Source organism: Aliidiomarina maris (genome assembly GCF_003987335.1).
Taxonomy (GTDB): domain Bacteria; phylum Pseudomonadota; class Gammaproteobacteria; order Enterobacterales; family Alteromonadaceae; genus Aliidiomarina; species Aliidiomarina maris.
In genome coordinates this window covers 57,370-100,963 of sequence record NZ_PIPK01000010.1, presented here as the reverse complement: position 1 = coordinate 100,963, position 43,594 = coordinate 57,370, and the positions used below count along the sequence as shown (strand labels likewise).

General features: G+C 49.8%; 42 protein-coding genes and 2 pseudogenes (1 of these 44 cut by a window edge). 30 read left to right on the top strand and 14 right to left on the bottom strand.

The features are described 5' to 3' along the window. Positions 1-116 precede the first annotated feature (116 nt). Positions 117-1,051 (bottom strand): annotated as a pseudogene (locus CWE07_RS14535) (IS110 family RNA-guided transposase); the annotation flags it as partial. A 202-nt stretch (positions 1,052-1,253) separates the two neighbouring features. Between CWE07_RS14535 and CWE07_RS10940 the strand changes: the two are divergent. From CWE07_RS10940 to CWE07_RS10925, 4 genes are all read left to right on the top strand, one after another. After that, positions 1,254-3,215, top strand: coding sequence for an ATP-dependent nuclease (locus CWE07_RS10940; RefSeq protein ID WP_111569839.1), 1,962 nt, complete (start codon positions 1,254-1,256; stop codon positions 3,213-3,215). Next, entirely contained in the window at positions 3,212-5,077 is a 1,866-nt protein-coding gene (locus CWE07_RS10935) for a UvrD-helicase domain-containing protein (protein WP_111569840.1), read from the top strand. The genes CWE07_RS10940 and CWE07_RS10935 overlap by 4 nt, the downstream gene beginning before the upstream one ends. Before the next feature lie 234 nt (positions 5,078-5,311). Continuing rightward, complete coding sequence (locus CWE07_RS10930) at positions 5,312-5,665, top strand: hypothetical protein (RefSeq protein WP_198679919.1); 354 nt, start codon at positions 5,312-5,314, stop codon at positions 5,663-5,665. A 167-nt stretch (positions 5,666-5,832) separates the two neighbouring features. Then, positions 5,833-6,042: a hypothetical protein gene (locus CWE07_RS10925; RefSeq protein ID WP_111569841.1), complete on the top strand. Its 210-nt coding sequence runs from the start codon at positions 5,833-5,835 to the stop codon at positions 6,040-6,042. Here the strand turns inward: CWE07_RS10925 and CWE07_RS10920 are convergent. Further along, complete coding sequence (locus CWE07_RS10920) at positions 6,014-6,625, bottom strand: Fic/DOC family protein (protein ID WP_111569842.1); 612 nt, start codon at positions 6,623-6,625, stop codon at positions 6,014-6,016. The two genes, CWE07_RS10925 and CWE07_RS10920, sit on opposite strands and share 29 nt — an antisense overlap. Positions 6,626-6,899: 274 nt before the next feature. Then, complete coding sequence (locus CWE07_RS10915) at positions 6,900-7,814, bottom strand: hypothetical protein (protein WP_111569843.1); 915 nt, start codon at positions 7,812-7,814, stop codon at positions 6,900-6,902. Positions 7,815-8,058: 244 nt separating this feature from the next. Here CWE07_RS10915 and umuD point away from each other — a divergent pair, with 244 nt between their 5' ends. The 10 genes from umuD (at position 8,059) to dbpA (ending at position 17,333) form a co-directional block, all read left to right on the top strand. Continuing rightward, positions 8,059-8,484 carry a translesion error-prone DNA polymerase V autoproteolytic subunit gene (gene umuD, locus CWE07_RS10910; protein WP_111569844.1) on the top strand — a complete coding sequence of 142 codons (426 nt, stop codon included), beginning with the start codon at positions 8,059-8,061 and terminating at the stop codon, positions 8,482-8,484. Beyond that, positions 8,471-9,778 carry a translesion error-prone DNA polymerase V subunit UmuC gene (gene umuC, locus CWE07_RS10905; protein WP_111569845.1) on the top strand — a complete coding sequence of 436 codons (1,308 nt, stop codon included), beginning with the start codon at positions 8,471-8,473 and terminating at the stop codon, positions 9,776-9,778. The genes umuD and umuC overlap by 14 nt, the downstream gene beginning before the upstream one ends. Before the next feature lie 217 nt (positions 9,779-9,995). Next, on the top strand, positions 9,996-10,313 hold the full coding sequence (locus CWE07_RS10900) for a helix-turn-helix domain-containing protein (protein ID WP_126819002.1): 318 nt from the start codon (positions 9,996-9,998) through the stop codon (positions 10,311-10,313). Continuing rightward, entirely contained in the window at positions 10,306-10,656 is a 351-nt protein-coding gene (locus CWE07_RS10895) for a HipA N-terminal domain-containing protein (protein ID WP_111569847.1), read from the top strand. The genes CWE07_RS10900 and CWE07_RS10895 overlap by 8 nt, the downstream gene beginning before the upstream one ends. Beyond that, complete coding sequence (locus CWE07_RS10890) at positions 10,656-11,666, top strand: type II toxin-antitoxin system HipA family toxin (protein WP_111569848.1); 1,011 nt, start codon at positions 10,656-10,658, stop codon at positions 11,664-11,666. Before CWE07_RS10895 ends, CWE07_RS10890 begins: the two co-directional genes overlap by 1 nt. 18 nt (positions 11,667-11,684) lie before the next feature. Next, positions 11,685-12,119: a hypothetical protein gene (locus CWE07_RS10885; RefSeq protein WP_111569849.1), complete on the top strand. Its 435-nt coding sequence runs from the start codon at positions 11,685-11,687 to the stop codon at positions 12,117-12,119. A 43-nt stretch (positions 12,120-12,162) separates the two neighbouring features. Continuing rightward, positions 12,163-14,124, top strand: a complete 1,962-nt coding sequence (locus CWE07_RS10880) for an ankyrin repeat domain-containing protein (protein ID WP_111569850.1) — start codon at positions 12,163-12,165, stop codon at positions 14,122-14,124. Between the two features lie 124 nt (positions 14,125-14,248). Then, positions 14,249-15,238 (top strand): matrixin family metalloprotease, encoded by a 990-nt coding sequence (locus CWE07_RS10875; RefSeq protein ID WP_157983265.1) that lies wholly within the window; start codon positions 14,249-14,251, stop codon positions 15,236-15,238. Between the two features lie 80 nt (positions 15,239-15,318). Next, positions 15,319-15,855, top strand: a complete 537-nt coding sequence (locus tag CWE07_RS10870; protein WP_111569852.1) for a YaeQ family protein — start codon at positions 15,319-15,321, stop codon at positions 15,853-15,855. Between the two features lie 98 nt (positions 15,856-15,953). After that, positions 15,954-17,333 carry an ATP-dependent RNA helicase DbpA gene (gene dbpA / locus CWE07_RS10865; protein WP_111569853.1) on the top strand — a complete coding sequence of 460 codons (1,380 nt, stop codon included), beginning with the start codon at positions 15,954-15,956 and terminating at the stop codon, positions 17,331-17,333. 21 nt (positions 17,334-17,354) lie between these two features. On the opposite strand, the gene CWE07_RS10860 is transcribed toward dbpA, so the two are convergent. Beyond that, positions 17,355-18,950: an ABC-F family ATPase gene (locus CWE07_RS10860; RefSeq protein ID WP_111569854.1), complete on the bottom strand. Its 1,596-nt coding sequence runs from the start codon at positions 18,948-18,950 to the stop codon at positions 17,355-17,357. 228 nt (positions 18,951-19,178) lie between these two features. Between CWE07_RS10860 and CWE07_RS10855 the strand changes: the two genes are divergently transcribed. Then, entirely contained in the window at positions 19,179-20,237 is a 1,059-nt protein-coding gene (locus CWE07_RS10855) for a linear amide C-N hydrolase (RefSeq protein ID WP_111569927.1), read from the top strand. 243 nt (positions 20,238-20,480) lie between these two features. After that, positions 20,481-22,679: a TonB-dependent receptor domain-containing protein gene (locus CWE07_RS10850; protein WP_198679918.1), complete on the top strand. Its 2,199-nt coding sequence runs from the start codon at positions 20,481-20,483 to the stop codon at positions 22,677-22,679. A gap of 60 nt (positions 22,680-22,739) precedes the next feature. Here CWE07_RS10850 and CWE07_RS10845 read toward each other — a convergent pair whose 3' ends face one another. From CWE07_RS10845 to CWE07_RS10840, 3 genes are all read right to left on the bottom strand, one after another. Beyond that, positions 22,740-23,549 (bottom strand): methyl-accepting chemotaxis protein, encoded by an 810-nt coding sequence (locus CWE07_RS10845; protein ID WP_111569855.1) that lies wholly within the window; start codon positions 23,547-23,549, stop codon positions 22,740-22,742. Positions 23,550-23,580: 31 nt separating this feature from the next. Then, positions 23,581-23,691 (bottom strand): HAMP domain-containing protein, encoded by a 111-nt coding sequence (locus CWE07_RS14715; protein ID WP_420836547.1) that lies wholly within the window; start codon positions 23,689-23,691, stop codon positions 23,581-23,583. A 175-nt stretch (positions 23,692-23,866) separates the two neighbouring features. Further along, positions 23,867-26,056, bottom strand: coding sequence for an OsmC domain/YcaO domain-containing protein (locus CWE07_RS10840; RefSeq protein ID WP_111569856.1), 2,190 nt, complete (start codon positions 26,054-26,056; stop codon positions 23,867-23,869). A gap of 168 nt (positions 26,057-26,224) precedes the next feature. Between CWE07_RS10840 and CWE07_RS10835 the strand changes: the two genes are divergently transcribed. Beyond that, positions 26,225-26,470, top strand: a complete 246-nt coding sequence (locus CWE07_RS10835; protein WP_111569857.1) for a helix-turn-helix transcriptional regulator — start codon at positions 26,225-26,227, stop codon at positions 26,468-26,470. A gap of 59 nt (positions 26,471-26,529) precedes the next feature. Next, positions 26,530-26,730, top strand: a complete 201-nt coding sequence (locus CWE07_RS10830; RefSeq protein WP_111569858.1) for a hypothetical protein — start codon at positions 26,530-26,532, stop codon at positions 26,728-26,730. A gap of 4 nt (positions 26,731-26,734) precedes the next feature. Here the strand turns inward: CWE07_RS10830 and CWE07_RS10825 are convergent, their stop codons facing one another. After that, positions 26,735-27,391 carry an EAL domain-containing protein gene (locus tag CWE07_RS10825; protein ID WP_111569859.1) on the bottom strand — a complete coding sequence of 219 codons (657 nt, stop codon included), beginning with the start codon at positions 27,389-27,391 and terminating at the stop codon, positions 26,735-26,737. An 80-nt stretch (positions 27,392-27,471) separates the two neighbouring features. Next, positions 27,472-27,663: pseudogene (locus tag CWE07_RS14710) on the bottom strand (diguanylate cyclase domain-containing protein); the annotation flags it as partial. A 214-nt stretch (positions 27,664-27,877) separates the two neighbouring features. On the opposite strand from CWE07_RS14710, the gene CWE07_RS10815 reads away from it, so the two are divergent. Together CWE07_RS10815 and CWE07_RS10810 are read left to right on the top strand one after the other, a co-directional pair. Next, positions 27,878-28,165, top strand: a complete 288-nt coding sequence (locus CWE07_RS10815; protein WP_111569861.1) for a CopG family ribbon-helix-helix protein — start codon at positions 27,878-27,880, stop codon at positions 28,163-28,165. Continuing rightward, positions 28,162-28,452, top strand: a complete 291-nt coding sequence (locus tag CWE07_RS10810) for a type II toxin-antitoxin system RelE/ParE family toxin (protein WP_198679917.1) — start codon at positions 28,162-28,164, stop codon at positions 28,450-28,452. Before CWE07_RS10815 ends, CWE07_RS10810 begins: the two co-directional genes overlap by 4 nt. Positions 28,453-28,649: 197 nt before the next feature. Here CWE07_RS10810 and CWE07_RS10805 read toward each other — a convergent pair whose 3' ends face one another. From CWE07_RS10805 to CWE07_RS10795, 3 genes are all read right to left on the bottom strand, one after another. Further along, positions 28,650-29,201, bottom strand: coding sequence for a cytochrome b (locus CWE07_RS10805; protein WP_111569863.1), 552 nt, complete (start codon positions 29,199-29,201; stop codon positions 28,650-28,652). A gap of 11 nt (positions 29,202-29,212) precedes the next feature. Continuing rightward, on the bottom strand, positions 29,213-30,289 hold the full coding sequence (locus tag CWE07_RS10800; RefSeq protein WP_111569864.1) for a catalase family peroxidase: 1,077 nt from the start codon (positions 30,287-30,289) through the stop codon (positions 29,213-29,215). A gap of 102 nt (positions 30,290-30,391) precedes the next feature. Continuing rightward, entirely contained in the window at positions 30,392-31,348 is a 957-nt protein-coding gene (locus CWE07_RS10795; RefSeq protein WP_111569865.1) for a D-2-hydroxyacid dehydrogenase, read from the bottom strand. A 195-nt stretch (positions 31,349-31,543) separates the two neighbouring features. Here CWE07_RS10795 and CWE07_RS10790 point away from each other — a divergent pair, with 195 nt between their 5' ends. From CWE07_RS10790 to CWE07_RS10775, 4 genes are all read left to right on the top strand, one after another. Beyond that, positions 31,544-32,095 carry a class I SAM-dependent methyltransferase gene (locus tag CWE07_RS10790; RefSeq protein WP_111569866.1) on the top strand — a complete coding sequence of 184 codons (552 nt, stop codon included), beginning with the start codon at positions 31,544-31,546 and terminating at the stop codon, positions 32,093-32,095. A 79-nt stretch (positions 32,096-32,174) separates the two neighbouring features. Beyond that, on the top strand, positions 32,175-32,753 hold the full coding sequence (locus tag CWE07_RS10785; protein WP_111569867.1) for a DUF924 family protein: 579 nt from the start codon (positions 32,175-32,177) through the stop codon (positions 32,751-32,753). 184 nt (positions 32,754-32,937) lie between these two features. Continuing rightward, positions 32,938-33,642 carry a haloacid dehalogenase type II gene (locus CWE07_RS10780; RefSeq protein WP_111569868.1) on the top strand — a complete coding sequence of 235 codons (705 nt, stop codon included), beginning with the start codon at positions 32,938-32,940 and terminating at the stop codon, positions 33,640-33,642. Positions 33,643-33,721: 79 nt separating this feature from the next. Continuing rightward, complete coding sequence (locus tag CWE07_RS10775; RefSeq protein WP_111569869.1) at positions 33,722-34,009, top strand: hypothetical protein; 288 nt, start codon at positions 33,722-33,724, stop codon at positions 34,007-34,009. 4 nt (positions 34,010-34,013) lie between these two features. On the opposite strand, the gene CWE07_RS10770 is transcribed toward CWE07_RS10775, so the two are convergent. Further along, positions 34,014-35,528 carry an amidase family protein gene (locus CWE07_RS10770; protein ID WP_241974128.1) on the bottom strand — a complete coding sequence of 505 codons (1,515 nt, stop codon included), beginning with the start codon at positions 35,526-35,528 and terminating at the stop codon, positions 34,014-34,016. A gap of 270 nt (positions 35,529-35,798) precedes the next feature. On the opposite strand from CWE07_RS10770, the gene CWE07_RS10765 reads away from it, so the two are divergent. The 6 genes from CWE07_RS10765 (at position 35,799) to phoU (ending at position 42,544) form a co-directional block, all read left to right on the top strand. Beyond that, positions 35,799-36,842, top strand: coding sequence for a porin (locus tag CWE07_RS10765; RefSeq protein WP_157983263.1), 1,044 nt, complete (start codon positions 35,799-35,801; stop codon positions 36,840-36,842). A gap of 107 nt (positions 36,843-36,949) precedes the next feature. Beyond that, on the top strand, positions 36,950-37,969 hold the full coding sequence (locus CWE07_RS10760) for a substrate-binding domain-containing protein (RefSeq protein ID WP_111569871.1): 1,020 nt from the start codon (positions 36,950-36,952) through the stop codon (positions 37,967-37,969). A 215-nt stretch (positions 37,970-38,184) separates the two neighbouring features. Then, complete coding sequence (pstC, locus tag CWE07_RS10755; RefSeq protein ID WP_111569872.1) at positions 38,185-39,576, top strand: phosphate ABC transporter permease subunit PstC; 1,392 nt, start codon at positions 38,185-38,187, stop codon at positions 39,574-39,576. Positions 39,577-39,586: 10 nt separating this feature from the next. Beyond that, complete coding sequence (gene pstA / locus CWE07_RS10750) at positions 39,587-40,963, top strand: phosphate ABC transporter permease PstA (protein ID WP_111569873.1); 1,377 nt, start codon at positions 39,587-39,589, stop codon at positions 40,961-40,963. A gap of 68 nt (positions 40,964-41,031) precedes the next feature. Continuing rightward, complete coding sequence (gene pstB / locus CWE07_RS10745) at positions 41,032-41,811, top strand: phosphate ABC transporter ATP-binding protein PstB (protein ID WP_111569874.1); 780 nt, start codon at positions 41,032-41,034, stop codon at positions 41,809-41,811. A gap of 13 nt (positions 41,812-41,824) precedes the next feature. Beyond that, complete coding sequence (phoU, locus tag CWE07_RS10740; RefSeq protein ID WP_111569875.1) at positions 41,825-42,544, top strand: phosphate signaling complex protein PhoU; 720 nt, start codon at positions 41,825-41,827, stop codon at positions 42,542-42,544. 70 nt (positions 42,545-42,614) lie between these two features. On the opposite strand, the gene CWE07_RS10735 is transcribed toward phoU, so the two are convergent. After that, on the bottom strand, positions 42,615-43,594 hold the 3' portion of the coding sequence (locus tag CWE07_RS10735) for a BCCT family transporter (protein WP_111569876.1). 1,153 nt of this gene lie beyond the right edge of the window; only the last 980 of its 2,133 coding nucleotides appear in the window; the start codon falls outside the window, past its right edge — the gene reads right to left on this strand; its stop codon occupies positions 42,615-42,617.

The window sequence follows — 43,594 nt, the reverse complement described above, 5'->3', positions numbered from 1 at the left end:
AATAAGTTGTTGCCATTGCTCGCGTGTGCGATGTTTACGTGCCATAAAAGAGCTCCTCTAAAGTTGGGAGCACAACGATAACCTTACACGGTTAGTGAAAACAGAACGCTTTAGAATGAGCGCTTACTTTGAAAGCGTTGCAATAATTGTTGAGCGCCCGAATTACCTCTGAGGTATAAAACCGCCGCTTCAGAGAAGGCCCATTTGAGGTGGGCATTGCCAATTTTATTGCCTTGAGTGCCATAGGTTTTGCCGGCGGACTCGGCTTTGCATTTGATGAGTCGGTAGTAAGCAAATTTTGGACGGACTCGAAGCGTTGAATATCGCCGATTTCATATAAGATGGTTAGCGCGAGTATGCGACCAATGCCCGGGATTGTTTTTAGCAGGTAAAAGTATACGGGTTGGTGCTTTATGGCTTGTTTTTCCAGAAACCATTCCACCTGGCTCAGGTCCCGGTGGTAGCACTCGAGAACCGCCATATCGAGGTTGATATTGCGTTGCACGACAGGATCATGGAAGGTCGTATTGAGTTGCTCTCGCGCACTAACGTTCTTTAGATTTACTTTGTTCGGCGGTAACTTGTACTAGCTGGTGGTGTTAACGACATATGCTTTCATATCAGCACCGTGTCGCACCAGGTTGGTTCTGCGACGCAGCAAGTCACGAGTTGCTCGCATGTTGCGCGGATACACATAGGCCAGAGGGAAGTTTCCACCGCGCATTAAGGCAGCAATTTTAAACGAGTCCACGCGGTCATTTTTGGTTTTACCACCGTCGATAGCCTTCACATATAAGGCGTGGCCGAGAATAAGTTCAATATCATGGTCGTCGCAAAAGTCAGCGATCCAGTACCAACAGTGCATGCACTCAACGCCGAGGACAAGATCATCTAGGTAGGGCGTGATAAGTTAAATCAGCGCATCTGGATTCGCTGGAATCTCCTTGTGCAGCAGAGTTTCACCCTGTTGACTGATGACGCAAACATAAAGGCTGCGGGCGTGCAAATCGATTCCACAATAATGCTGATGGGTCCTATTGTAAAAATTCATTGGGTCTTCTTCTTTTTGGTTTCGTCGCCTTCTAGCTTAGCCAATCTGGCCAGGCTGGGGAGAAGACTCAATGAGTACTAAAGCCGAGTATCGTGATCAGCGTACATCTATGTTGCAGGACTGGGCTGATATGATTGATAAGTGGGTTATTGAGGGGGCTCGATAACTTTTAAAGGCATCTCTTACAAAAAGGTAATCAGGGATGAAAATAGAGAAGATAAAGCTACAGAATTTTCGTTGTTTCGGGCATGAAGTGGTCGAGCTAAATTTCGAGGAAGAACTGACGATACTTGTCGGCGGAAACGGCTCCGGAAAGACGGCAGTGCTGCAAGCTGTGTCCCGGTTGTTTGGTACATCATCAGCGCAGCGGTCAGTACAGCGTCGGGATTTTCACATACCTGTTGACCGGCAGGAGCTGCAGTCTGGCGACAATCTGTTCGTCGAAGCGGTACTCGCCTTTCCTGAACTGGAAGAGCAAGACGCTTCTCCTCTTGATGCCGTTCCGGAGTTCTTCAATCAGATGGCGGCTTCCGGTGAGGGAGAGCCCCTTAAGGCCCGGATACGACTACAAGCAACATGGACGGATGACGGTACGCCGGAAGGAGCAATTGAAGAGGATATTCGCTGGATAAGAGCCCTGGATGATAATTTTGAATGGGATGACTGTTCCAGGGTTCAGGCTGTAGAGCGCTCTTCGATCCAGTTTATTTACTTACCGGCAAATCGTGATGCGACGACTCAGGTGACCGCTCTTCTAAAAGGGCGGTTATGGCAGGCTGCCAAATGGTCGACGGCATTTAGGGATGCAAGCTCTGATAATGCCGGTCAGATCCAGAGCAGTTTCGAGGAAGAGGAGCCGTCGAAGTTTCTGCTGGGGCGTCTTTCGAAGCGTTGGCAACAGGTACATGAAGCCGATATAGACAGTAAACCGCGTTTAAGGCTCATCGAGAACCGTTTTGAGGAGCTTGTTCGTAAAGCCGAATTTACTTTTACGCCTGATGAAGAAGGTCAGGAGCGTCGTTTGTCCGAGCTGAGTGACGGTCAGCGCTCTCTGTTCCATATCGCCCTTACAGCGGCAACGCTCGAAACCGAGCGGGAAGCTTTTTCTTTGCCTGCTGATGACAGCTCATTTGAACAGGATAAGTTACGCCGTATTCACCTGACGATTCTTGCCATCGAAGAACCAGAAAACAGCCTGTCACCGTTCTTTTTGTCTCGCATCATCAAGCAGGCGAGAGAGATCGGCGCACTGCCTTCAGCACAGGTTCTGCTATCTAGCCATTCCCCGGCTATCCTGAGCCGGATAGAGCCGGATGAAGTGAGATATTTTCGTATGGACCGGAGCGCTCGGTGCTCATCGATCCGAGAACTGACCCTGCCTGAAGATGATGTTGAGGCAAGCGTTTATGTCAGGCTGGCTGTAAAGGCATACCCCGAACTTTATTTTGCGCGATTTGTAATCCTGGGTGAGGGAGACTCAGAGCGAGTCGTTATTCCGAAAATTGCGGAAGAGATGGGTGTTTCCCTTGATCCATCATTCGTTCCCGTCGTTCCGCTCGGTGGACGGTTCGTAGCGCATTTCTGGCGGCTGCTGAATGATCTTGAGATTCCACATGCCACATTGCTCGATCTTGATCTGGGGCGCCGACATGGTGGGGCGAATGCCATGAGAAGCTGCCTTCAGAATTTGGCCGATATCGGGAATAATTTTGGGAGCACCAATGGTGCTAATGCTGCTCAGCTTACCGACCAACAGCTTTCTAATGAAGGCCTGCAAGGTCAATGGCTTCAAGCATTCACGAGGGAAGGTGTTTTCTTTTCCTATCCCATTGATCTCGATTTTGCCATGTTGCTCGCCTTTCCAAGCGCTTATCAGGTTGCCAATCCAGGTGGCAATGGACCCCAGAGTAGTGCTGCTGCTATTCAAGCCAAAAAGGTCAGTACGCTGAAAACAGGTGGTAATCCTGCCTTGTATACCGCGCATTATGATGACGCTTTCAAATGGTATCCGTATCTGTTCCTGAGCCGCAGTAAGCCCGAAACTCACCTTGCGGCTTTTTCCCGTATCGCGGACGGCGGTGTTGCTGCGTCCGCTCCTGCAGAGCTCAGGGCGCTCGTTGAGTACGTTACGGATAAGCTCAATCTGTCAGGAGAGAATGAATGACCCGCGTAAGCAGAGACGACTGGGTACCTCAGGGTGTCGATGGTCTGGAAGGCAGAGCGTGGGAGGCTTTACGTGAAACCGATAGCAGCATCCTTGTGACCGCTGGTGCCGGTGCCGGAAAAACAGAGTTCCTGGCACAAAAGGCGACCTATCTTCTTCAGACAGGTATTTTTCCGGCCCCCAAACGCATTCTGGCCATCAGTTTTAAAAAGGATGCCGCCCGAAATCTTGCTGAGAGGGTTGCAAAACGTTGCCCGAGGGATCAAGCGCGTCGCTTTGATTCAATGACTTTTGATGCCTTTACCAAGGGGCTTCTGGACCGATTCCGTTCTGCTTTACCAGAGCCGTTCAATGCGCCCGGCACGTATCAGATCGTTAATCCGTTTCGTAGGGATTATGACGATTTTATTGAGCGTCATGGCTATCACGGAGTGAGTGCTCAACAGCTTGAGAGAGGACTGCTTAAGACAGACCTGCCAATTGACTTGTCAAATGGATCTGAACTAAACCGTGCGTTAGCAGATTACTGGCATGAACAATTTTTCGGAGGAGAGGAAATATCTTTGTCCTTCCCGATGATAAACAGGCTTGTAAAACTGCTGCTGCAGGAAAACTCATATATCCGTCGGGCCTTACAGGCGACATATCCCATCGTTTTTCTTGATGAATACCAAGATACCACCTATGCCCAGTTTGACATGCTGCTAACTGCGTTCGATGGTAGCGATGCTGTTTTCACAGCAGTCGGCGATGATAAGCAGCGCATCATGGGATGGGCGGGAGCTATGGACGATGCGTTCGCTCAGTTTGAAAACGACTTTGATGCCAGGCGCATATCATTGCTCTCAAATTGGCGGTCACATGAGGATCTGGTTCGTATTCAGCACGAGATTGCTCGCCGGATAGATGGTGATGTGGAAGAGGTGCAGGCACAAGGAGTCCGTGAAATAGAAGGGGAGATTTCTGCGATCTGGCAATTCAGGAGCACAGATAGCGAGAACAATTATTTGGCTGAATGGGTGAGCGGTGAGGTTCAGTCAGGGCGTGTCGAACCGCATGATATTGCGATTCTGATCAGGATGCGGGCAGATCAGGTGGAGGGTGAAATAGCCCCTGCTTTCGCAGCAAGAGGTCTTCGGATCAGAAATGCGGCCCGGTCTGTCGGTGACATTCAGATACAGGATCTGCTTGGTGAAGAGCTGACCGGTGTATTCGTTCCTTTGCTTCGCCTGGGAGCGACAGACCGAAGCCCGGAAAACTGGGCGTTGGCCCAGCAGAATTATCTGTTTCTGGAGGCTGCCGATCCGGATAACGATCTCACGCAGGAGCGATTTCTGGTTAAGCTTGAAGCATTTGTCCGCCAATTAAGGGCAGAGTTAGCACGTCGCCAGCCTGATCCTGATTCGGCGGAAGAGATTGCAGAGATGCTTCTTGAATTTGTTGGTTCCCAGACTCTGCGGCAATCCTTTCCCGCCTATCATCGGACAAGGGACTTTGAGAGGGTATGGAGTGGATTTGTCACACTCCTGAAAGAGTGCGCAGAACATAGCAGCAGCTGGATGGAAGCGCTGGATGAGTTCGAAGGTATTGGCCAGGTGGCTCTGATGACAGTTCATAAAAGTAAAGGTCTTGAGTTCCACACGATGATATTTTATGGGCTCGACAATCAGACCTGGTGGAGCCTTACCCCGCAACGGGGTGAAGAGCTAAACACTTTTTTTGTTGCCTTTACCAGAGCAAAACAGCGTGCGTTTTTCTCCCAGTGCGTTGAGCGAGGGCATGCTATTGGCTGGATACAGCAATTATTGGCCCCGGCTGGAGTCGAAACCATAGATGGTGCGACTATATTGGGTGCTGCGTGAGCATGGTTAAGGTAATGCTGATCAAATCGAACCAGTATGGAGCATACCCGATAGTGCTGATCGCGCTAATTTAGCTCTGTTTGATTTAATATAGCGGGTTCGCCATCAGGATTGTTAAGGCAGCGCCTTGTCGTGACATAAGAAATTATTGGAGCAGAAAGCGTCAGTTAATCTTGGTAATCTTGATACATAATAAGATTTCGCTGCTTGCCACCTTGAGTGGCGGACACTATCGTGTTGATGTGGATAGAACAACTGCAAGCGGCGAGAGTATTAAAGGGAAATAAATTTATGTTTTGGATTGAAATGGAAAAGCCAGAGGGCACACGCATGCCAAAGTGGCAAAGGTCTGCTGCAATATCTGATGAAGGTATTGTATTTGTGCCGGCGGCTATAGCTGGTGATGAGCAGGAGGTTTTTTTATGTGCAAATTTCGATGGAACTCCCATAACTAACTACCTTAAACATTTGTTTGTTCCAGCAGAGTGGCTAGCGAAAGAGTTTCCAGAGACAAAAGAAGTATGCGATATAATATCGTCAAAGGTCAAAGAGATACACGCCTCGAGTGGTGAAAGCGATTTGAACTAATGGAGCAATCCTGTCTGCGTCAGTAATAGGTACTTTTCAGGATAGCCGGATTATTGCAGCACGCAGCACTTTCGAGCAGGACTTTTTTAAGCACCTGCTTTTTACTCAAGCATACAGTTTTCAACGCACCTAGGGTGCAGGTAAAACTGACAGAGAGCGACAAGTTCATGTGTTTAGCAAAGTTAACCAGTGAAGCATCGGAGCCGCTCGTTGCGGAGAATTTAATTATTCGCACAGTAGCCAGCTCAACCGCAATCGAAACTGGTCAGTCGGTTCTGGATATTGAGCGAAAGTTGAAAGAGGCAGAGGGTAAGTACCGACTTGAAACTTGGCCGTTGAAAGCTGCTCTTATTGCCGCTGTGGCAGAGCGTCCCTGATGAGCCTTTCCAGGTGTTGAGATTCGCCAGCAACACCCGCTTGAATGGACTTGAAGTAAAACACTTTATTGTCATTCCACAAGGTGTAATCGAGAGGCGTGTATCCTGCCTTGACGGCCATCACGTCCAGTAACAGCCGAGCAATGCGTCCGTTTCCATCTCTGAAGGGGTGTAGCAGAACAAAGTCCACGTGGCACCTTGCCAAGAGTTGAATGAACTCATCTTCTGGGAGACTAGGTAGTAGCGGGAAGGCATTAAGATACTGAGTCTCGAAACGAGGAATTTCTTTGGTAAACGCTTGAGGTGTTGCGAACGGAAAACCGCCTTTACTCATTTGTACATCGCGAAGTTCTCCGGCCCATGTATACAGGGTCGAAAACCACCATTGATGCCAGTTTCGAATATCGCTGAATTGAAGTTTTGAAACAGTGAGTTCAGGCAAGAAAAGATGCTTATACAGCTTATGAAGCAAGAATAATTCAGCGTCGTTGATATCGTCAGGCGCTGTAATACTGAGCTTGTTGTTCAGTACCTGCTCATGTAACGAATCTGCTTGATCTGCGCTCCTAGTCGCTTTTGCCATATTACGCACCTTTGCAATTCGGATAGTAGACCCGATACGCGTATCGGGTACGTGAGAGACACAACGTTGCTTATTTTCGCTTGCGTAAAAATACGATTGGCGCGCCGACAAGTACAATAATCAGCGGAATTATAATCACTAATGCTTCATTCATTGTTTCGTCCCTTGGAACAAAATTCTCATCATAAAAGATTACACGCTCGCAGCCCAAGGTGCATCCCTAAACCCGAAAAAGCCCGGCACCAAAGCCGGGCTAGCATAGAGCAACTAACGTTTAGCTATACTCACTCTCCAGCTTCGCCAGCGCATTCAAAATATCGCGTTGACGACTCAGCGGATAACACTCGGTTGAACCACTAAGCGTAAAGAGCTGCGATGTTTCTTCGCGGTCTAGTTGACCGCCTAGCGCCACGTGTAGCTTTCGCTCAAGTGACTGGGCGAGTCGTCCGGTAGGCAGCTCAACGACGCGTAGAAGCGTTATCTCAGCGTTATCGGGTAGACCGTATCGTATTACCCTCAGGTCAAAGTTTTTGGCCTTGCCGAGCTTTAACAGTGAGATACCATTTAGTTCGATTTTCGCAAGATAGATGGATGCTGGCCACTTTAAATGTGACTCATCACACGAGTGGCACGCGAAGTTATTTCGGCGCACGGCGTCGATGCGGATTTCCTGCTCGTGGCCACAGCTTTTCAGCTGATACATCGCGTACCCTTGGTGCAGGCTGTCAGCAATCAACTCCAGGTTGTTCGCTTCTGCTTCAGCAACGTGCTTCTGCTCTAAGCACCCAGCGCAACGAAAATTGCCTGCTTTAACGTGCGAAGGCCCTGCCTCATCCGAATCACCACAGTAATTGCAGGTATAGGCCCAGGATTTGGGCCGCGTCCCCGGCCCGTTGAGTGTCAGTCCAGCCTGCTTAAAAATATCGGTAAACTGCTCAAGCTGACAGTCCTTGCACTCAAAACCGCCTGTTTTGATATGGCTTGGCCGTAGGTCTAGCGTATGGTTACAGTCGCTTTTAAGATAACTGCGAGTCAGATTGCTGGAGCCTGGTCCAAGCAGAATGAGCCCATAGGCTGCCGCCTCTGACGCGTAGGTTATCTCCTGGCAGGTTTTGCAGGCGTATTGCGGTGGACCTTTTTTCACCGCTTGGTAGGTTATTTCCTGCCTGTGACCACAGTCGTTAAACACATATTCGCCATATTCTTTATTTCTGCCTTTGCCGATTAGGGTCAAATTCGCGTTTTCAGCATATTCAACTCGTCGAGCTTCAATGCAGGCTGCGCATATTGAATCATCAGTACATGCTCAATTATGTCAGTACTAGAGATCCCTCGGTGCGTTGCAATTGACCTTAGAATAAGTATTGCACAACAAGCTTGATGATCAGACAAAAGATCTGGGTACTGTATATATAAACAGTAGTCGAGGTCGTATGTCTGTAGAAATTATCTGTCGCGCTGGGGTGTACCCTAAGCTGCAAATTCCATACTTGCTGGAAGCGGTGCAGGCGGGCTTTCCGTCACCTGCGCAGGATTACGTTGAGCAGCAGTTAGATTTAAATGAGCTGTGCATTAAGCACCCAGCGGCGACTTACTTTGTGCGCGCAACGGGCGATTCTATGGTGGGTGTCGGTATTCATGACAACGATATTTTGGTGGTTGATCGCTCGCTGGCGCCCAAAGCAGGGGACATTATTATTGCGGGTTGGAACGGTGAACTCACGGTGAAAACGCTGCAGTTAAAACCATTCCCCGCACTTGTGTCTCATAACAACAATTATCCGCCCATTGTGATTCCAGATAGTGTCGAACTCGATGTGTTTGGCGTGGTGAGCTATGTGATCCATGGGCTGCGTTAAACCAATTACAGCGGCGCAAAAGCCAGCCAGGTGTTTTGCTCTGATTGACTGCAATAATTTCTACGCGTCTTGTGAGAGGCTGTTTCGACCAGATTTAAAATTCAAACCTCTTATCGTGGCTTCGAACAATGATGGCTGTGCGGTGGCACGCTCGGCGGAAGCTAAGGCCCTTGGTATTAAAATGGGGGCGCCAATTTTTAAAATCCAAGACTTGATTCGCCAGCATGACGTGCAAGTATTTTCATCGAACTATGCATTGTACGCCGATATATCCAACCGGGTGATGACCACTCTCGAAAGCATGGTCCCCCAGCTGGAGGTGTACTCCATTGATGAGGCGTTTGCTGACTTAACCGGTGTGGCCAGTGCGGTATCACTGACTGATTTTGGGCATGAACTGCGTGACAAAGTTGAGCGTTGGGTGGGTATCCGCACCTGTGTCGGCATGGCGCCGACCAAAACGCTGGCCAAACTGGCTAATTATGGCGCCAAAAAATACCCTAAAACTGGTGGCGTGGTGGACTTAACCAGTCAAGCGCGTCAGCGCAAGCTGATGGCGATAACGCCAGTAGATGAGGTGTGGGGTGTGGGTAGAAAACTATCTAAACGACTCAATACGATGGGCATTGAAACCGCGTTGCAGTTAGCCGATGCCGATCTTAAAACCATTCGTAAAGCCTTTTCGGTGGTACTTGAGCGCACCGCACGCGAGCTTCGGGGTGAGTCGTGTTTATCCATGCAAGACGTGACGCCCACTAAGCAGCAAATCGTTGTTTCGCGCAGCTTTGGTAGCCCAGTTGAAGGCTTAGACAGCATTCAGTCGGCAGTGGCGACCTTTATCGTGCGTGCGGCAGAGAAGCTGCGTTATGAAGGTCAGTCAGCGAAACAAGCGACGGTATTTATGCGTACCAATCCATTTAATACCAGCGATGCCCAGTATAGCAATAGCGTGACGTATGAGTTACCAGTACCGACCCAAGACACCCGCGAGCTGCTGACACTCGCTCAAGCATTGTGCGCACGGATTTACCGGCCGGGGTTCAGGTACACCAAAGCGGGCGTTATGTTATCGGACTTTTATCAGCCTGGGGTGTTTCAAACCTCGCTGTTTGATGTGCACGAACCGAAACCAAAAAGCAAAGCGCTGATGGCGGTGCTTGATAACTTAAACAAGACTAAAACTGGTACCTTGTATTTTGCGTCGCAACACGGCAAAACCGACTGGCATATGAAACGCGAGCGTTTGTCGCCCGCTTACACCACGCGTTGGTCGGATATTCCGAAAGCGCGGTAACCAGCCCAGTCGGGCTGATACTTGCCGGGGTAAATCTATAATTTGAGCAGCTTGGGGTAACCATCACGGGGTTTTAAGATACATAAAAGGTATTTGGCTACATAAATAAGTAATAATTATTCAATATCGGCACTTAAGTAACATTTTGGCTTGCAAAATGTCATTTATGTGCAAATATATAGTTATTACGTACTTGAATGTAACTAGAGTGCTTTTTATGAGTCAGCCCATACATACCAACGAGAACGTTCAGCGAGCCTTTGAGCAGTTAGCAACGGCAGTGCAGGAGGCGGTTAAGGAAAGTCGACCGCCTGCGGACACGCCGATTACGCCCATTGAGTCGGTGTCTGAGCTGGTCGAGGCATACCGCAAAGAACATGGCTTGAGTAAAGGTGATTTCACCTTAATGGCGGGTGTCACACCGCATACGATGCGCCGCTTTGAGAATGATCCTACATCAATGCGGGTCGATACCCTGATGAGTATTTTGCAGTCGTTTGGAATGACACTATACGCGGGGCCTATCGATGGATAAGGTGAAGCGCGAGCGAGTTGGGCTGGTGTGGGCCAATGGCCGGCTTGCCGGTACCTTGCGTGAAATAACCGATGGCTTGCGCTTTGAATATCAGTTTCAATACGACAGTGACTACCTAAAACAAGGAAGTCCGATAGGTCATCACTTTGCGCTGCAACAAGCGCCGTTTATTTCTGACGTGTTGCCGCCATTTTTCGAAAACCTGACCAGTGAAGGTTGGGTACGCCGTTATCAAAGTGCCAAAGCTCGAACCGACAAACAAGACTCCTTTGGGTTATTGCTGGCAAACGGGCGCGATTTGATTGGCGCTATCAGCGTTACCCCTCAAACGAAGGAGGCGTGATGGGTATTTGCCTTGGAACACTGAAGTCAACGGCCGACACGCAACTGACCGAAGGTTTTAGTAAGCGATTCGCGAAAACCATGTTTGGGCTGAGATCCATGCCCGCTGGTGGTCTAAGTATCGCAATGACCGCCAGTGAATTTGACCGTGAAGCGGGCCCCTACCTCGAAGGCCAGTCCATCTCTGGGGTGCAGCGCAAGGTGATGGTTCGGCGGGAGGGTAGTAGACTGGTACCAGCTCATGGCGATGGTGACTACATATTGAAGCCAATGCCACCGGGTATTGAACACTTACCTGCCAATGAGCACGCCATTATGAACCTTGCGCGAGCAGTGGGCCTGCACGTGGCCGATTGTGCGGTGATACCGTTTGCGGACAGTGAACTTGGGTACATTACCAAGCGATTTGATAAGCTTGCCGACGGGCAGCGCCTATTTATTGAGGATGCGGCCTCACTTTGTCAGGCGCACTCATCGAACAAGGGCGACCCTAACATGTGGTCTTATGAATTGGCAATTCGCACCATGTATGAGGCTGCGGGTCAGAAGAAACCGATTATCATGAAAGGGCTGCAGCAGGTGCTGTTTGCATACTTAGTCGGTAATAACGATTTGCACCTGAAAAACTTCTCGCTGTACCGCAAGCCGAATGCGACGAGCACCACCATGTTCGACTTTACCCCCATGTATGACGTGTTATCGGTGTTCCCCTACCCAGCATACAATCTTGCCGATTATCTAACTCTATCGCTCACCGAAGCGGAGCGGGAGGGGCAGTTTACCGCAGCCTATGAGCATTTTGGTTATTACACCAAACAGGACTTTATTGGTCTTGGTCAAACTCTGGGGCTAAATGAAAGGGCAGCTACGGCGTTTGTAACATCATTGACGGCTAAGGTTGAGAAGTACGTTAAAGCTATTATTCAAGCCTCATTAATGCCGCCGTCAATGCAGGCAACTATCATCGATGGGGTAGAGGGTAGAATTGCCTGTTTGCGGCGTACATTTTAAACAAAAGGCCACAAATTTGTGGCCTTTAACCATACATATAGCCGAAAATTCGACGTTGAGCCGAATGATTTTTTAAAAGCGCACGCCACAGAACTGGTAAGTGTGCATAACCCGCCGCACATTCTTTGCTTGGCCGACGGCGAGGGGCGCGGCACGGGTGGTCCACCGCAGCAAGATTTAATGGTAAGCTTGGACGAATTGCAGGTGGCCTTTCCTTACTATGACGTGACTTTGGGTCAGGAAATTGTGCGTGATATTCAAGAAGGTGAAGGCCATACGGGGCCGGGCGCTGTGTGCCAGTACTTGGGTTCTAAGCCGCAAGCGCGAGACCGTATTTATCAGGTATCCAGCACGCGCTCGAAAGCCAGCCGCCGCCTGCGTTATGTTGAGAGCTCAGCGCCAGAGGTCGGTGAATGTAAGTTCTGTATAGGGTCGCTGGCGGATAAAGAATAGAGCGGCACGCACAATGCTTGGCGATGTTTAACGAGGGATCGTGATGAAAAAGACGTTAGTGGTAGGCGTTGTGTTGGTCGTGGCGGTTGCAGGCATATTGTGGGGTTTGTCGCCAGACAAGTCGCTAAAGGTGCATCAGCCGCAGCCAGTCCAAGCTGAGGACCACCCACAGCCCTCAACCGCCTCTACCAGCCCACCGCAGCGTCAGCCACGCAATGCAAGGATAGAAATTCCTGATGTTTTGAACTTTAGCAGTTGCGAATCGTTGACCGAAACCTATAGTGATCGCCGCAGTCGCTGGCTGCGAGAGAGGCATGAAGGGTGGGCGGATTACATTGACGATGGGTATTCCCTGGATGCAGTCACTGTTGCGATAGAGCATTTTCTCAACTCAAATTTTGCTGCCAGTTTTCGAGTTGGTTATCTGCGTGCTCGAACCGAGATGGGACAAGAATTGCGGTTCGCGCAAAACGAGCTTGAACGCCAATTTCCTGAAACAAAAGATTTTGGGCTGACCCTGAGGGTGATACCGCCCTCGCAGGCATACAAGGACTTCCTATCCATATCGCCCAGTGAGCGGGAGGCGTTGGTTACTCGTCAGCCGCCGACCATTAACGAAGTTGCTTACTTTACCCGCGACAGCGAGTTAAGCGACGAAGATATCATATTGTTGCTGACTCACGTTGAGGATATGCACACTGAGGTGCATTATCATCGTGAAGAAAGTCTGTCGATTCTTGATCATGTTATTATTTCCGGTCGCTTACCAGTCGTTCAAAAACTCTTGGAACAAGGGGTGAGACCTTCTGAGGATGCATACCTAGGCTCAAGTATGGAGCATGCCTTAGTCATGCTCGATTACGCTCAAGCAATTGAAACGCGAGGTGAACCTGACTGTTGTCCGCGCGAGGCGGACGCCGCTGCTATCGTTGCCTTGATGCAGCAATATGGCTCAGCAGCGCGTTTTACAACCCAAAGTTCAGATCAGGTTGAGGGTGATATTCCCCGCCGCGCTTATCGGTTTGACGCTGATGCTATTACACATTTAAGACAGCAATATGGGCTAGATTTAACCACTATTACGGTGCGTCATGGGCCGAACAAGGCAGACGCGAAGCCATTGATTGACAAAATAGCCGCAGACCTGACTCAGTATCTAGCCAGCAACACGGATGCTCAACAGCTTGAAACCCAGATCGAGCAGTGTCGGGAACTGCTCAGAGACTTCTACCAAGCGTGGCAGCCGATGGATGCGAATCATTTGATCATGCCGATCGTTGAACAGTATGCTGACGATATTCGGCGAATTGAAGCAGAGCTTTCCGCTATCGACCCGGGCTTGGTCGATCATTATCGTCATCACCAGTGGATTAGGGGCTTAGTACGCTTCCGGTACCCATTTGACAGTGAAGCTAAGAGCGCGCTCGAAAATGGCGACCCTGATCCTGCAATTGCATTTATTCTGGCGTTGGATATTGATGCTCAAGATCAAGTGGAATATGCGTTGCATGTGTTGACTTGGAACAACGAATATTTGCAGCCGTTAATGCGATCAGGTCTTCTACCCAGTCGCCCCGACTATTTCTTAATGGACCGTGAAAACCTACTCTATGATATGGGCCGACTTAAGCAGCTTGAAAGCTTGGGGCTGGATTTGCGTGCTGAAGACTCGGTAGGCCAGACTCTACTGCATATAGCGGTAAAAAATGGTAGAGCGGATTTGGTCAGTGAACTAGTGGCTGAGGGTTTTCCATTTGGCGGTAGAGGCCTGAATCAAGACCCGTTGCACGCGGCCCTCAACCCCAGCAACAGACGTTTACCAATTCAAACCATGGAGCCCATCGTACGTGAGCTCATGAGTTTCCAGCCGGAGGTGGATATATTCCACCATCGCCGCCTAGCGGTGATGCAGCTTAAGTATCCCGAAGTTTACCAAGCGCTGGTGGCAGATTTTCCAGAGCTGGAAGTGCCAGAGGGCACAGAATTAATGCCAGTTCGATTGTAACGTCAGTATTTGGTCGTCGCTGCAGGTTAGAAATAGCGCTTATACGAGACCCCGAAGCTTTGGTCACTCGGCGCGTTTTGACAACGTTAGCACCAGTAACAAGGTATATAATGGGAGCCGGAGTTTGATACAAGCCAAGCAGGCCAGATGTGTATGCGCATTGATCGCAATCGGCTTCGGGCTCGTCACCTCGACTGCGCTAGCGTCGCGAGTAGCGCAAGATCGCCCAGCTCAGACTTTGTGTCGTTCTCAGGTGGCATGGCATATCGCTGACATTGACCCACGGTTTAATATAAGTCGCAAAGCGCTCATTGACACCATGACTGCGGCGACTCAGCTATGGAATCAAGCGGCAGAGACACCTTTATTTGTGCACACTCGCGATCAAGGTATTGCGGTTTCGCTGATATTTGATCACCGCCAAGCGCTGTATGACCAACTGCGCGAGATGTTCGATCAAGCCGAGCAATTGAGCAAAGATATTGCACAAGCGGATCAAGACCTTGCGGTATTGAATGCTGAAATTGATGAACTGAACACACGGATTGATAGTGAGAACCAGCAGCTACAAGCGCTACAACAAGACTTTGAGGCTCTGCGCGATCGTCATACCAATCGGCGCGGTCAAGTGCCATCGAGCGTGATGCCTAAATTGCAGACTTTGCAGGCCGCTTCACAAGAGGTTCATGACCAGCTTCAGAACCGTATTCGCGAGGCGGAGCGGGTACGTTATCGATTCAACACCCAGGTTGCTGAACGCAATTTGCTAGCTGAGCAGTACACCGGTCTGGTAAATGACCTGAATCGGCGCTCCGCGGCCCAAGGGGCCGATACCAATGTCGGCGAGCATGGTATTTTTATTCGCCAACGTGGTCGCAATGTTGAAGTCGCTGAAGAGCAAATTCATGTGTTTCGAGTCAGCAGTCAGGAAGCCTTGTTAACCATCCTGGCGCATGAACTTGGTCATGCCATTGGTATCAACCATTTACCTGAGCCTGATGCGATTATGACCGCGCGTTTAGAAAGCCAGTTGGGGCAGTTATTACCGCAGCACTTAAGTAACGCCGACAGACGAGCCCTGCGCGTAGTGTGCCAAAGGGCAGCAGGCCGCTAGCACAAGATTTCTAAGCTTGATACCTTACTCAAGAGCATAGACAATTAGAGGTCATACACGGCGACCAGGAGACGTACGCCATGGCCCTACAGGCAACCCCGTATAAAATAAGTTTAGATATTTCTGATACTGACCGTGGCGTGTACGAAAGCGTCAAGCTGACCGTCGCACGCCACCCATCAGAAACTGAGTTACGTTTAAGCGCCCGAATTCTTGCCTACGCGTTGTTTTACCACTCAGAATTAAAGTTTGGCCGCGGTTTGTCAGACGTCGACGACGCCGCGCTTTGGCAAATCAGCTTAGCGAATGTGATTGAACATTGGATTGACGTTGGCCAGCCTGATCATGAGCGTATTATTAAAGCCAGTCGGCGTGCGCCGGCGATGTCGGTGCTGGTCTACGGCAACAGCAGAGTGTGGGCAGAAAAAACCTTACCCAAAGTGAACCACCTTGGGCATGTCAATATTGTTGCCCTGCCAGAGGCTGCACACCAACAAATCGCCGAGCGTCTTTCGCGCAATACCCATTGGGGCGTCATGATAGCCGACCATGTGGTGTATCTGAGCGACGGTGATATTCAGATTGAATTGCCGTTGGTGGCACTGCAAGCGCCATAACACCATAGTCCATAACAACGCAGGTGCAGTGAATTATCCGACAGCGTCAGCTATCGCTGGTACAATAGTGCGACTATTTAGCACCGAAGGAATTTTAAATGTCAGCGACTGACTTTGCCAGCTTACCGCTTGCGCCTGAACAACTGCAAACCTTAGCTGCCCTCGAGTACCACACCATGACCCCGGTGCAGGCCGAGAGCTTGCCATTAATGCTCGCAGGTCGCGATGTGATTGCACAAGCGCAAACGGGCTCGGGTAAAACCGCTGCGTTTGCACTGACGGTGCTGCATAACCTCAATGTGGCGCAGTATGCGGTGCAAGCATTGGTGTTGTGCCCAACCCGCGAGCTTGCGGAGCAAGTCGCTGAGGAAATTCGACGTCTCGCGCGCAGCCAAGCCAACGTCAAAGTGCTGACGTTGTGTGGTGGTGTGCCAACACGGGATCAAAGCTTATCGTTGCAGCATGGTGCGCATGTCATTGTGGGCACGCCAGGGCGGGTGCTTGACCATGTATCGCAACAACGTTTAGATCTCACGCAATTGCATACCTTGGTGCTCGACGAAGCCGACCGCATGCTCGACATGGGCTTCCAGGCTGAACTTGATGCGATTATTGAAGCGGCACCAGTGAAGCGTCAAACCTTGTTGTTTAGCGCTACATTCCCGCCGCAAATTGCCAGCTTAGCGCAGCACTTAATGCAAGCACCTGCGCACATTGAAGTGGCAGCGATTGAAACCCAAGCCCCAATTACAAAGTTGTTTTATCAACTGAGTGCCAGTCAGCATGGCGCCGAAGCTGTAGCGCACGTGCTACTTGCTCAACAACCGAATCAAGCGATTGTATTTTGTAATACCAAGCGTGAGGCGGATTCGGTGTTTACCTATTTGCATAACGCAGGCTTTAGTGTGCAAGCGCTGCATGGCGATATGGAACAAAAAGATCGCGAAGAGACCTTGCTGCTGTTCAACAACCAAAGTGTGCGCATTCTAGTGGCAACGGATGTCGCTGCGCGCGGGCTCGACATTAAGGCGTTAGACTTGGTGGTAAATTTAGGTCTGGCCCATGATGTCGAAACCCATACCCACCGGATTGGTCGCACGGGTCGTGCTGGTGAAGCAGGGCGCGCTATTAGTTTGCTGACCACCCAGTGCGAGTACAAGTTTCACTTGCTGCAGGACACCGCGCCTGCGCCACTGAGCTTACAAGCATTTCCTGACGCGGCACCAACGGGCAAACCGGCCCCTGCGAGCATGGCGACGATACAAATTCAGGGTGGTAAGAAAGACAAGCTGCGCCCGGGCGATATTGTCGGCGCCCTGACTAAAGACGGCGGTTTGGCATTTGAGCAAGTGGGTAAAATTAAAGTTCAGGCCAAAGTGGCGTATGTTGCGGTGGCACGTGCCAAAGCGAAGCACGCCTTGGCACTACTGACTGAAGACAAGTTAAAAGGGCGCCGCTTCCGCGCGCGCCTGGTTTAATCTGTATAAGGCTGAGTTGCCTTAGTTTGCGATGGCTGCCTGCTGGCGCAGGTAGTCATCGTAAGTACCGGCAAAGTCACGAATGCCGTGCTCGGTAATTTCAATAATCCGGTTCGCCAATGACGATACAAATTCACGGTCATGGCTGACAAACAACAAAGTCCCTTTGTAATCTTCAAGCGCCAAGTTCAATGATTCAATCGATTCCATATCAAGGTGGTTGGTGGGTTCATCCATGACCAGGATATTCGGGGTTTGTAGCATCAGCTTACCAAAAATCATGCGGCCCTTTTCACCACCCGACAGAATCTTCACTGGCTTTTGAATGTCGTCTTGAGAGAACAACATACGGCCCAACACGCCGCGAACATTCTGCTCGTCATGTTGTGGCTGCATCCACTGGCTCATCCACGCGAACACTGTCAGATCGCTGGCAAATAAGTCAGCATGATCTTGCGGGCAGTAACCAATATTGGCGTTTTCTGACCATTTAAACTCACCGCTGTCCGGGGTGTAATTGCCCATTAAGCACTTCAACAAGGTAGTTTTGCCTATCCCGTTGGCGCCTAAAATGGCCACTTTCTCACCCACTTCAATTTGGGTGGATAAGTTTTTCAGAATTTGTGTCTCATCAAACGACTTACTTAAGCCTTCAATTTCCAATGCCTGGCGGTACAGCTTCTTTTGCTGTTCGAAGCGAATGTAGGGGCTCATGCGGCTTGAAGCTTTGACTTCGTCGAGTTTGATTTTATCAATCTGACGCGCGCGTGAGGTCGCTTGCTTGGCTTTTGATGCGTTGGCTGAGAAGCGGCTTACGAAGGCCTGCAACTCGGCGATTTTGTCTTTCTTCTTGGCGTTGTCTTGCAATAACTGCTCACGTGCCTGGGTTGAAGCGAACATGTAGTCGTCGTAGTTGCCTGGGTACACACGCAATTCGCCGTAGTCGATATCGGCCATGTGCGTACATACACTGTTCAAAAAGTGACGGTCGTGGGAAATAATAATCATCGTGCTTTGGCGTTCAGACAGCACCGTTTCTAACCAACGAATGGTGTTGATATCCAAGTTGTTGGTCGGTTCGTCCAGCAACATAATATCGGGGTCAGAAAACAACACCTGTGCCAGTAGCACGCGGATTTTTAAACCTGGCGCTAATACCGACATCGGTTGAAAATGCTGTTTAACAGGAATACCAAGGGCAATTAATAGCTCACCGGCTCTGGCTTCTGCGGTGTAGCCGTCCATTTCACCAAATTCGACCTCTAGGTCAGCTACGCGCATGCCGTCTTCTTCACTCATTTCACTGGCATAAATGCGGTCGCGCTCTTCTTTTACCGCCCATAAGGTTTCATGCCCCATAATCACGGTGTCGACTATGGTAAAGGCTTCATACGCGAACTGGTCTTGACGTAGTTTACCGACGCGCAGGTTCGGACCAACCGAGACATTCCCCGCAGAAGGCTCTTGCTCACCACTCAAAATGCGCATGAAGGTCGATTTACCGCAGCCGTTGGCGCCAATCAGGCCATAACGATTGCCTTGGCCGAATTTGACCGAGATATTTTCAAACAGCGGCTTAGCGCCAAATTGCATGGTGATATTTGCAGCAGAAATCACAGATAGGGTACTCAATTCAGGGGAACAACAAAGCGGGGCAATCTACGCTATTCGCCGCCGTTGTTCAATGTTAAGCGTGCTTTTTTGGTATAAATTTTGAGCGCTGGGGGTGGCTATGAGTTTAAAGCGCGCCCGTAAAACTGCTAGAGGCGCTCAAAAAAGCAACGAATATTAGGTGATTGGCATTTGGCAGGCTATGCTGAGCAAAACCTTCTTGGAGTCTCAGTGATGCCTGCTTTCAAACTCAATCAAACCCTTGCTGCGTTATGTGTTGGCGCAGCGTCTTTATTGTCTTTTAGCGTTCCAGCAGACGCCTGTACGCGCGCGGTGTATGTTGGCGAGAATGGCTTGGTGATCACTGGGCGCTCGATGGATTGGAAGGACCATATTCCAGCTAATATCTGGGTGTTTCCCCAAGGTATGGAGCGCCAGGGCGAAGTGGGGCCAAACTCGGTTACTTGGACATCGAAGTACGGCAGCGTGATCACCAGTTCGTTTGATATTGCGACCACGGACGGTATGAACGAGCGCGGCTTAGTCGCCAATTTATTGTGGCTCGCTGAATCAGAATACCCTGAATATGACGGTAGTGAGCAGGGCTTGTCGGTAGCCGCGTGGGTGCAGTATGTACTGGACAATTTTGCCAGTGTCAGTGAAGCCGTAGACGCATTACAAAGTGAGCCTTTTGTGGTGGTCTCGTCTGAAATCCCTGGCACGGAACGCTTTACCACCGTGCATTTATCCATTTCAGATAACAGCGGTGACAGCGCGATATTCGAGTATATTGACGGTGCATTAGTGGTTCACCACAGCCATGACTATCGGGTCATGACCAATTCGCCAGTCTTCGAGCAGCAACTGGCGCTCAATAGCTATTGGCAACAAATTGGTGGCACCACCATGTTACCTGGCACCAACCGAGCCGCTGATCGATTTGTGCGTGCGGCTTTCTATATTGATGCGATTCCGCGCACTGACGATCAACGCGTAGCGGTCAGCAGTGTCTTTAGCGTGATGCGCAATGTGTCGGTACCCTACGGTATTTCATCGCCAACAGAACCCAATATTTCATCAACCCGCTGGCGCGCAGTGGCTGATCAAATCAATTTGAACTACTACTTTGAAACTGCGCTGACCCCGAGCACCTTTTGGGTCAGTTTAGAGCAGTTCGACTTAAGCCCTGGAGCAGAAGTGAAGCGCTTGGCGGTTGACCATTACCAAACCTATGCGGGCGAAGCGTCGAGCCACTTCGAGACCGCCCAGGCGTTTCAGTTTGCTGGGCTTTAAGCACTAGCCATTCTTATCGGCGTGAGCATTGTCCTTAGGGGAGCGTTCACGCCGTGCGTAGCCTTTACCAATGCCATTCGATGCCTGCACGGGCGTCGTGTTTAGCGATCATGAATTCAGTTTTCAGTAAAACCCCCATCTAATTGAGTCACTCCAATTGATAACGCTAATGATAATGATTACTATTAGCGCGCTAATTTATTCTTACAATAATGTGTGTACTCTCTCTCAATAGGGGCTCAGATGATATTTCGTCGTACCGGTTTAGCTACCTTGATTGGCGCTGCGTGCGCTTTAAACCCTGCATTGGCGGATACCAGCCAAACACCAGAAGACATGGAAGTGATTGTGGTCACAGCGGCGGGCTTTGAACAGCGTTTAGTCGACGCACCTGCCAGCATCAGCGTGATTACCAACGAAGAATTACAGCGTACTCAATACACCAACATTGCCGAAGCATTGACGTCTATTCCTGGTGTCGATGTACGCAATGGCGTCGGTAAAACCGGCGGTTTAAGTATTGAAATGCGTGGCATGCCGTCTAATTACACTTTAATTTTAGTTGACGGTCGGCGTCAAAACACCTCGGGCGACATCGCTCCTAACGGCTTTGGTGAATTTAACACCAGCTTCATGCCTCCGTTGTCAGCGATTGAACGCATTGAGGTGATTCGCGGACCGATGTCGACCTTATATGGCTCTGACGCGATGGGCGGTGTGATTAATATCATTACTAAGCCCGTGCCTGGAGAATGGGGCGGCAATATCACCGCCGATTACTTGCTGCAGGAAGATCGTGACGCGGCGGATGCGGCGACCCTAAATTTAAGTTTAGGCGGACCAATCGCGGACAATGTGGGCCTACAATTACGTGGGCGCTTTTTTGACCGGGGTAGTTCTGAGCGTTTAAACCCTGGCAGCATTGGCCGTGATCCACGTCCTGCCCAAGGTGATAACTACTCCTTTGGTGGTCGACTCACCTATGTCGCCAGTGACGCTCATCGTTTATGGGCCGAAGCGGACACTGCTCGCCAGCGTTACAGCAACGATGACGGTCGACTCGGTAATTTAGACACCTATAACCCAGATGGCACGCCAAATCGAATTTCTGGCTATGAAGATGAACTTCGTTTTTATCGTGACCAATTGGCTGTGGGGCACACGGGCTACTTGAGTTTTGGTACCTGGACCACAAGCTTACGCCGTGTTTATACGGAGCAAGAAGGGCGCACTTTACCGACGGGGTCTGCGCCGGACTTTGGCTATGACGCCGTGGGTGGTGAACCACGTGTACTTGAGAATACTGATTTGGTGTTTGAAAGCCGCGTTGTAGCGCCAATTGGTGCCCATGTATTGACCTTAGGCACGGAGTTCAAAGATAACGAAGTCATTGACGGCGCAGCTGGCATGGGCAATGTCTTTGAGCAGGACTCATGGTCATTATATGCCGAGGACGAGTGGAATGTGTTGCAAGACGTGCGACTAACCTTTGGTGGCCGCTATGAGAACCACAGCGCGTTTGGTGGACATTTTACACCACGTGCGTATTTGGTCTGGAATACAACCGACCGCTGGACGTTAAAAAGTGGCGTCAGCACCGGATATAAAGTACCCACGCCGAATGCCTTACACAGTGGCGTAGTCGGTTTTGGTGGTCAAGGCGCAACGGTGAACTTAGGTTCGCCAGACTTGCAGCCAGAAGAGACCACCAACTACGAGGTCAGCGCGAACTACAACAACCATCAGGGGTTGTTTTTAACTGGTACGCTGTTCTTAAACCAATTTGAGAATAAGTTCGCCAGCGGCGCGAGTATTGCTAACTGCTTGTACACAGACGCGAATACACCGCTGAATCGTCCTGGTTGTATTACGGTGGGTAACTTTAGCCAGCAGGCGGACTTTAGCCAGCAGGTGAACTTAGACGAGGCGGAAACCCGCGGCGTTGAACTAACCGCGCAGTACGAGATTACCCCAGTGTGGGACGTGCGAGCTACGTATACATGGATGGATACCGAATTAACCACCGGCGATAACCAAGGCGATTACCTGGTCAACAACCCGAAACATTCAGCATTCGCGACCACCACATGGCGAGTCACCGAGCGTCTGAATACTTGGTTTGAAGCAGAATATAAAAGTAGCCGCGACCGCTTTATTGACCCACCTACCAGTGGTGAAAACCTGGCAGTTTTCGAAGCGACAGATAACAAGTTACAAGGTTACCAAGTATTTAACCTGGGCGCGGGGTATCAAATTAGTGACAATCTGCGTTTAAATGCGGTGGTGTATAACCTGTTCGATAAAGACTTTGGTGAAACGCGGGCGTATGAGTTCAACGGTGAGACACGCTTTGTCTCGATGTACTCCAATATCGGCCGCTCGATTGAGGGCACGTATATCGATGGTCGCAGACTGTGGGTATCGTTGTCTTACGACTTCTAATCAAAGGTTGAAATAAGAAAAGCGCCAGGTTGGCGCTTTTTTTATTGAAGCTTGAACTGATTAAGCCTCAAGCTCTTCCATATCGTCGGCCAGTGCCTCGCTCAACTCCGCAAGTGACACCGCGTTTTTGTATAATTTGGCACTTTGCTCCGAGGTATCCTCGCACAACGCACTTAAGCCCTGAATGTTATCGCTTAAATGGTTGATGGCGTTGGTTTGCTCCTCGATTGCAGCATTCAATGGCGACATTTCACCGGAAATACTGCGTACTTCACTGAGCACCGAGCCGACTTTACCAATGGTGTCGCTGGAGCGCTCTGATGCTTCGGTGGCTAATTGCAATGCATGTTCGCTCTCTTCCCCCGAACGCTCAATCAGCTTACGCAGGTTGCCTGTCATATCGACGATATCCGCTGTAGATTTACGGGTTTTTTGTGCCAGCGTGCGAACTTCATCCGCGACTACCGCAAAACCTCGGCCATGCTCGCCTGCGCGCGCTGCTTCTATGGTCGCGTTGAGGGCGAGTAGGTTGGTTTGGTCCGCAATGTCATCGATAATTTTGACGAAGCCGTCGATTTGCCCCGCGCTGCCTTCTACTTCACCGAAGTTTTCGTCGAACACGGTAATGGAGTGATGAAGCTTATCAAGCAGTTTTGCCATCGACTGCAATTCACCGTCTGTTTGGTCAGCATTATTACTTGCTGAGCTCGCACTGTCGGTGATGCGCTCAAACGATTCTTGTAAACTGCTCATGGTGCTGGCGACCTGTTCCGTGGTCGATGCCAGCTGGCTGGAGCCATGGTTGAGCTTATCACTGGATTCGTTAGACTGCGCTGCCAGCGATTCACTTTCTTCGGCAAGGGTATTCAAGCGCCCAGTGGCGTGCTCAATCTTGTCTAAGTTAAGGGTTAAGCGCTAAGCGCTTCACCGCACGGTTCATTGAACGTCCAATTTCACCAAACTCATCGTCAGACGTGAACTTTGGGCGGTCGTCAAAGTTACCGGTTGCGATGGCTTTGCTGACTGATGGATTGAGATACGGCGGAACATCTTTTCTCTTCCAATAATTATAATAAATGATATGTGTTCAATTTATGACCTTACCTGTCCTACGGGCATTTAACAAGTCATGTTTCGGTTGAATAAATCAACCGAAACAATGGCATATTCGAATTTTAATGATTATTTTATCGAACGGATTTAGCACGCGCGGCGTGCAGCTTATGGTAGCTTTCCAGTAATCGCTGGTGCCGCTCAAGCCCTTCCAAATTCATACTCGTAGGCTCAAGACCTGCGAAACGCACCCTGCCATCGACTGAACCAATCACTTGCTGCATGCGACTTTCGCCATACATACGATTAAAATTATAGGTGTAGTCATCAAGGGCTAAATCGTCACTTAAGTGAATTTCTAGTACCGCTTGCATGGCCCGATAGAACAGTACACGGTCGACGGTGTTGTCATTGTATTGTAAGAACATTTCGACCAGCTCAAGGGCCTCTTCATGGGCTTGTAACGCCAGGTAGATAAGAATTTTCAGCTCGAGTACGGTCAGTTGTCCCCACACCGTGTTCTCGTCGAACTCAATGCCGATAAAGGTAATAATATCGGTGTAGTTATCAATTTGGCTGTCCTCTAAACGCTCGACCAAGGCACGCAAGGCGTCGTCATCAAGACGATGTAAGTTGAGAATGTCTTCGCGGTACTGCAGTGCAACGTTGGTGTTGTCCCAAATCAGATCTTCGACTGGGTACACCTCAGAATAGCCAGGCACTAAAATGCGCACCGCTGGCGCGCCTAAGTCGGTGTAGCTGGCCATATAAACTTGATGGCCCATGTCAGCCAGCATCGCAATCAGGGTGTCTACTTCTTGCGCGGTGCTGGAGGCAAAGTCCCACGGCACAAAGTCATAATCGCTTTGGCTGGCAAAGAAGCGCCACGATACGACTCCAGTAGAATCAATAAAATGCTCAACAAAGTTATTCGGTTCACTGACTGCCATGCTATTGAATGTTGGCAGTGGGATATCATTCAGGCCCTCAAAACTGCGCCCTTGCAGCAGCTCGGTTAAGCTACGCTCGAGTGCAACCTTGAAGCTTGGGTGAGCGCCAAAGGACGCGAACACGCCACCGGTGCGCGGGTTCATCAAGGTGACACAAGCCACGGGAAAGCGACCGCCTAATGATGCGTCCTTCACTAGCACAGGGAAACCTTGTGCTTCTAAAGCTTGAATGCCTTCAATAATGTCAGGGTATTGTGCAAGCACCTCAGCTGGGATATCGGGTAAGGTAATTTCCTGCTCAATAATTTCCCGCTTCACCGCGCGCTCAAAAATTTCTGACAAACACTGCACTTGGGCTTCTGCCAAGGTGTTGCCGGCACTCATGCCATTACTTAAAAACAAGTTTTCGATTAGGTTTGACGGAAAGTAGACTGTTTCTTGGTCGCTTAAGCGCGTGAATGGCAGTGAAACAATGCCGCGATCGGCACGGCCCGAATTGGTGTCGATTAAATGCGACCCCATGAGCTCGCCATCAGGGTTGTAAATAGCACGTGTGTGCGCATCCAATAAGCCCGCCGGTAAGCTGTCGTTCTCGGTTAACGTAAACCAGCGTTCATTCGGGTAATGGACGAATTCGCGATTGGCAATCTCTGGGCCAAAGAATTGGTCGTTGTAGAAAAAGTTACAGTTTAAGCGCTCAATAAATTCGCCCAAGGCTGAGCACAAAGCGCTTTCCTTGGTGGCGCCTTTGCCATTGGTAAAGCACATCGGTGACGCCGCATCACGCACATGCAACGACCATACGTGAGGCACAATATTACGCCACGATGCGATTTCGATTTTCATGCCAAGATCAGCCAAGATCTTGCTCATATTCGCTATGGTTTGCTCGAGCGGTAAATCTTTGCCCTCAATGCGGGTGCCTTCGCCATCCACGGCGCTAGGGGTGCCCATCAGCAGCGCTTGGGCGTCTTGGTCTAAGTTTTCTACTTCTTCAATGTCGAACTCAGGGCCAGTTTGTACGACTTTCTTTACCGTACAACGGTCGATGGAGCGCAAAATACCTTGGCGGTCTTTATCCGAAATATCATCCGGTAACTCGACCTGAATTTTAAAGATCTGGTTGTAGCGGTTTTCCGGGTCGACAATATTATTTTGTGACAGACGAATATTGTCCGTGGAAATATCGCGGCTGTTGCAATACACCTTGACGAAATAGGCGGCACATAAGGCCGACGACGCTAGAAAGTAATCAAATGGGCTAGGGGCTGAACCATCGCCTTTGTACCGAATAGGCTGGTCTGCAATGACACTAAAGTCATCGAATTTGGCTTCTAAGCGAAGGTTATCGAGAAAATTAACTTTGATTTCCATGGGGCACTACCTAGCAGGGGAATGTAAACCCGCGCATTATCCTTGTTTTGGGTAGTGATGTCTTAGGTTTGCGCCTAAGCGACGAAAAAAAAGCCAAAATGACTTGTCCGTGTAACCTAAAGGTTATAAATTGATACCCTTAAGTATCAGGATGAAAGGATTTCAACGATGCTTAACCAATATGACGAAGCTTTTAACCGTGTCGCGATTGAGCGCAAACTGCGTGGTCTATCGCAGCAAGCGCTTGCAGACGCCATCGGGGTGTCGCGTAAAACCATTAGCACCATAGAGACGCGGCGCTTCACGCCATCGGTCGTGTTAGCCCTTAAGTTGGCTGAATTTTTTCACACCCCGGTTGAGCAGTTGTTCTCCTTGCGCGCTTATGAAGGTGGCCCTGCAGACTCTGAGCGTTGAACTATACTGGTTGCTGAGCCATTTTTTTATCAATTGATCCTAATTAACTGGGGTATTGAATGTCAGCAACAGCGAAAATTTTAAGTGTTTTACTGGGTTTAGCCACGCTTTTCGGTGCTATTTTTCTGATTGTTTATTTTGCCTTGGTTGGGCTGGTATTAGTGCCTGTGCTGCTTGGTGTCGCGTACCTGTTGTTTAAGGGTATTAAAGCCAGTGCCAGTGAAGCAAAGGACGCGGTAACCAGTGATTCGCCGAAGTAGGCGTTTACCTACAGGCGGCTACCGCGAAGCAATGTGATTGCGTCCCGCCTTCTGCCACCACTCGGCGACCGAATTGATGGGTAAGGCTAATAATACTGGTTAAAATGGCTTCGTTGTCGGGGTTGGCAATAAAGTCTTTAACGAATATACGGTCTATTTTCACCTCGTCAATGGGGAGCGCTTTAAAATAGGTGAGCGAACAGTATCCAGTGCCGAAGTCATCCAGAACGATGCGTAATCCAAGATTGCGACAGGCTTGTAGTCGCTCTGTGGCTTGCTCTAGATCACCTAAGGCAACTGATTCAACAATCTCTAAAGTTAAACGGGGAGTTAATTGCGTATGTTCCTGCGCGTGTTCCTGCAAAAACTGTAAAAAGTTCTCACTGGTGAAGAAATGAGCACTTACGTTGACGCTTAAATGGCACTCAAGCCCTTGCTGATCGAAGCTCGCTAAACACTCAAGGGCAAGTTTAAGTATGTATTTGTCGAGCTCAATCATGACCTCGCTGTCCTGAATATGTGGTAAGAATGATGCGGGCGATAATACTTGGTGGCGCTCTTTTTGCCAGCGACACAGCATTTCAAAACCGTCAATTTGTCCGCTTTGTAAGTCGACTTTAGGTTGCAGATACGCCACGATTTCTTTTTTCTCAACGCACAACGAATTTGCTCACGCACCAAGGAGCTGGTTTGCTCATGTTCAGCCAAGCTCGCATCAAATATAACGCAGCGATTCTTACCTAAGCGCTTGGCTTTGTACATCGACTGATCCGCATTGCGAATGAGTTGGTGGGCACTTTTACAGTCGTAAGGGTAAACACTCACGCCCATACTGGCCGATACCTCAATTCGATGCGCCTCGATGGCGTAGGCTTGCTGAATCACATGCAACATATGTTGGTAAAATCGGCTATTTGCATTCTGAGGTTGGATTGCGGATTTAGCTAAGCAATGAGAGATCGCTCCCTTTTGTGCAAATCATGGTTGGAATTTGCTTGCCGTCTAAAGTGCCGTTTCGAGCAAAAGTTGGTTGGAAGCTAGAATAAATCACCTTGGGGAGCCGAAATTTCAAGGCTAAGTGTGTCATAGACAGAAAATAGCTAACGTGCTACATTGTACTTGATGTGTAACACATGAGGATGCAGCTATGAATGAATCAACTTTTACTTTCCGAGTTGATGATGCCTTGAAAAGTCAATTTGCCCAAGCAGCTAAATCCCGCGACCGCAGCGGGGCACAGCTTCTTCGAGACTTTATGCGCGAATTCGTACAACAACAGGAAGAAGCCGCAGAGCATGATGCTTGGTTCCGCCGCCAAGTGCAGATTGGTATTAATTCGGCCAACGCGGGTAACTTGGTGTCTGCCGCTGAAGTAGAAGCTAAATTTGCAGCTCGTCGGGCTTCAACGCGTCGTCGGGTCAAAACCTTTGAATGATGGAGTTACTTTGGACACCAGAGGCGATACAAGACCGCGAAGATATTTATGATTACATAGAAGCTGATAACCCCGCAGCAGCTTTAGCTCTCGACGAGTTGTTATCAGAAAAGGCTTCACGCTTAGCCGAACATCCTAGTCTCGGACGTCTTGGGCGTGTGGCTAGCACCCGTGAGCTGGTCGCTCATCAAAATTATGTTTTAGTTTATGACGTGACTAGGGAGCAAGTTCGCGTGCTTCGAGTCCTTCACGCTGCTCGACACTGGCCGCCTAACCGTATTTGTTGACGCATCCCTGTTGTCAGAGAATACAACCAAACTGCATTTTGGTGAATTAGAGAAAAATAGATAAATCCAACCAGACATAGATTTTGACCGACTATGAATCTAAATTCAGTTCAGACAGTTTCCAACCCTAGAATGCAAATAGCCCTTTAAAATCAAACGCTTTACGCTATGAAATTTTGAAAGCGCTTACTTGACGCTCACTTGAAAAGCATTGATTTGAGCACCCCGTCACGGCGTACGAAACCATGATGCAGAGCGGCTAAAGCATGCACACTAATTACACCAACCAATACCAGGGCACTGTAGGCATGAAGCTCACGAAACACCGCGTATAACGTGAGGTTAGGGGCGAGTGCAGGCGGCAGCCAAATATCAGCAAATAGGTAAACACTGCGCCCTGCGGCGCTTTGCATTAAATAGCCCGATACTGGCATCAGTATCATCAGCGTATAAAGAAGTACGTGTGAGCCGCGCGCCGCCAATTGTTGCCACTTCGGCAGGCTTGAAGGTAACTGCGGTTGCTGATGACGCACGCGGTTGATTAAGCGCGCAATCACCAATATGGCGGCGAGTACACCAAAGGCTTTGTGCCAGGTAAGCAACGTTGGTTGCCATGTTTGCAATGATGCCACCATGCTAAGGCCAACGATGAGCAGCGCGATAATTAACGCAGCCATTCCCCAATGCATGAGGCGCATACTCAATGGATACTGAGTGGGTGAATTGCGGTCAAGTTCAGTGTGCGACATCGGTATGTCCCTTAGGGCGTTGTGTCAGAATGATGAAAGATTTGCTCGCGCGCACGGCGTCGATATGACTCTGCGTAGGCGGCGGAGCGGGCACGTAAAATCGCATCTTCAGAAGGGCGCATGCCCGTAGGTAAGATCAATGGGTCAAAATTCACGGCATCACACACACTTGGGCTATCAACGACACGTTCAATGACGATTTGGCCGGCAATGACATGGCGGCGTGAAGAAGGCCACGCCACCGTGGGGTCACTGGCATCATCACTGGGGTCAGCGAACGTAAACACCAGGTCAAATACTACGGGTCGTTCTCTAATTCGGTCAGCAATTTCTAAACCAAGCGCGTCATTGGCTTGCTCACTCTGGGCATACGGGTTGTCTGCCACGGAGCTTGGCTGTTCGATACCAGGCATCGCCTCTGTGTTGGCCTTCAAATGCCAGCGCACGGCTTGCTGCTTGCCATCGGCATTGACCAAGTAGAAGGCGTTAATACTATGGAAGTTTTCCTGAGCGAAACTTGCGCTGGGCTGATAGCTAGCACTCCACTGGCGAAATGCTTGAGTTTCAGGATGGGCTGCAAAGAACGCCGCAATTTTCTCGCCGTCTCGTTCACCGGTATGTGGGTTGGGTGCTAAAGCATTGAGCTGCGCAAAAAATGCGTCGGGTGTTGCCACCGCCATCACGGGCGGGGTGTTCATCGCGCTGCGCCATTGCTGGTTGGCACCAGCGTCGAGACTAAACGCAAAGCTGCGCACTGGTGAGGTTAAGTCCGGCGCGGTTGGGTTGCCGCCGCCAATTGAGAAACGGCCCAACATGGGGGTTACGCCCTGTTGCAATAATTCAGCAGTCGAATAATCCGCTAATGCGCCGCTTGATACAAACTCACCTGCAACACATACACCCTTCGCATGGGCACGTCGAAAACCAAGATGAGGTTCATCGCCTTGTTGAAAATCGACGAAAGTTTGCGCACTCACATGCTGGCGGCCGAACACGCCCAATAGCGTAAGCCAAATAAGCAGTAAGCCGACTAGGGCGAGCCCGATAAGGGCGTAATTCATCGCACTAAATGAGCGGCGTTGAGACATGATGATTGGTCCTAATTAAACGGGTTGAGCACTCATAGGTTCGCTCTTAGTTATTGGTTTTATAAAACATTTAACTAATACGTTAACCAGCAGGTATTCAGTTCACGGGTTTTTCCAATCGGCTACGTTTTTCGCGCTCAGCTCGATAATGCGTTGACGCGCTTCCGGTGCCAACCAGGCACTGTGTGGGGTGACAATCAAGTTTAAACCTTCGTGTAGGGCATCAAGCAGCACGTTGCCGTCCCGTGGTGGTTCTTGCGTTAGTACATCGACCGCGAGGCCGCCAATCAAGCCTTGGCGTAGTGCGTTGAGCGCATCCTGCTCATGAATAATGCCCCCACGCGCACAATTGACCAGCAGTGCCGTCGGTTTACACAAGGCCAGGTTATCTTGATTAATTAGATGCTGGGTGTCGGGCGTGAGTGGGCAATGCAATGACACCACATCCGCCTCAGGCAGCAAGGTGTCTAAGCTTGGCCGCGTATCGTCGGTTTTACCGGGGCGTGCTGCCACTTTGACATGCATGCCAAAGGCAAGGGCTAAGCGCTCTACTTCCTGACCCAGTTCTCCGTGCCCCACAAGCACCAAGGTTTTGCCGCTTAGCTGCATGACTGGGTGGTGCATCAGGCAAAACATGGAAGCGCGCTGCCATTCTCCTTGCTGCACCGACCGCTGATACGGCACCAAACGCGTGGCTAACGCGAGCATTAACGTAAGAGTGTGTTGGGCAACACTTGCGGTGCCATATGCATTGACGTTGCGCACTTCAATCCCCAGGGCCTCGGCCGCTGCGATGTCCACATTGTTGGTGCCAGTTGCAAGGACACATATCAGTTTTAAGTTATCAGCTGCGCGCATCATCGCAGCGTCGATCACCACTTTGTTGGTAAATACGACATGGGCACCTTGAATTCGCGTCAGCGTTTGGCCTGGCCCGGTGCTGTCCCAACGCACAAAATCTGCGAGTTGTTGCTCAAGCGGGTCAAAGTCAACCCCTTCGCCCAGACTGGCGGCGTCTAAAATAACCCCTTTTAACGAATTAAGTGGTGTCGTTGGCATGTCGGTCTCGCAAATTATCGTCTCAGTTAGCAGTGCTTAGCATAATAAAAGGCTAGCGCCATTTGTAAAGCTATCAACGGTGATGCTTTGAGTTTGAAAGTGTTATGTAATAACGTATCTCAATATCGCTGTGTGTTGACGTTCGCTAACCGCGTATTGCGTTGACAACAATCACCAGTTTGCACGAGTAGCCGTATGAAACATTCCGCATTATTTACCTATATTGAACGTTTGCAGGGTGAGCGCCCTTGGGGACACTTCTTAGACGCTGGTACCGGTGCGAAATCGTTGGCGTGGGTTGGGTCGTTGGATACCAAGCAATGGACCGCGGTCACAGCATCAACCTCGATGGCGGAGCAATCGAAGGCGCAATTCCCCGGCGTGATGCGCCCGCAAAACAGAATTCCGGTGGAAAACTGGATAGATCCAAAACTCGTGAGCGGTGAAACTTTCGACACCGTACTGTTAGATTATTTTGTCGGAGCCGTAGAGGGTTTTGCTCCATACTGGCAAGAATCAGTATTGCCACGCGTTAGCCAGTTGGTGGCGCCAGGTGGGCGGTTATATATCACTGCACTGGACCCCTACGTGCCATTGCATGCTGAGGATGAGGTAGGGCGCTTTGTTGGCGCAGCCATGCTAAAACACGCGGATGAAATGCAACAGCGGGGCCTGGAATTAATTGCGCGACATGATGGTTTAGCGCATGGATTTGATTATGTGATTGCAGCGGAACGTACCGCATAGCGCGCAATTACGGCATTTCGGCGCGCCAAGGTTGCAATACGCGGGGCGCGCACTAGGGTAGGCGTATAAGGAGATACGCATGCAAGATTATGAAGATTTGGATCAGCGCGAGCACACACTGGGTGCCAGTGATGTACTAAATTTTTGGTTCTACGAATTAGGGCCAAAAGACTGGTTTAGCAAAAATAGCCGTCTTGACCAGCTCATCGCTGAGCGTTTTGGCGCACTATACACGGCGGCGTTACATGGTGAGTTAGCAAGTTGGCGCCAGAGCGCGGAGGGGCGTTTGGCGGAAATTATCGTGCTGGACCAGTTTTCACGTAATTTGTATCGCGAATCCGCACAGGCTTTTGCCGCAGATTCAATGGCGCTAGCATTGGCCCAAGAGGCAGTTTGCGCAAAGTTAGACCAGCAGTTAACCGTGCAGCAACGTGCGTTTTTGTACATGCCTTATATGCACAGCGAATCATTGTTGATTCACCAGCAAGCGGTTAAGCTTTTCTCTCAGCGCGGCTTGGAAGAATCACTCGATTTTGAAATTCAACACAAAGCCATTATTGAGCGCTTTGGCCGTTATCCGCACCGCAACAAAGCCTTAGGTCGCAAATCAACCAAGGCCGAGCGCGAGTTTTTACAGTTACCCGGCTCCGCCTTCTAATCAGTTGCTCGCGCAGTCAGCATAAGGCTTCGCAGCGGTATTAGACTTTAATCCAATAGCGCTTTTTTATCGGCTAAGTAAACTTGTTGCATAATTGCCGCACGTGCGGCTAGTTCACCTATCATGCAGTGTTTGCCTCGTCAGTTTTAAATTAGGCGGGCACAAGTAACGAGGGATTGCGCCGGTGAAATGCACCATAGCTTTTGATATTTACGGCACATTATTCGATACCAGTGGTATTCAAACGCGACTTGAGCCTATTTGTCTTCAAGCTCGGCAAAAGTCTGGCGCGCATGGCGGTGGGGTCAGCGCGGCTGATGTGGCGAGGCTTTGGCGCGATAAGCAGCTTGAGTATTCGTTCCGACGCGGCCTAATGCAGCGCTTCAAAGACTTTTCCGTGTGCACTCGTGATGCGCTGCGCTACTGTAACGCATACTTTGACCTGGGTATGAGTGCGCAACAAGAGGCGTATTTGCTACAAGGCTATAATGAACTGCCATTGTTTGCTGACGTTGCACCGTCCTTAGCGCGTTTGACTCAGCAGCATCATGTATTTGCATTTACCAACGGTTGCGAAGACGCGGTACTGAGCCTATTGCGTAATGCTGGGGTGGCAAATCACTTTCACGATGTGATTTCTGTCAGTGATACGAAAACCTTCAAACCTGACCCTGCGGTCTATACACATTTTTTACGCCAAACAGAGAGCGATCCTGAGGCCACTTGGTTGGTTTCAGCCAATTCTTTTGACATCATAGGGGCGGATTCAGTGGGCATGCGCACTGCATGGATACGGCGCTCCAGCGATAATATCTTTGACCCTTGGGGTGTTCAACCTGAGCTTACCATCAGCGATTTAAGTGACTTAAGTGGACGCATAAAATGCTAGAGAATTGGCGCTGCGGTGGTTAAACTTCTACCTGGGCGCCGAAGCATGGTGTGAACCCACCAGAATTAAAGGAAAGGCTGTGAAACCATCTATTTTACAACGCGTATTTGCTCTTTTACTGCTGCTTGGCATGATCGCACTGGGCGTGATTGTTGCGAGTGGCTTTTTGCTGTTGGCGTTGTTATTAGTGCCATTATTTTTATTGCGCGTTTATATGCACAAGCGGCGCTTACAAAAGTTGATGGCGGAGCGTCAGGCCCATACCCACAGCAGCAACGCTCCACCTCATGCAGACTCAGCCAATCAGCAACAAGAGGGGCACGTGATTGAGGGCGAAGTGCTGCACAAGGATGTTAGCAAGGACTAAAAAGCTATGGTGCTGGCGGCGCGAAGCCCATGCCGTCTTGCTCTAAACGTTCGGCCAAGTCGAGTAATCGCCACTCGGTATAAGGCAAACCAATCAAACTAATCCCTAGCGGCAGCTCACCTTCTTGGCCTGCTCGTAACGTGACCGAAGGATAACCCGCCACCGCAGCTGGGGTTGCCGTGCCAAAGCTATAACCTACATCCCCTTCAACGGGTGTAATGGGCCAAGCCGGACCATAGGATGGAACCACAATGGCGTCTGCGGCATGAGCCTGCAACAACTCGTCTAAGAAACTTGTGGCTAACTCTCGACTGAGACCTAAAGCTTGCTGGTAGCTGTCTTTTTCCGTCTCTAAGTCGATTGCCGCCGCACGCTCCAGATATTCTTGGCCAAATAGCGCTAAATTCTGCTCTGAAGTGGCTTGGTTATACGCGATAATGGCATCTATATTGGCCGCTTGCGTTGGAGCGCCGAACTCTTCTAGCCAAGCATTTAAGTCACGTTTGAATTCATAAATCAGGGCCTCCAGCTCTGCATCGCCCAACCCCTCGGGCAATTGCCATTGGTTGACTTCCACCACATCAATGTTCTGTTGGTTGAAGTGACGGGCAACACGTTCGGTCATTTGCTCAACGCCTGCAAAGCGGCTATCAAATGCGCGAACTAACACCACACGTTGAACTGTTACGGGTGCCTGATGCATGCGGCGCAGTGCTTGTGGCTCAGCGATGACCTCAAGTAGCAGGCGCGCGTCATATACATAGCGCGTCATTGGGCCCGCAATATCCTGAGCGCTGGCAATGGGAATAATGCCATGCCCCGATACACTACCGCGTGTTGGCTTGACACCGACGACGCCATTCACCGATGCGGGGCACATAATTGAACCATCGGTTTCTGTGCCAATGGCGAGTAAGGTTAAGTCGGCTGCTGGCGCAACGCCGGATCCTGAGCTGGAACCGCAGGGTGTGTGAGTGTGGAAATAAGGGTTCAGGGTTTGACCACCCAAACCAGACCAGCCGCTAATTGAATTGTAGCCACGAAAATTTGCCCATTCAGACAAGTTCGCTTTACCCAGAATAATTAAGCCTGCATCTCGCAGGCGGCTGACAAGTTCTGCATCCTGCGCCGTGGTGAACCCCGCTAGCACTTGGGCGCCTGCAGTGGTTGGCAAGCTATCGGCACTGGCAATATTCGCTTTCAACACAATCGGTAAACCATGCAAAGGCGAACGGGCTTGGCCTGCATGGCGTTCTGCGTCCCGCGCTTGAGCCTGTGCTATGGCATCTGGATTGACATCCACAATGGCAGCTAAGCGGGGATTATACGTCTCAATTTGTGCCAGATAATAACGTACCAGTTGTTCGCTGGTGAGGTAACCGTCATCAAGAAGCTGCTGGGCTTGCGCGGCTGACAAATGGCTTAGGTTAACCTCAGGTTGCGACGCTGGTGAACAGGCGGCAATCGCAAGCATCAACCAAGCAATATACAAGTGTCTCAAGCGCATCAGTTTGAGCATGGGCTAAGTCCTTAATTCAGATTATGTTCATATAAACTAAGGTATTATATGGCAGCTGCAAAGGCTTTTTATTCGTGGTATCAGGCGACGTTTTCAGTGAGGTATCCATAGATTGTTATACAACTGAGGTATTTTTAACGCAAGTTGGTCATATTAATGTTGCGTAAGATTAAAAAAAGATTAATAAAACTGTCACTTTGTCATAAATTCGTCACACAAAAATATTACGGTAGCTGTCCAGCAGTTACCCAACTCTTGCTGGAGCCTAATATGTTTGTTGCAAACCCTAAGAATCGTTTAGTACGTCAATCTTTTAAGTCCTTCTCTTTGAGCCTCATCGCGCTCAGTTTTACCATGCCAGTTGCGGCACAAGCCGTGGATGTCGATATTTACGGGCGCGCCCATGTGAGTGTTGACGTGCTAGGGGACGGCAGTGATTACGGTTTGAACCTCTCAAGTAACGCAAGCCGTATTGGTTTTCGTGCTAACCATCGCATTCATGACAATATTGAAGTGATCATGCAGCTTGAGCAAAAAGTGAACTTCGATGAGCGAGGCGGTGAATTTGCGACACGTGATAGTTATGTCGGACTTCGCGGTAACTGGGGTCAAGTACGTTTTGGTTCCTTTGATACCCCCGGCAAATTATTGCGCGCTAAGGCGGATGTGTTTAATGACCGGCTCGGCGATTTACGCAATATAGCCAGCGGCGACAATATGAGTTTTGATCCGCGCTTTCGCAACAGCATTCACTATCGCAGCCCTGCGTTTTATAACACCACCTTTGATATTCAATATTCTCCGCATAATGAAACCGGCTCCACGCGAGACAATCAGCTGCAAGCGATTAGTGTTGGCGTTAATTACAGTAAAGACCGGCTTTGGCTGGGTGCCGTGTATGAAATGAACCAGCTGGAAACCCGTGACCCGACCGCGATTCGTTTAGGTGGCTCGTATCAGTTTACCGATGCTTGGCAGGGTATGGCATTTTATCAACATGCTAGTGATATAGCGTTCGGTGATCGCGATGTGTTCGGCGGCGGCACCAAGTACCGGTTTGGCGACTACGCAGTCATGGGACAGATTTATCACAGCACAGATAACGACTTGGACGACACCGGTGCCACCATGTTGGCGGTAGGTTTTGATTTTTACGTGACGAAAGATTTCACCTTGTACACCATCCTGGGTGTCACCGATAACGACCAACTGGCTGGCTTTAGTGTCTCAGCGGGTGGCCGTGATACACAGCTATTTCCAGAGCTTGGTAACACAGCATCGGGTTTATCCATGGGGTTAATTTATAACTTCTAAGCAAATTAGCGAGGATAAAAAATGTGCCGCGCTGTCATAAATGTGACATATAAATGCGGCACAATTGACATAACGCAAATTGACACCCAACAAGGGAACTTCAAATTATGAAACGTTTAGCGACTATCCTATGTGCCACCGCAGCTTTAACCGCATTTGGCGCGCAAGCGCAGCAACGCGATGTGATTCAAATTTCTGGTTCATCGACTGTATTGCCGTTTAGCTCAATTGCTGCCGAGGAGTTTGGCAACAACTTCAGTCGTTTCCGTACGCCTGTGGTTGGCTCGGGTGGTTCTGGCGGCGGCTTACGTCAGTTCTGTCAGGGCGTTGGTGCAAACACCATCGATATCGCGAACTCGTCACGTGCCATTCGCCCGAACGAACTGGCTAACTGCCATGCCAACGGCGTGAACCAAGTGATTGAAGTGAAAATCGGCTATGACGGCATCGTGTTCGCTTCACGTGCTGGTGCGGGTGACTTCAAACTTGAGCCTAAACATGTATTTTTAGCCCAAGCACGCCAGGTGCCCCAAAATGGTCAAATGGTTGCGAATCCATATACCAACTGGTCGCAAATTGACTCGTCATTACCTGACCAAGACATTCTTCTGGCGATTCCAGGCTCGAACCACGGTACTCGCGAAGTCTATGAAGAAAAAGTGATTCTGGATGGCTGTAAAGCATTCAGCGAAATTACTGCACTCGATTCAAGCGCCCAAAACGACGTATGTTTGGCAATGCGTACTGACGGCCGCGTAGTTGAAATTGCAGGTGACTACACGGAAACATTGGCGCGTTTAGAAGCCAACCGTAATGCGGTAGGTGTGTTTGGTTTAAGCTTCTACGAAAGCAACCGCGACCGTCTGCAGGTTGCCACTGTGTCAGGTGTGGTTCCAACTATCGATAACATCATTTCAGGCGAATACCCAGTGTCGCGTCCGTTGTATTTCTATATCAAAGGCGAGCACATTGGTGTTATCCCAGGCTTGCAGGAATTCGCGATGTTCTACCTAAGTGACATGACCTCGGGCTTTGGCAGCATTTTAGAAGAAGCTGGCTTAATTCCTTTAGGTGACGACGAGCGTCAAGAAGTGATTCAAGCGATTCGCAGCAAACAAGCGCTGTAATAGCGTGGTCACAAAAACTTGCTATAAAAAGCCACTTTAAGTGGCTTTTTTACTATCTAAATCAAACTACAAGGATTGTGGTGATTGGTTTTGACTGGTTCGCATATTTAATTTGGATAACGCCGAAATCAGTAGTTTGTCACAATGCTGTCATATTTGTGTCTTACACTCGTCATTATAACGTCATCAAATATGCTGCTTAACTCGGAGCGTACATGAATAACTTGATCGTCATCGCCGCATTACTTGCTGTTATGACTTTAGCGTACCAGCTCGGTATGGCTAAAAGTGGTAAGCAAGCAAGCCGCTTAGCGCGGGAGAAAAACCATCAGGCGATGCACTCGCGCCCCCACCACCATGGCGCGTTAGTTGCGTTTTGGGCGACGGTGCCTGCCTTTGCTATTTTCCTGCTGTGGAGCTGGTTTGCGCCATGGATGGTGAATCAAATGGTGATAGCGCAATTGCCTGACCATTTGGCCCAATTATCAGGCAATGAACTCAACGCGGTATTACGCCGCATTAGTAACATTGCCAACGACTTCGTTTCTGGCGGCGTGCTCGCCGACTGGGAAATTGCGGCCGCTCAGTATTACCGCGAAATGCAGGAAATCGCGTATGCCATTATGCTGGCGCTGGTGAGTGCCGCCGTTGCTTTGGGCTTGTTTCTTAGCTACCGCAAGGTCAACCCAGCGCTGCGAGCTCGCAACGCGATGGAAAAGGTGATTAAAGCGGTTCTGATCATTTCATCGACTATCGCCATCTTAACCACTATTGGGATTGTGCTGTCGATGGTGGGTGAAACCTTACGTTTCTTCACTTATGTTAGCCCGACAGACTTTTTCTTCGGCACCACATGGAACCCAAGGTTCTCTACCGTAGGGACCGGACAGCAAGGCGAATTTGGCTTATTACCACTACTTTCAGGTACCTTGTTGGTGGCCAGTGTGGCACTGTTAGTCGCTATTCCATTAGGCTTGCTTTCAGCCATCTATTTAGCCGAGTATGCGCCAAAGCGCTTACGTAATGTGGCCAAGCCTATTATTGAAATTCTGGCCGGTATCCCAACTATTGTGTACGGCTTCTTCGCCTTGGTAACCGTCGGACCTTTCCTGGCTGGACTGGGTGATAGCGTTGGTCTGGATATTCGCGCAACCTCTGCATTAACCGCCGGTGTGGTAATGGGGATTATGATTATCCCGTTTATCTCGTCACTTTCCGATGACATCTTGACCCAAGTGCCTAAGTCACTGCGTGACGGCTCACTGGGCTTAGGGGCGACTAAATCTGAAACCATTCGCAAGGTGGTATTGCCTGCTGCATTGCCGGGTATCTCTGGGGCCGTGTTGTTAGCTGCCAGCCGCGCGGTGGGGGAAACCATGATCGTGGTGCTCGCAGCGGGTAACAGCCCGAACTTAACGGCGAATCCATTTGAGGCGGTTTCCACCATGACAGTGACTATCGTGAATCAGTTAACCGGTGACAATGACTTCTCAAGCCCGCAATCCCTGGTTGCCTTTGCACTTGGCTTAACTTTGTTTGTGATTACGTTGATATTGAATATTGTTGCCTTGCTAATCGTACGCAAGTTCCGCGAACAGTATGACTAAGGACGCACGCATGACTGAATCATCTTCAAACAGCACACCGAGCGCGGCCACGCAGGGCTGGAGCGTACAGGATAAAGTGTCCGCTTCATTGCGTTCGCGTAAGCGCAAAGAAAAGGCGTTCAAAAACCTTGGCCTGGCTAGCGTGTTGGTCAGCCTGGCGCTGGTGGCGATACTGTTTATCAATATCTTTTCGAAGGGTATTCCAGCGTTTTGGCAGACCAGCATGGAGCTGGATATCTATTTTGACCCACAAATAGTGAACGTACCTGAAAAGCCGGTGCAACAAGCGGATGAGTCTTTCTATGACTTCGACAACCGTTTGCAAGAGTGGGAAACCGAGCTTGGCTTTGTGAATTTCAATGCGCTGATTAACAATGCAATTATTCCTTTGCTACCGGACTTTGAGCGCTCGCAAACACGCTTCTTAACCCAATTGATTACATCAGGCGAGCGCCATGCATTACGCCAGATGGTGATGGATGACCCAAGCGTTATTGGTCAAACCAAGACCTTACGGTTACTTACCGCCGCCAATATTGATGTCTGGTTAAAAGGTAATATCGACCGCGATTTGCCCGATGAGCAACAGCAGTTACCAGCGCTAGTGCGCGATTGGGCTGACCAATTGTATGCTGAGGGCGCGATTCAAAACCGCTTTAGCACGGCATTATTTATGAACCCTGACTCACGCAGCTCACTCGCATCTGCTGGTTTAGCGGGCGCCTTTGTCGGTTCGTTTTATATGATGTTGATAGTGATCTTCTTAGCCATTCCAATGGGTGTCGCGGCAGCCATTTACCTGGAAGAATTTGCGCCGAAAAACAAAATCACCGATGTGATTGAGGTCAACATTAATAACTTAGCTGCGGTACCGTCGATTATCTTCGGTTTGCTTGGAGCGGCGGTGTTTATTAACTGGTTTAACTTACCTATGTCAGCGCCGGTGGTGGGTGGTTTAGTGTTGTCATTGATGACCTTGCCGACCGTCATCATTGCAACCCGCTCGACCTTGCGTGCGATTCCTCCTTCAATTCGAAGCGCTGCATTAGGTTTAGGTGCTTCGCGTACCCAGACCGTGTTCCACCATGTGTTGCCGCTGGCGATACCAGGCATTTTAACTGGCTCGATTCTGGGCGTGGCGCAAGCTTTAGGTGAAACCGCACCATTACTGTTGATTGGTATGAAGTCGTTTGTCGCTAGTGTGCCGCAGACACCGTTTGACCAGTCGACGGCGTTACCTGTGCAAATATACTTATGGCAAGGTAACGAGCTACGTAACTTTTTCGAGGCGCGAACGTCTGCAGCGATTATTGTCCTGCTGATGTTAATGCTAAGCCTGAATGCGTTAGCCATCTGGCTACGCCGCAAATTAGAAGTGCGCTGGTAGCAAGTGCTGTACACGCAGCCAACCTTAGCTACCATTGAACGAATGAACATGATGCAAGTAGGGAATTTATGACACAAGCTCAAGCGAATCCGGCCACCACTGTCACAGCGCGCAATGTTGAAGTGTTTTATGGCGATACCCAAGCGATCAAGGGGATCGACCTTGATGTGCATACCAATGAAGTGCTGTCGTTTATCGGCCCGTCAGGGTGCGGTAAGTCAACTTTCCTGCGCTGCCTAAACCGCATGAATGACACCATTGCTGGCTGTCGTGTTACCGGCAGCATTGAGCTTGATGGCAAGGACATTTATCACCCATCCGTTGATGAGGTGCTATTGCGAGCGCGGGTCGGTATGGTGTTCCAAAAGCCGAACCCGTTCCCGAAGTCGATTTATGACAATATTGCGTACGGACCTAAATTACACGGTTTAGTGGAGCGTAAACCAGAGCTCGATGACATTGTGGAATCAAGCTTGCGTCGTGCTGGTTTATGGGAAGAGGTGAAAGACCGCTTGCATGCACCTGGTACTGGTTTGTCGGGTGGTCAGCAACAGCGCTTATGTATCGCGCGCACGATTGCGGTTAGCCCTGAAGTGATACTAATGGATGAGCCTTGCTCGGCCCTTGACCCGATTGCGACAGGCATCATTGAAGAATTGATTCACGACTTAAAAGAGAAATTTACTATTGTGATAGTCACGCATAATATGCAGCAGGCTGCGCGCGTGTCGGATCGCACGGCATTTTTCCACTTAGGGGATTTAGTCGAAGTCAGCCCAACCGATGAGCTGTTTACTAACCCTAAGAACAAACGTACTGAAGATTATATTACTGGCCGCTACGGTTAATTGGGAGGGGTGTATGGATAATTCAAAAATGGGTAAGCATATTTCCTCGCAATTCGACGTGGAACTCAAGGGTGTTCGCAACTCGGTGCTGTCAATGGGCGGCGAAGTTGAGAAGCAATTGGCGGATGCGATTCGTGCGATTAAAGAAAGTGACCACGAGCTAGCTGACAAAGTGCTCAGTAATGACCGCAAAATTAATGCCTTTGAGCTGGATATCGACAACGCGTGTACGCAGTTGATTGCTAAGCGTCAGCCCACCGCAAGCGATTTGCGTCAGGTGATTGCGACCTTTAAAACCATTGCCGATTTAGAACGCATTGGCGATGAAACCAAACGCATTGCAGGGGTTGCCAAAGAAACTTTTAGCAGCGAGCAACAACACTTGTTGGCGAGCCTGGAGAACCTGGGGCAGCTGGTATTGAACATGCTACGCATGGTGCTGAATGCGTTTGCGCGCATGGACGCGGAAGAAGCCCTTGAAGTGCATCAGTCGGACCAGGGCATTGATCGTCAATATGAGGCCATGCTGCGTCAATTGATGACTTACATGATGGAAGACCCACGCAGTATTCCAAAAATTATGGATGTGGTGTTCTCAGCGCGCTCGCTTGAGCGTATCGGTGACCGCTGCCAGAACATTGCAGAGTATGTGATTTACAACGTACACGGCAAAGACGTGCGTCATACCAGCGTCGAAACTATGCAAGATACGGTGCGCAAGCCACGCGCTTAGCCCTTGCGCTATGAGGGCGACATAAAAAAAAGCCTGCGCGAGCAGGCTTTTTTGTGGTCTGTTGACCTAGTTAGCTTTTGGCGTCGTTTTTATCTTCAGAAGCGCCATCTGACCCTGCCAATTTATCTTCCCAAATTTCTTCAGGGTGTTCCTCGACGTCTAAGTCTTCGTCGTGCTTCGCCATATCCCAAGGTAAGGTACTTGGGCTAATTTTGAGAAACGCTAAGTAGTTCTCGAACTGATTCAAGACATCGTCCAGCAAGTCTTTCTCATTGTAGCCATAGACATCGTATTCCTGCCCGCCTTGGCGCAGGAATACTTCGGCGGTGGCATACTTCTCGCGTTTCTCTTCTTTACGACTCAGTAGTGGGTACGCATAGTCAGGTAAATCAAATTCACGCAAACGCACTTCGTAGAAGAAGTCGAGTTGATCTTCGAGCTTCACTTCAAGGTAAACGCGTTGGTTGGCATCGTCCCAAGTCACTTCAGCCGGCCACTGCTTGCTCTCAAGTGAACCTTTGAGTTTATCCAGTGCTTGCTGCACATCTTGCTGAATAAATTTAAGCACTTCTTCTTGATTAGGGAAGTTAACCAAAGCACCTAAACGCCGCTCCCATGAGCCTTTGCCGGTACCGCTGTTGGTGCGCGCGCCTTTCATATAGCTTTTGAGACTGCCGTGCTGATGGCCTTCGATAATCAGAGCTCGCCACATACCAAAGGCAGCGATTAACATGATCACAGCGAACGGCAAGGCGCTGGCCACCGATGCGGTTTGTAACGCACCAAGACCACCAGCAATGAGCAACACCGAAGCGACTACACCCTCTAGAGTGGCCCAAAATACACGCTGCCAAGCCGGGGTGTTAATCACACCACCTGAAGCCAATGAGTCGACCACTAATGACCCCGAATCTGACGAGGTCACGAAGAAAGTGACAATCAGAATCACCGTAGCTACTGAGATAATGGTGGTTAATAGGGTTGGGTAATCAGCAAATAGGTACGAATACATTCTAAACAAGGCAACGGCCTCGTCCGCTTGTACTTCCT

Excerpts from the sequence above, each read along its gene's own strand:
- CWE07_RS10940 (WP_111569839.1), top strand. The coding sequence starts at position 1,254 with ATGAAAATAGAGAAGATAAAGCTACAGAATTTTCGTTGTTTCGGGCAT.
- CWE07_RS10935 (WP_111569840.1), top strand. The coding sequence starts at position 3,212 with ATGACCCGCGTAAGCAGAGACGACTGGGTACCTCAGGGTGTCGATGGT.
- CWE07_RS10925 (WP_111569841.1), top strand. The coding sequence starts at position 5,833 with ATGTGTTTAGCAAAGTTAACCAGTGAAGCATCGGAGCCGCTCGTTGCG.
- CWE07_RS10920 (WP_111569842.1), bottom strand. The coding sequence starts at position 6,625 with ATGGCAAAAGCGACTAGGAGCGCAGATCAAGCAGATTCGTTACATGAG.
- umuD (WP_111569844.1), top strand. The coding sequence starts at position 8,059 with ATGTCTGTAGAAATTATCTGTCGCGCTGGGGTGTACCCTAAGCTGCAA.
- umuC (WP_111569845.1), top strand. The coding sequence starts at position 8,471 with ATGGGCTGCGTTAAACCAATTACAGCGGCGCAAAAGCCAGCCAGGTGT.
- CWE07_RS10900 (WP_126819002.1), top strand. The coding sequence starts at position 9,996 with ATGAGTCAGCCCATACATACCAACGAGAACGTTCAGCGAGCCTTTGAG.
- CWE07_RS10895 (WP_111569847.1), top strand. The coding sequence starts at position 10,306 with ATGGATAAGGTGAAGCGCGAGCGAGTTGGGCTGGTGTGGGCCAATGGC.
- CWE07_RS10890 (WP_111569848.1), top strand. The coding sequence starts at position 10,656 with ATGGGTATTTGCCTTGGAACACTGAAGTCAACGGCCGACACGCAACTG.
- CWE07_RS10880 (WP_111569850.1), top strand. The coding sequence starts at position 12,163 with ATGAAAAAGACGTTAGTGGTAGGCGTTGTGTTGGTCGTGGCGGTTGCA.
- CWE07_RS10870 (WP_111569852.1), top strand. The coding sequence starts at position 15,319 with ATGGCCCTACAGGCAACCCCGTATAAAATAAGTTTAGATATTTCTGAT.
- dbpA (WP_111569853.1), top strand. The coding sequence starts at position 15,954 with ATGTCAGCGACTGACTTTGCCAGCTTACCGCTTGCGCCTGAACAACTG.
- CWE07_RS10855 (WP_111569927.1), top strand. The coding sequence starts at position 19,179 with ATGCCTGCTTTCAAACTCAATCAAACCCTTGCTGCGTTATGTGTTGGC.
- CWE07_RS10850 (WP_198679918.1), top strand. The coding sequence starts at position 20,481 with ATGATATTTCGTCGTACCGGTTTAGCTACCTTGATTGGCGCTGCGTGC.
- CWE07_RS10840 (WP_111569856.1), bottom strand. The coding sequence starts at position 26,056 with ATGGAAATCAAAGTTAATTTTCTCGATAACCTTCGCTTAGAAGCCAAA.
- CWE07_RS10835 (WP_111569857.1), top strand. The coding sequence starts at position 26,225 with ATGCTTAACCAATATGACGAAGCTTTTAACCGTGTCGCGATTGAGCGC.
- CWE07_RS10830 (WP_111569858.1), top strand. The coding sequence starts at position 26,530 with ATGTCAGCAACAGCGAAAATTTTAAGTGTTTTACTGGGTTTAGCCACG.
- CWE07_RS10815 (WP_111569861.1), top strand. The coding sequence starts at position 27,878 with ATGAATGAATCAACTTTTACTTTCCGAGTTGATGATGCCTTGAAAAGT.
- CWE07_RS10810 (WP_198679917.1), top strand. The coding sequence starts at position 28,162 with ATGATGGAGTTACTTTGGACACCAGAGGCGATACAAGACCGCGAAGAT.
- CWE07_RS10805 (WP_111569863.1), bottom strand. The coding sequence starts at position 29,201 with ATGTCGCACACTGAACTTGACCGCAATTCACCCACTCAGTATCCATTG.
- CWE07_RS10800 (WP_111569864.1), bottom strand. The coding sequence starts at position 30,289 with ATGTCTCAACGCCGCTCATTTAGTGCGATGAATTACGCCCTTATCGGG.
- CWE07_RS10795 (WP_111569865.1), bottom strand. The coding sequence starts at position 31,348 with ATGCCAACGACACCACTTAATTCGTTAAAAGGGGTTATTTTAGACGCC.
- CWE07_RS10790 (WP_111569866.1), top strand. The coding sequence starts at position 31,544 with ATGAAACATTCCGCATTATTTACCTATATTGAACGTTTGCAGGGTGAG.
- CWE07_RS10785 (WP_111569867.1), top strand. The coding sequence starts at position 32,175 with ATGCAAGATTATGAAGATTTGGATCAGCGCGAGCACACACTGGGTGCC.
- CWE07_RS10770 (WP_241974128.1), bottom strand. The coding sequence starts at position 35,528 with ATGCTCAAACTGATGCGCTTGAGACACTTGTATATTGCTTGGTTGATG.
- CWE07_RS10765 (WP_157983263.1), top strand. The coding sequence starts at position 35,799 with ATGTTTGTTGCAAACCCTAAGAATCGTTTAGTACGTCAATCTTTTAAG.
- CWE07_RS10760 (WP_111569871.1), top strand. The coding sequence starts at position 36,950 with ATGAAACGTTTAGCGACTATCCTATGTGCCACCGCAGCTTTAACCGCA.
- pstC (WP_111569872.1), top strand. The coding sequence starts at position 38,185 with ATGAATAACTTGATCGTCATCGCCGCATTACTTGCTGTTATGACTTTA.
- pstA (WP_111569873.1), top strand. The coding sequence starts at position 39,587 with ATGACTGAATCATCTTCAAACAGCACACCGAGCGCGGCCACGCAGGGC.
- pstB (WP_111569874.1), top strand. The coding sequence starts at position 41,032 with ATGACACAAGCTCAAGCGAATCCGGCCACCACTGTCACAGCGCGCAAT.
- phoU (WP_111569875.1), top strand. The coding sequence starts at position 41,825 with ATGGATAATTCAAAAATGGGTAAGCATATTTCCTCGCAATTCGACGTG.